The organism is Porphyromonas sp. COT-239 OH1446, assembly GCF_000768875.1.
Taxonomy (GTDB): domain Bacteria; phylum Bacteroidota; class Bacteroidia; order Bacteroidales; family Porphyromonadaceae; genus Porphyromonas.
On sequence record NZ_JRAO01000005.1, the window covers coordinates 1 to 57,671 of the forward strand.

General features: G+C 56.3%; 42 protein-coding genes and 2 pseudogenes (1 of these 44 running past the window's edge). 28 read left to right on the forward strand and 16 right to left on the reverse strand.

The features are described from left to right. A pseudogene (locus HQ37_RS08425) lies at positions 1 to 336 on the reverse strand (IS3 family transposase); the annotation flags it as partial. A 282-nt stretch (positions 337 to 618) separates the two neighbouring features. Between HQ37_RS08425 and HQ37_RS00800 the strand changes: the two are divergent. From HQ37_RS00800 to HQ37_RS00825, 6 genes are all read left to right on the forward strand, one after another. Beyond that, positions 619 to 1,914 (forward strand): sigma-54-dependent Fis family transcriptional regulator, encoded by a 1,296-nt coding sequence (locus tag HQ37_RS00800; protein WP_036878994.1) that lies wholly within the window; start codon positions 619 to 621, stop codon positions 1,912 to 1,914. Continuing rightward, complete coding sequence (gene lptE / locus HQ37_RS00805; RefSeq protein WP_036878997.1) at positions 1,895 to 2,425, forward strand: LPS assembly lipoprotein LptE; 531 nt, start codon at positions 1,895 to 1,897, stop codon at positions 2,423 to 2,425. Before HQ37_RS00800 ends, lptE begins: the two co-directional genes overlap by 20 nt. Then, entirely contained in the window at positions 2,403 to 3,149 is a 747-nt protein-coding gene (locus HQ37_RS00810; RefSeq protein WP_235264609.1) for a tetratricopeptide repeat protein, read from the forward strand. Before lptE ends, HQ37_RS00810 begins: the two co-directional genes overlap by 23 nt. 6 nt (positions 3,150 to 3,155) lie before the next feature. After that, a complete protein-coding gene (gene secG, locus HQ37_RS00815; RefSeq protein WP_235264610.1) occupies positions 3,156 to 3,557 on the forward strand; it encodes a preprotein translocase subunit SecG in 402 nt (133 codons plus the stop codon). A 251-nt stretch (positions 3,558 to 3,808) separates the two neighbouring features. Continuing rightward, the gene (locus HQ37_RS07995; protein WP_052080659.1) at positions 3,809 to 6,097 is read left to right on the forward strand and encodes an exo-alpha-sialidase; all 2,289 of its coding nucleotides are present in this window, start codon (positions 3,809 to 3,811) and stop codon (positions 6,095 to 6,097) included. Positions 6,098 to 6,110: 13 nt separating this feature from the next. Next, complete coding sequence (locus tag HQ37_RS00825) at positions 6,111 to 7,130, forward strand: cation diffusion facilitator family transporter (RefSeq protein ID WP_081951702.1); 1,020 nt, start codon at positions 6,111 to 6,113, stop codon at positions 7,128 to 7,130. Positions 7,131 to 7,215: 85 nt separating this feature from the next. On the opposite strand, the gene tyrS is transcribed toward HQ37_RS00825, so the two are convergent. Continuing rightward, the gene (tyrS, locus tag HQ37_RS00830; protein WP_036879013.1) at positions 7,216 to 8,511 is read right to left on the reverse strand and encodes a tyrosine--tRNA ligase; all 1,296 of its coding nucleotides are present in this window, start codon (positions 8,509 to 8,511) and stop codon (positions 7,216 to 7,218) included. Between the two features lie 510 nt (positions 8,512 to 9,021). On the opposite strand from tyrS, the gene HQ37_RS00835 reads away from it, so the two are divergent. The 6 genes from HQ37_RS00835 to HQ37_RS00860 all read left to right on the forward strand — a co-directional run bounded on the left by HQ37_RS00835 (position 9,022) and on the right by HQ37_RS00860 (position 18,269). Beyond that, positions 9,022 to 11,259: a bifunctional (p)ppGpp synthetase/guanosine-3',5'-bis(diphosphate) 3'-pyrophosphohydrolase gene (locus HQ37_RS00835; RefSeq protein WP_036879016.1), complete on the forward strand. Its 2,238-nt coding sequence runs from the start codon at positions 9,022 to 9,024 to the stop codon at positions 11,257 to 11,259. Positions 11,260 to 11,297: 38 nt separating this feature from the next. Continuing rightward, entirely contained in the window at positions 11,298 to 13,271 is a 1,974-nt protein-coding gene (locus HQ37_RS00840) for a fructose-bisphosphatase class III (RefSeq protein ID WP_036879021.1), read from the forward strand. A gap of 18 nt (positions 13,272 to 13,289) precedes the next feature. Beyond that, positions 13,290 to 15,641: a transglycosylase domain-containing protein gene (locus HQ37_RS00845; protein ID WP_036879036.1), complete on the forward strand. Its 2,352-nt coding sequence runs from the start codon at positions 13,290 to 13,292 to the stop codon at positions 15,639 to 15,641. A 244-nt stretch (positions 15,642 to 15,885) separates the two neighbouring features. Further along, positions 15,886 to 17,013 carry a TlpA disulfide reductase family protein gene (locus HQ37_RS00850; protein ID WP_160215055.1) on the forward strand — a complete coding sequence of 376 codons (1,128 nt, stop codon included), beginning with the start codon at positions 15,886 to 15,888 and terminating at the stop codon, positions 17,011 to 17,013. A gap of 322 nt (positions 17,014 to 17,335) precedes the next feature. After that, positions 17,336 to 17,977, forward strand: a complete 642-nt coding sequence (locus HQ37_RS00855; RefSeq protein WP_152566745.1) for a hypothetical protein — start codon at positions 17,336 to 17,338, stop codon at positions 17,975 to 17,977. Further along, on the forward strand, positions 17,961 to 18,269 hold the full coding sequence (locus HQ37_RS00860) for a transcriptional regulator (protein ID WP_036879043.1): 309 nt from the start codon (positions 17,961 to 17,963) through the stop codon (positions 18,267 to 18,269). Before HQ37_RS00855 ends, HQ37_RS00860 begins: the two co-directional genes overlap by 17 nt. Before the next feature lie 105 nt (positions 18,270 to 18,374). Here the strand turns inward: HQ37_RS00860 and HQ37_RS00865 are convergent, their stop codons facing one another. Continuing rightward, positions 18,375 to 19,571: a HAMP domain-containing sensor histidine kinase gene (locus HQ37_RS00865; RefSeq protein ID WP_235264611.1), complete on the reverse strand. Its 1,197-nt coding sequence runs from the start codon at positions 19,569 to 19,571 to the stop codon at positions 18,375 to 18,377. Positions 19,572 to 19,847: 276 nt separating this feature from the next. On the opposite strand from HQ37_RS00865, the gene HQ37_RS00870 reads away from it, so the two are divergent. From HQ37_RS00870 to HQ37_RS00920, 11 genes and pseudogenes are all read left to right on the forward strand, one after another. Then, positions 19,848 to 20,345 carry an SPOR domain-containing protein gene (locus HQ37_RS00870; RefSeq protein ID WP_036879048.1) on the forward strand — a complete coding sequence of 166 codons (498 nt, stop codon included), beginning with the start codon at positions 19,848 to 19,850 and terminating at the stop codon, positions 20,343 to 20,345. A gap of 9 nt (positions 20,346 to 20,354) precedes the next feature. Beyond that, positions 20,355 to 21,371 carry a UDP-N-acetylmuramate dehydrogenase gene (gene murB / locus HQ37_RS00875; RefSeq protein ID WP_036879051.1) on the forward strand — a complete coding sequence of 339 codons (1,017 nt, stop codon included), beginning with the start codon at positions 20,355 to 20,357 and terminating at the stop codon, positions 21,369 to 21,371. 9 nt (positions 21,372 to 21,380) lie between these two features. Further along, on the forward strand, positions 21,381 to 22,880 hold the full coding sequence (gene lipB, locus HQ37_RS00880) for a lipoyl(octanoyl) transferase LipB (RefSeq protein WP_036879053.1): 1,500 nt from the start codon (positions 21,381 to 21,383) through the stop codon (positions 22,878 to 22,880). A gap of 65 nt (positions 22,881 to 22,945) precedes the next feature. Continuing rightward, a pseudogene (locus HQ37_RS00885) lies at positions 22,946 to 23,332 on the forward strand (DUF2721 domain-containing protein); the annotation flags it as partial. A 268-nt stretch (positions 23,333 to 23,600) separates the two neighbouring features. After that, a complete protein-coding gene (locus HQ37_RS00890; RefSeq protein ID WP_036879055.1) occupies positions 23,601 to 24,479 on the forward strand; it encodes a GIN domain-containing protein in 879 nt (292 codons plus the stop codon). A gap of 125 nt (positions 24,480 to 24,604) precedes the next feature. Beyond that, complete coding sequence (locus HQ37_RS00895) at positions 24,605 to 25,897, forward strand: anaerobic sulfatase-maturation protein (protein WP_036879058.1); 1,293 nt, start codon at positions 24,605 to 24,607, stop codon at positions 25,895 to 25,897. Between the two features lie 460 nt (positions 25,898 to 26,357). Then, positions 26,358 to 29,237, forward strand: coding sequence for an excinuclease ABC subunit UvrA (gene uvrA, locus HQ37_RS00900; RefSeq protein WP_081951705.1), 2,880 nt, complete (start codon positions 26,358 to 26,360; stop codon positions 29,235 to 29,237). A 137-nt stretch (positions 29,238 to 29,374) separates the two neighbouring features. Continuing rightward, the gene (locus HQ37_RS00905) at positions 29,375 to 30,898 is read left to right on the forward strand and encodes a hypothetical protein (RefSeq protein WP_152566746.1); all 1,524 of its coding nucleotides are present in this window, start codon (positions 29,375 to 29,377) and stop codon (positions 30,896 to 30,898) included. Positions 30,899 to 30,960: 62 nt separating this feature from the next. Then, positions 30,961 to 31,839, forward strand: a complete 879-nt coding sequence (locus HQ37_RS00910) for a nucleoside phosphorylase (RefSeq protein ID WP_036879064.1) — start codon at positions 30,961 to 30,963, stop codon at positions 31,837 to 31,839. A 29-nt stretch (positions 31,840 to 31,868) separates the two neighbouring features. Further along, the gene (locus HQ37_RS00915) at positions 31,869 to 32,582 is read left to right on the forward strand and encodes a hypothetical protein (RefSeq protein ID WP_036879067.1); all 714 of its coding nucleotides are present in this window, start codon (positions 31,869 to 31,871) and stop codon (positions 32,580 to 32,582) included. Between the two features lie 28 nt (positions 32,583 to 32,610). Beyond that, a complete protein-coding gene (locus HQ37_RS00920; protein ID WP_036879069.1) occupies positions 32,611 to 34,152 on the forward strand; it encodes a YifB family Mg chelatase-like AAA ATPase in 1,542 nt (513 codons plus the stop codon). Positions 34,153 to 34,467: 315 nt separating this feature from the next. Here HQ37_RS00920 and HQ37_RS00925 read toward each other — a convergent pair whose 3' ends face one another. From HQ37_RS00925 to ruvX, 5 genes are read right to left on the reverse strand one after another with little or no spacing between them, the layout of a single operon-like run. Further along, positions 34,468 to 35,307 carry a tetratricopeptide repeat protein gene (locus tag HQ37_RS00925; protein ID WP_036879071.1) on the reverse strand — a complete coding sequence of 280 codons (840 nt, stop codon included), beginning with the start codon at positions 35,305 to 35,307 and terminating at the stop codon, positions 34,468 to 34,470. A gap of 23 nt (positions 35,308 to 35,330) precedes the next feature. Continuing rightward, positions 35,331 to 37,253 carry an ABC-F family ATP-binding cassette domain-containing protein gene (locus tag HQ37_RS00930; RefSeq protein WP_036879074.1) on the reverse strand — a complete coding sequence of 641 codons (1,923 nt, stop codon included), beginning with the start codon at positions 37,251 to 37,253 and terminating at the stop codon, positions 35,331 to 35,333. 10 nt (positions 37,254 to 37,263) lie between these two features. Continuing rightward, positions 37,264 to 39,306 carry a tetratricopeptide repeat protein gene (locus tag HQ37_RS00935; RefSeq protein ID WP_036879077.1) on the reverse strand — a complete coding sequence of 681 codons (2,043 nt, stop codon included), beginning with the start codon at positions 39,304 to 39,306 and terminating at the stop codon, positions 37,264 to 37,266. A 6-nt stretch (positions 39,307 to 39,312) separates the two neighbouring features. After that, positions 39,313 to 39,876: a peptide deformylase gene (gene def / locus HQ37_RS00940; RefSeq protein WP_036879079.1), complete on the reverse strand. Its 564-nt coding sequence runs from the start codon at positions 39,874 to 39,876 to the stop codon at positions 39,313 to 39,315. 7 nt (positions 39,877 to 39,883) lie between these two features. Further along, the gene (gene ruvX, locus HQ37_RS00945; protein WP_036879081.1) at positions 39,884 to 40,354 is read right to left on the reverse strand and encodes a Holliday junction resolvase RuvX; all 471 of its coding nucleotides are present in this window, start codon (positions 40,352 to 40,354) and stop codon (positions 39,884 to 39,886) included. A gap of 489 nt (positions 40,355 to 40,843) precedes the next feature. Here ruvX and pyrH point away from each other — a divergent pair, with 489 nt between their 5' ends. From pyrH to HQ37_RS00960, 3 genes are all read left to right on the forward strand, one after another. Then, positions 40,844 to 41,569, forward strand: a complete 726-nt coding sequence (pyrH, locus tag HQ37_RS00950; protein ID WP_036879082.1) for a UMP kinase — start codon at positions 40,844 to 40,846, stop codon at positions 41,567 to 41,569. A 28-nt stretch (positions 41,570 to 41,597) separates the two neighbouring features. Next, complete coding sequence (gene frr, locus HQ37_RS00955) at positions 41,598 to 42,161, forward strand: ribosome recycling factor (RefSeq protein WP_036879085.1); 564 nt, start codon at positions 41,598 to 41,600, stop codon at positions 42,159 to 42,161. Between the two features lie 152 nt (positions 42,162 to 42,313). Beyond that, positions 42,314 to 43,042 carry a hypothetical protein gene (locus tag HQ37_RS00960; RefSeq protein WP_152566748.1) on the forward strand — a complete coding sequence of 243 codons (729 nt, stop codon included), beginning with the start codon at positions 42,314 to 42,316 and terminating at the stop codon, positions 43,040 to 43,042. Positions 43,043 to 43,138: 96 nt separating this feature from the next. On the opposite strand, the gene fmt is transcribed toward HQ37_RS00960, so the two are convergent. Genes fmt through HQ37_RS00975 form a run of 3 tightly spaced genes read right to left on the reverse strand, consistent with a single transcriptional unit; the run spans position 43,139 to position 46,532 of the window. Further along, positions 43,139 to 44,092 carry a methionyl-tRNA formyltransferase gene (gene fmt, locus HQ37_RS00965; RefSeq protein ID WP_036879172.1) on the reverse strand — a complete coding sequence of 318 codons (954 nt, stop codon included), beginning with the start codon at positions 44,090 to 44,092 and terminating at the stop codon, positions 43,139 to 43,141. Positions 44,093 to 44,142: 50 nt separating this feature from the next. Continuing rightward, positions 44,143 to 45,945 (reverse strand): chloride channel protein, encoded by a 1,803-nt coding sequence (locus HQ37_RS00970; RefSeq protein WP_036879092.1) that lies wholly within the window; start codon positions 45,943 to 45,945, stop codon positions 44,143 to 44,145. Further along, positions 45,942 to 46,532, reverse strand: coding sequence for an L-threonylcarbamoyladenylate synthase (locus HQ37_RS00975; protein ID WP_036879095.1), 591 nt, complete (start codon positions 46,530 to 46,532; stop codon positions 45,942 to 45,944). Before HQ37_RS00975 ends, HQ37_RS00970 begins: the two co-directional genes overlap by 4 nt. 571 nt (positions 46,533 to 47,103) lie before the next feature. Between HQ37_RS00975 and HQ37_RS00980 the strand changes: the two genes are divergently transcribed. Then, positions 47,104 to 47,661, forward strand: coding sequence for a pyruvoyl-dependent arginine decarboxylase (locus tag HQ37_RS00980; protein WP_036879098.1), 558 nt, complete (start codon positions 47,104 to 47,106; stop codon positions 47,659 to 47,661). Positions 47,662 to 47,778: 117 nt separating this feature from the next. Continuing rightward, entirely contained in the window at positions 47,779 to 50,019 is a 2,241-nt protein-coding gene (locus HQ37_RS00985) for a GH92 family glycosyl hydrolase (RefSeq protein ID WP_152566749.1), read from the forward strand. Between the two features lie 106 nt (positions 50,020 to 50,125). Here HQ37_RS00985 and nagA read toward each other — a convergent pair whose 3' ends face one another. The 5 genes from nagA to HQ37_RS01010 all read right to left on the reverse strand — a co-directional run. Further along, positions 50,126 to 51,253, reverse strand: coding sequence for an N-acetylglucosamine-6-phosphate deacetylase (gene nagA / locus HQ37_RS00990; RefSeq protein ID WP_052080661.1), 1,128 nt, complete (start codon positions 51,251 to 51,253; stop codon positions 50,126 to 50,128). 4 nt (positions 51,254 to 51,257) lie between these two features. Then, entirely contained in the window at positions 51,258 to 52,016 is a 759-nt protein-coding gene (locus tag HQ37_RS00995) for an exodeoxyribonuclease III (RefSeq protein ID WP_200879442.1), read from the reverse strand. Between the two features lie 419 nt (positions 52,017 to 52,435). Then, complete coding sequence (locus tag HQ37_RS08000) at positions 52,436 to 56,176, reverse strand: DEAD/DEAH box helicase (RefSeq protein WP_052080662.1); 3,741 nt, start codon at positions 56,174 to 56,176, stop codon at positions 52,436 to 52,438. Positions 56,177 to 56,279: 103 nt separating this feature from the next. Beyond that, complete coding sequence (gene mazG, locus HQ37_RS01005; RefSeq protein ID WP_036879104.1) at positions 56,280 to 57,071, reverse strand: nucleoside triphosphate pyrophosphohydrolase; 792 nt, start codon at positions 57,069 to 57,071, stop codon at positions 56,280 to 56,282. A gap of 3 nt (positions 57,072 to 57,074) precedes the next feature. After that, positions 57,075 to 57,671, reverse strand: partial view of a protein-disulfide reductase DsbD family protein gene (locus tag HQ37_RS01010; protein WP_369794057.1) — the 3' portion only. The gene runs 1,350 nt beyond the window's last position; the window shows 597 of its 1,947 coding nt (coding positions 1,351-1,947); the start codon falls outside the window, past its right edge — the gene reads right to left on this strand; the stop codon is at positions 57,075 to 57,077.

Here is a 57,671-nt window from a genome sequence, read left to right on the forward strand (position 1 = left end):
CTCGATGCCGTAGGTCTCTTCGGCCAAATCCACCAAGAGCTTATAGGCTTCATGACCCAAGCTCTCGCGCTTGAGGCGACTTTTGAGTACTCGGTTCTCCTTACGGAGTTGGCGAAATTCTTCTCTCTCACTGAGCGTTAGATCGCTCTTGGGGGGCTGGGACGATTGCATAGGGCAGGAATGAGGTTTGTCTTCAAGATCAAATTTACGAATCCAATCGAGAAGTACACCATGGGAAATCTTGTACTTGTTCTCGATGGCGTGTTTGCTCTGTGGACCACTCAGGTACTCCTCGATGATCGCAAGGCGTTCAAAATCGCTAGATGCTGCGGGCATAATCAATAGGAATTGGGCTCCACCCACTGTCAACTTTTTTCAGTACACGACAGGTCTCCGTCGAGGTGCTATCTATACCTCCATCGAGTCTCCAGCTGCACCTCCGTCGAGATCCTATCTAGCTGCTCGATGGAGCTCTCGGTAGCTGCTCCATTGCCCCTCCCCCTCGCCCATGCCTCCACCCCCTCCCCCTCGTCGAGGCTTCACCCCCTCGTGCAGCATCGAGGAAGGAGAACGGTAGGGCAGGGGAATTTGCCTATCTTTGTATGACAAAAAGGCAGTATGAACACAGATACACAACAGGTCAAGCAACGCTTCGGGATCATTGGCTCTAGCCCCTTGCTCGAGCGTGCTCTACAGGTCGCCCTACAGGTTGCCCCGACGGATATGTCCGTCCTGGTCATGGGCGAGAGTGGGGTGGGGAAGGAGATCTTCCCCAAGATCATTCATCAGCATAGCGCACGCAAGCATGGCCCTTATATTGCGGTCAATTGTGGCGCAATTCCCGAGGGGACAATTGACTCGGAGCTCTTCGGCCATCTCAAGGGCTCGTTCACCGGTGCGATCACAGACCGTAAGGGTTACTTCCAGGAGGCCTCTAGTGGGACGATCTTCCTCGACGAGGTGGGTGAGCTGCCGATGGCCACACAGGCACGCCTCTTGCGTGTGCTCGAGACGGGTGAATTCATCCCCGTCGGGGCGAGTGCAGCCCTGCGGACAGATGTGCGTATCGTTGCTGCGACCAATGTCAATCTGCGTGAGGCTGTCGCTCGAGGGCGATTTCGAGAGGATCTGCTCTTTCGCCTCAATACCGTACCCATCGAGGTACCACCGCTGCGTAGCCGCAGTGGCGATATTGCCTTGCTCTTCCGTTACTTCGCCGCCCAGAGCTCGGAGCGTTACTCGATGCCTCCGCTACGCCTAACGCCCGAGGCCCGTGCCCTGCTCGAGCAGTACCGTTGGCCTGGTAATATTCGAGAGCTGCGCAACCTGACGGATCGGATCAGCGTGCTGGAGGCCGAGCGAGAGATCTCTGCCGAGACCCTCGCCCGCTACCTAGAGCCCGAGACTCCGATGGAGCTACACCCTGCGCTGCGGTTGATCGATCGTGCGGACGCCTCCTCGGGCTTCAGCAACGAGCGGGAGATCCTCTATCAGGTGCTCTTCGACCTGCGCAAGGATGTGGCAGAGCTCAAGAGCCTCATCGGCAAGATCATGCAGGGTAAGGTCAAGATCCCCAGCAATGGAGAGCTGGGTGAGCTCTCCCCGAGCGAGTTCATTCGCCCCACACCTCCTCCTCGGGTCGCCTACGAGGCAGACGAGGCTTCGCCCTACGTCTCGACCCTCCCACCCTCGGCCCGAGCCGATGTCGAGGAGGTACATACCATAGAGCTCATTGACGAACCGACCCCCGAGATACAGCTCTCGCCCCGCACACTCGAGCAGGTGGAGCGGGAGGAGATCACCTCTGCCCTGCTCAGACACTCAGGTCGCAGGCGTGCTGCTGCCAAGGATCTCAAGATCTCTGAGCGAACTCTCTATCGTAAGATCAAAGAATATGGCCTCGAAGACCTCTAAGATCCTCTCTCGAGCAGTGGCCCTGAGCCTGCTCTTTCTGCCCCTCGTCTCGGGCTGTAGTATCAGCTACAAGTTCAATGGTGGCTCGATCGACTACACTCGTCTCAAGAGTATCGTGATCGCAGATGTAAACAACCGAGCCCCTATTGTCTATCCGCCTTTTGCGGTGAACTTCACCGAGGGGCTTAAGGACTTCTACACCCGACGTACCCGTCTCGATCTCGTACCCCGAGGTGGAGATCTCGAGCTTGAGTGTACCATTACGGGCTATGAACTCACCCCTATGGCGGTCAAAGAGGATAATTTCGCTGAGCGAACTCTCTTTGTCGTAACGGTCAGGGTGCGCTATGTCAATCATGACAACAGCAAGGAGAGCTTCGAGCGTAGCTTCCGAGCGCAGCGAGACTTCGACCGCTCGACCCCCTTCTCTAGTGTGCAGGATGCCCTGCTCGAGGAGATCACCGAAGATCTGATCAAACAGATCTACAATGCTACGATCGAGAATTGGTAACCCCACGACCACGATGACCCGAGACGAGCTAAACGACCTCTTGAGGCATCCACAGCACCTCTCGAGCCAAACCCTACAACCCCTCAGAGAGTTGCTCGAGGCTTATCCTTACTGCTCGAGCTTTGCCTTCCTCTACCTCTACAACCTCGCCCTCGTCGAGGATGTCCGCTATAGCTCTGAGCTCCGACGTCTAGCCCTCCATTTGCCCTCCAGGGCCCGACTCTATAGTCTTGTCGAGGGGGATCCCGAGCCTGAGCTGGAGGTCGGGTCTCGGGATGAAGCTCCAAGCCCCTTTGACCTCATCGATAGCTTCCTCGAGCAGGAGCAGGCCTTAGGTCGAGAGCTACCCTCCGACCTCGGCTACGAGGGACAGAGCTCCTCGAGGGACGATTATTTCGCTAGTCGAGAGGGCCGAGAGCTGCTCGAGACGGGTGAGCCCTTAGAGCCCGAGGCGGATCTTCCAGCCCTTGACCTCTCGGAGGCTATTTGCACATTCCCCGAGAGGACTTCATCCTCCAGCTCTACACCATCTGTACAGGACGAGGAGCTACAGGAGGAGCTCTTCACTGAGACCCTCGCTCGCATCTACATTCAGCAGGGGCACTACGAAAAGGCTCTGCGCATTATACGCTCTATTAGTTTGAATTATCCAAAAAAAAGCCTTTACTTTGCAGACCAAATAAGATTTCTAGAGAGATTGATCAATAACAATAAATTAAGATAGAAATATATGTTCATCTACACCTTCCTCACTGTTCTCATCGTCTTGGCCTCTCTGTCCTTGATCTTTGTCGTTATGATACAGAAGTCTAAGGGGGGCGGGCTTGCATCGGCCTTCTCGGCCAACAACAACATCATGGGTGTGCGCAAGACAACTGACGTCGTAGAGCGTACCACATGGTGGCTCGTAGGTATTGTCGTGGGGCTCAGTATCCTCTCTACAGCCTTCTATACTCGTGGTGGCGATAGCCAGAGTACTCAGCTACAGCGTGCTGTCGAGCAGCGTGCTATCTCTGCTCCTGCGCTGCCTGCTGCTCCTGTCTTTGGTGGCGATACCCCTAGCGCAGAGCCCACAGCTACAGAGGCCACGCCTAGTCAGCCTACGACGCCCGAGAGCAGTACGGGTAACTAATCTCAAGGTATATATGAGTCCGTCCCACTCGGGACAGGTAACCCCATAGGGCTGTCATCGTAGCGATGACAGCCCTCTTTGTATCTCCTCCGTTACTCGAGCAAGATCTTACCTCGAGATAGGGTAAGCAAAAATGAGTACCTTTGGGGAGCATTGTGCAAGACCTCGCCTCAGAGCCCTGCATGAGTGCGCCCATAACCCCTGGCTTGGGGCATTTGACAATAAATATCTATCCCTTACAGACAAATCTTATGATGAAGCGAAAAATCTTCTTGGGCCTGGCTCTTGCCCTCTTTACCCTCCCGAGCTTGGAGGCGCAGCATAAGCGAACCTACATAGAGCTTGATGGAGAGCGGCAGTACCTTAGTGTCCCAGCCCATACGGACTTCGACATGAGTCGAGAGGGCAGCTATACGATCAGCTATTGGTTCTGGGGGGCTCGTACCCAAGCCTATACTTCGGGGCAGCGCATCCTCTCTCGAGCCAGCTCCGCCGTAGCCAACGAGTATCCACGCTTCGGATACGAACTTCTAGCCCTGCGCAACACGCAGAGCAACTTCTCTGGTTACTCCCTCCAGCAGTATTTGGACAGAGAGACTAATCGCTCGAGTACCGCCTGGGTACACTCCCCCGAGAGGGCTGAGATACGCTCTTGGCATCATGTGGCCTTCGTGATCGATCGAGAGGGAGGGCAGATATCGCTCTATGTTGATGCTCAGTTGCAGAGTAGTGTTCCTGCCAAGGCCTTTGAAGCTTTTGAAGTGCAGGGGAGCCAGCCAGTGCTCATCGGCTGCTCGCGTGATGCTAAGGGCAATCCGAGTGGCTACTTCGGAGGGAGACTGGACAATGTCCGCTTCTACCATCGTGCCCTAACGATCGGAGAAGTGAAGCGAGACCTTAGCAGCGTGTACTCTAGGCCAAAGATTAAAGGCCTTGTAGCAGCTTTTGACTTCGATAGTTATCGCCCTGGAGATACCTCGATCACTGACGCTACGGGCAGGCATACCGCCCAGCTACATGGTTTTGCCTCGGGGCTTGATCATCCTCTTGTCCGTACCTTTGCCGAGACTAAGACCAATGGTAATCTGATTGGCCGTGGAGAGGCACAGGCCTTGAGCTCTCTAGCCCTCGGCCTTGCTCGTGTAGACCGTATCAGAGAACTTTCGGTGTCGCTCGAAGGGACAACGAGCCTCGAAGATATTAGAGCCCTCAAGCTCTACGCCACTGAGGTGTGCGATCGCTTTGACCATCGAAGCCCTGGGCTGTTGATTGCTCAGACAGATAAGATCGAGACATTGAGTAGGCTCATTGCTGTTAAGGGAAGTCCCCGGATTGACCATGGTACCAAGCTTTGGCTCGTGGCTGATATTGCCCCTTCAGCTGGGGAGGGCAACCTCGTGGCCACACAGGTCAAGAGTATTAGCTTCGCCTCCAAGGCAAAGAAACCCTTCGTCCCCGAGGCTCAAGTGCATCGTCAGGAGATTGTCCTCGAGCGCACACTCGTTTGGACCCCAGGAGAGCAGGGGGCTGCTAGCTACCGTATCCCCGCTATCGTGCGGATGGATGATGGCTCGCTCGTAGCCTCGATAGACCGCCGTAAGAACAGCGACTACGACCTACCTGAGGATATTGATGTAGAGGTCAAGATCAGCCATGATGAGGGCAAGACCTGGAGCGAACCCATCACCGTTGCCCGAGGCACTGCAGCCCATGGCTACGGCGATGCTGCGATGGTGAGCGACGGCAAGACGATCCACATGGTGATGGTTGCGGGCTCGGGCCTCTGGGCTTACCCCAGCAGTGCTCAGAAGGCGATGGAGATGTACTACACGCAGAGCACCGATGGCGGACGCAGCTGGACTCCTGTGCGGGAGATCACCTCGGAGGTCTATACCGATCGTTACCCCAATGGAGGGTTCTTCGGCTCGGGGAATGGACTGATTACCAGCCGTGGGCGCATCGCTTTCGTCGCTGCTATGCGTGTTGATCCACGATGGGGAGGACAGATGGACAACGTCATGGTCTACTCCGATGATCAGGGCAAGAGCTGGAAGGCCTCTCCAGTGGCTCGTGCCAATGGAGACGAGTCGAAGATCGTCGAGCTCTCGAGCGGAGAGCTGCTCATCTCCAGTCGTAACCGTGCTGGCGGGGCAAACGACCGCACCTTCGTCGTCTCGGCAGACCATGGGCAGACTTGGTCTACGCCTGGCACCTGGAGAGAGCTGCGGGGTAATGCCTGCAATGCCTCTCTGACACGCTACAGCACTACCCGAGAGGGCAAGGCTCACAATGTGCTGCTACATACGCTACTGCACTCGGCCAAGCGAGAGCGTCTGACGCTGTTCCTCAGCGATGACGACGGGCGCAGCTGGCCTGTAAGCCGGGTGATCTGCGAGGGAGAGGCGGCCTATAGCGAGCTGGTCGTCTTCCCCGATGGCTCGATCGGGATCATCTCGGAGGAGAATGACCGTCCTGCCTACGATATCTACTTCACCCGAGTGTCCCTAGAGTGGCTCATGAAGGGTAAGAACAAGAAATAAGACTACAAAAACAATGGCACACGATCACACACCTGGTGCCTGCTGCCACCATCACCATGAGCATCACCATCATGCTCATGGTGATCATCATCACAGCCATGGTCATCACCATGACCACGGACACGGCCATCATGGTCATCACCACCACCATCATCACCATCACCACCATGGGGGGCAGGGGAATATCCTCCTGGCCTTCGTGCTCAACCTCTTCTTCTGCATCATCGAATTCGTCGGAGGGATCCTCACGGGCAGCATTGCGATCCTCTCGGATGCTCTGCATGACCTCGGTGATGCTCTAGCCCTAGGTATTGCCTGGCGGCTTGAGAAGCTCTCCGGTAAGGGGAGAGATGAACGCTTCAGCTATGGCTACAAGCGTTTCTCTCTATTGGGGGCGTTGATGCTCTCGGTTATCCTCTTGGTCGGCTCGTTCTTTGTCATCAAGGAGGCTATCATCCGCCTCTGGTCGCCTGGCGAGCCTCACCCCCAGGGCATGATGCTCCTGGCCGTGCTGGGTCTTCTGATCAATGGTATAGCGGCTTGGCGCATGAGCGGTAGTAGCTCGCTGAGCGATCGCTCTATCCGCCTGCACTTGATGGAGGATGTATTGGGTTGGCTCGCAGTGCTGGTAGTCAGTGTGGTGATGCACTTCGTTTACCTGCCCATCCTAGACCCCCTGCTCTCACTAGGGATTACGGCCTGGATCCTGTACAATGTGTACTTCAACCTTCGGGACACGCTGCGGATCTTCCTACAGGCGATCCCCGAGGATGTGTGCTCGAAGGACTTCTGCCGTGAGGTGTCTGCCCTCGAGGGGGTGATCTCTCTGCACGACCTGCATATCTGGACGCTCAATGGGAGTGATCACATTGCCTCGGTACATATTGTTTACTGCCCAACGACTCATGCTTCGGGTGAGAGTCTTGCAGAGCTCAAGTGCCGCATTCGAGAGCTAGCCTCTGCTCATGGCCTGGCACATATTACTATAGAGCTAGATCCCGAGGGTTCGAGTTGTGGGCTCGAGTGCTGCTAGCTTCTAGTGCTCTGAGCGTGCAAACACTAGCCCCCAGGCTGCATTGGCAGCCTGGGGGCTAGTGTTTTGTCGTGTGGAGAAGAGCTTACTCTGCTATGAGTAGGTAATAGCTCTTCTTGCCTCTTTGTACGAGGAGGTACTGGTCTGCGATGAGGTCGGAGCGTTCGATGAGGAGCTCATGGTCGCTGACCTTCTCCTTGTTGATGGAGAGACCGCCTGCCTGTACGAGCTTGCGCAGCTCGCCCTTGGAGGGGAGGACTGCGGTCTCCTCGGTCAGTAGGTCTATGATCTTGATGCCTTCGGCCAGCTTATTCCTAGTAATCGTGAATTGGGGTACTCCCTCGAAAACTGAGAGGATCATCTCCTTGGAGAGTCGCTGGAGCTGCTCCTTAGTTCCCTGACCGAAGAGGATGTTGGAGGCTTCGACAGCGGCCTCGTACTCCTCTCTGCTGTGTACCATGACGGTGATCTCCTCGGCGAGGCGACGCTGTAGTGGGCGCAGGTGAGCGGCCTGAGCCTGCTCGGCCTCGAGGGCAGCGATCTCCTCCTGGCTGAGGGTCGTGAAGATGCGGATGTAGCGAGCTGCATCGGCGTCGCTCACGTTGAGCCAGAACTGATAGAAGGCATAGGGGCTTGTGCGTTTGGGGTCAAGCCAAACGTTGCCACTCTCGGTCTTGCCGAACTTCCCTCCGTCGGCCTTGGTGATCAGCGGGCAAGTCAGCCCATAGGCTTCGCCTCCATCCTTGCGGCGGATGAGCTCTGTGCCCGTGGTGATATTGCCCCACTGGTCAGAGCCCCCCATCTGTAGCTTACAGCCCATGTGTCGGTAGAGGTGGAGGAAGTCGTAGCCCTGAAGCAGCTGGTAGCTAAACTCGGTGAAGGACATCCCCTCGCTGCTCTCACCATTGAGACGCTTCTTGACCGAATCCTTGGCCATCATGTAGTTTACAGTGATGTGCTTGCCGATGTCTCGGATGAACTCGAGGAAGCTAAACTCCCGCATCCAGTCATAATTATTTACTAGCACAGCGGCGTTGGGAGCATCACTATCGAAGTCGAGGAAGTGAGCTAGTTGCTTCTTGATGCACTCTTGGTTGTGGCGCAGTGTTTGCTCGTCCAGGAGGTTACGCTCGCTGCTCTTCATCGAGGGGTCGCCGATCATCCCCGTTGCGCCCCCAATTAGGGCGATAGGGCGATGACCTGCGAGCTGTAGGTGGCGCAGCATCATGACCCCGACTAGGTGGCCGATATGCAGTGAGTCGGCTGTAGGGTCGATGCCAAGGTAGGCCGAGATCTGCTCCTTGGCCAGTAGCTCCTCTACCCCAGGCATGAAGTCGTGGAGCATACCTCGCCAGCGAAGCTCTTCAATAAAATTTTTCATACAGCTATATCTGTGTGTAATACCGTAATTGTAGCTTTTGCAATGAGTCGACAAAGGTACAGATAATTCTTTGTTTGTAGCATCGTCCACTTGGTGTGCATATTTGCTCGCCTCCCGAGGTCAGACCTGCCCAAGGCGTGGGGAGGTGAGGGCTATGTGCTTGATGGGCTCTCGGTGGAGCTCCGTCTGAGTCTCCACTTCGATCCAAATAGGACTTCGGTGGTGATCCTATCTAAGCCTCTACTTCGATCCCAATAGGACTTCGGCAGAGCTCTCGTCTAGGCCTTCACCCTCGATCTCGATAGGGTCTCAAGAATGGGTGTCTCTAGAGCTCTAGGATATTCCCGAGCTAGGGAAATTCATTCGCTGAGGCTCTGCACTCCCCCGTAGACCAGTCCAGTAACTTGTCGATCTAGTCCATATCTCCCCTCGAAGGGTAACTTCCTCTCGATGTTGGGAGCGTAGAGTGCTACATTTTTAATACTTTTGAGCATCTTTAGGCTTATCATTATGACACAGACCACCGAAAGAGAGAGACGCATCCGTGAGTGTAGCTACGAGCTCACGAGAGGATCGCACTTGCGCCTCGATAGATCTCAGAGGCAGCAGCTCATCGCATGCCTCAGGGAGGGCTACGAGGCTGGTGCTTTTGCCCCCAGTGAGCATGAGCCGCACAGTATCGATCGGCTACAGCTTAATCTCGAGGTGGCCTGTATTGCACAGCGAGAGCTGGGTCTAGATGTCGAGTCGCTGCTCGCCCTCCTGCTCTTCCGTGCCTGCCACAGCGGGGCTCTAGAGCTACGTCGCATCGAGGAGCTCTTCGGTGGAGAGCCTGCACGGCTGATTCGTCTACTCTCTCGCACCTCGGAGCTGTATCTCAGACGAGAGTCTATTAGCTCGGAAAACTTCCATAACCTCCTGCTCTCGATGGCAGAGGACATCCGTGTGGTGCTGCTCATTATCGCCGACCGTCTCTACCTGCTGCGCCATGCCAAGGCTCTTCGCAGTAACGAGCATCGTCTGTCGCTGGCCGTAGAGGTGTCTTTCCTCTATGCTCCCCTGGCGCATCGTCTCGGGCTCTACAAGATCAAGGGCGAGATGGAGGATTTGTGTCTTAAGTATCAAGATCGGGAGACCTTCGACATGATCAAGCGGCGTCTAGGCGAGACTAAGCAGGCCCGTGATGCCTATATCGATAGCTTCATCGCCCCTGTGCGCAAGGCCCTGGAGTCCGAGCTCGATGTGCCCTTTGAGATGAAGGGGCGGGTCAAGAGCATCAGTTCTATACACAACAAGCTGCGCAAGCAATCCTTCGAGGATATCTACGACCTTTTCGCCATTCGGGTGATCCTCGACGTCCCTCGCTCGAGGGAGCGTCAGCTCTGCTGGCAAGTCTACTCGATCATCACCGATATGTATCGACCGAACCCCGAGCGGCTCAAGGACTGGATCTCCATCCCCAAGAGCAACGGCTATGAGAGCCTACACATCACTGTAATGGGTCCCGAGAACAAATGGGTCGAGGTACAGATCCGCAGCAAGCGTATGGATGCCGTAGCCGAGCAGGGGGTGGCCGCCCACTGGCGATACAAGGGCATCAAGGGTGAGCAGGGCCTAGACGAATTCTTAGCCTCTGTGCGGGAGACCCTCGAAGCTGTGCGCTCGGGCGAGCAGGACAAGGAGGCTCTGCTCGAGTCCTCAGTCATGACTCTGCGCTCGGAGGAGATCTACGTCTTCACCCCCAAGGGCGAGGTGCTGAAGCTGCCCAAGGGGGCTACGGTACTTGACTTCGCCTTTGCCATCCACAGCCGTGTGGGTGCGACAGCCATCTCGGGCAAGGTCAATGGCAAGAATGTCTCCATCAAGCATCAGCTGCGCAATGGGGACAGCGTCGAGATCATCACCAGCCAGCAGCAGAATCCTCGAGCCGACTGGCTCTCCTTCGTCGTGAGCTCTCGGGCCAAGAACCGCATTCGTCAGATCTTGCGTGCTGAGGAGGAGGCTGGTCTCGCTCTCTCCAAAGAGATGGTTCAGCGCAGGATCAAAAACCGTAAGCTGCCTTTCAGCGAGCAACTCTTCTCTCGCCTGCTGCTGCGCCGAGGGTACAAGCATCAGACGGACTTCTACCGAGATCTCGCTCAGGAACGGCTCGACCTGCAGGCCTTCCTCGATTTCTATGAGACCGAGCTCAGGCAGCAGGAGCAGTCCGCCCAGGCGCAGAGCATCGCCCCCCAGGGGCGCAGTGCCGAGGAATATGTCGTCCTGCCCGAGGATGGGGCTACAGAGACAAGGTGCAACAACGAGACCGATATCCTTGTTATAGACCAGGGCCTTACAGGAGTTGAGTACAGCTTCGCCAAGTGCTGTCAGCCTGTCTTTGGCGATCAGATCTTCGGCTTCGTGAGTGGGCGAGGGATCAAGATCCACCGCCTCGATTGTCCGAATGCAAGGGATATGTTCGCCCGTACAGGGCACAGGGTCTTGATGGCCAAGTGGACAGGTAGCGATGACCAGGCTATGCTCATCAGCATTGAGGTCATTGGCCGAGATGATATCGCAGTGGTAACCAACATCACCTCGCTCATCAAAAAAGACCCCTCTACGAAGATCCGCAGCTACTCAATCGACTCGGCCGACGGCCTCTTCCGAGGGACTTTTACCCTCTATGTGAGCAACCGTAGCTCTCTGACAAATCTCATCAAGAAGATCCGAGGGGTCGTCGGAGTCAAGCAAGTAGAGAGACTATAAGAAGATAGACTGTTTAACATCATCACACCCCCAGCACTATGGAGCATACTGATAAAGAGCTCAAGTATCTGAGCCTGCTGTCTAAGCAATTCCCCACGGCTGCCTCGGTAGCCTCAGAGATCATGAACCTACAGGCTATCCTCAACCTGCCCAAGGGTACGGAGCACTTCCTGGCCGACGTGCACGGTGAGTATGAGGCCTTCATTCACGTCCTCAAGAATGCTTCGGGGACGATCCGCCGCAAGGTCTCCGAGCTCTTCGGCGGACAGATCCGTGAGCAAGAGATCCGTGAGCTTTGTACGCTCATCTACTACCCCCAGGAGAGCCTCGAGCGTATTCGTCAGCGAGAGAGCTCGGTGGCCGACTGGTATGTCGTAGCCATCAACCAGCTGATCAAGGTCTGTCAGAGAGTGAGCGAGAAGTACACTCGCTCTAAGGTGCGCAAGGCCCTTCCCCCACAGTACAGCTACATCATCCAGGAGCTCCTGCACGAGGATGGGCTCAACAGCAAGAAGGCGGGTTACCTACAGGCTATCCAAAACTCCATCATCGAGACCGGGCAGGCCGAGGACTTCATCATCGCCATCTCTGAGACCATACAGCGTCTGGCCATCGACCATCTGCACGTCGTAGGCGATGTCTACGACCGAGGCCCAGGAGCTCATGTGATCATGGACAAGCTGCTCACCTACCATAATGTAGACATCCAGTGGGGTAATCATGATATCCTCTGGATGGGTGCAGCTGTGGGCAACGAGGCGAGCATGGCCAACGTGATTCGTATTGCCCTGCGCTATGCCAATCTAGCTACCCTCGAGGGCGGCTATGGCATCAACCTCCTACCATTGGCCCGCCTGGCTATGGAGGAGTATGCCGATGACCCCTGTAAGCGTTTCCAGGCCAAGGTCGGAGATACTGACGAGGCCTATGACGACAAGAGCCTCTACCTGATCAGTCAGATGCACAAGGCTATTGCAGTCATTCAGTTCAAGCTCGAGGCTCAGCTGATTGCTCGTCGTCCCGAGTATGGGATGCAGGGGCGCAATCTGCTGCACCTGATGAACCTCGTAGAGGGGACGATCCGTCTGCCTGATGGCAGCGAGCACCCTCTGTTGGATACCCATTTCCCTACGATCGACTTAGAAGATCCTTATCGTCTCACGGAGGCAGAGGTCGACGTAGTAGCCCGATTGAAGCATTCTTTCCTACACAGTGAGAAGCTTCGCAAGCACGTGAACTTCCTCTACAAGAAAGGAAGTATGTATCTAGCCTACAACTTCCAGCTCCTCTACCACGCCTCGATCCCACTGAATGAGGATCGAAGCTTCAAGAGGGTACGTGTTGGCGACCGCTACTACGCAGGCCGAGAGCTCATGGATCGAGTCGACGAATATGTGCGCCTGGCCCACTGGTCTGCTAGCGATGCCCCAGAGCATGGGGAGGCTGTGGACTATATGTGGTACTTGTGGTGCGGGCCAGACTCGCCCCTCTTTGACAAAAGTGCCATGACGACTTTTGAACGTTACTTCATTGCTGATAAGGCTACCCACCACGAGCAGAAGGGCTTCTACTACGTCTATCGTGTCGAGCAGGAGGTCTGCGAGCGCATCCTAGCCGAGTTCGGCCTCGAGGGCCCGGACACCCATATCATCAACGGGCACGTCCCTGTCAAGGCTGTCAAGGGTGAAGTCCCCCTGCAGGCAGGTGGCAAGCTCATGCTCATCGATGGAGGCTTCAGTCGAGCCTATCAGTCCAGTACGGGTATGGCTGGCTATACGCTGATCTTCAACTCTCAGGGCCTACAGCTCGTCAAGCACGAACCCTTCAGCTCGACCCGTCAGGCCATTGAGCAGATGGAGGATATTGAGAGTATCTCCGTCGTGCGCGAATACAGCTCGCACCGCATCCTCGTCCAGGACACAGACCAGGGTAAGATCCTCATCGCCCAGGTAGAGGAGCTCAAAAAGCTGCTCTATGCCTACAAGCATGGCCTGATCAAGGAACAAGAATAATCACCTCTATATCAATAAATGAAACTAAGCAAATCAAGTCTGATCGGTTGGATGTGGGCACTCTTTGCCCTCATCTGGCTGGTCGTACTGGGGACTTTTGTTGCGATTACTCTAGGTTGGATTGGCTATATGCCGCCTCTGGAGCAGCTACAGAACCCTATTGATAAGTATGCCTCTCAGCTTATCTCCTCCGATGGTGAGGTCATAGGTTCGTATGCGCAGAGCGGGGGCAATCGAGTCTCGATAGACTACAACGACATCTCTCCCAATCTAATCAATGCCCTCGTGGCAACGGAGGATGTGCGCTTTCGAGAGCATTCCGGCATCGACTTCCGCAGCGTCGCCCGTGCAGTTTTCAAGACTGGTATCCTTGGGCAGAAAAGTGCCGGTGGGGGGAGTACGATCACCCAGCAGCTGGCCAAGCAGCTCTACTCCGCCCCCACACGAGGCTTCATCGAGCGTCTGATGCAGAAGCCCATCGAGTGGGTCATCGCTGTCAAGCTCGAACGACTGTACACGAAGGAGGAGATCATCACCTTCTATCTCAATCAGTTTGACTTCCTCTACAATGCTGTAGGCATACAGTCAGCCTCCCACACCTACTTCGGTAAGAAGCCCTCCGAGCTCAACATTCAAGAGGCAGCTATGCTCGTGGGTATGTGCAAGAACCCCTCCCTCTACAACCCCATTCGCTACAAGGACAGCGATCGCCCCCTTGGCCGTCGCAATGTTGTCCTCGAGCAGATGCACAAGGCGGGCTTCCTCACTCGCTTCGAGGCCGACTCGCTCTCGGCCCTGCCCGTGGAGACGAAGTATCACAAGATCGACCACAAGGAGGGCCCAGCCCCTTACCTGCGGGAGCATCTGCGCAAGATCATGATGGCCAAGAAGCCTGACCCCTCGGAGTACAGAGGCTGGCAGCGAGAGCAATATGTCCTGGACAGTATCGCCTGGGAGCAAGACCCCCTCTACGGCTGGTGCAACAAGAACCTCAAGGCTGACGGCACGCCCTACAACATCTACACCGATGGTCTGAGGATCTATACCACCCTCTCGGCCACGATGCAGCGGTATGCCGAGGAGGCTATGCGTGAGCACATGGCAGGCTACCTGCAGCCAGCTTTCGACCGAGAGAAGAGGGGGCGCAAGGATGCCCCCTTCGCTGCCGAGCTCCCAGCCAAGAGCCGAGAGGAGATCCTCCTCAAAGCCATGAAGCAGACAGACCGCTGGCGAGAGAGTGCCGAGCAGGGAATGAACCAGGATGAGATCCTCAAGAGCTTCCGTGTCAAGACGAAGATGCAGGTCTGGTCCTGGCAGGGGATGCGAGACACCGTTATGACCCCGCTCGACTCGATCCGTTACCTCAAGGGGATCCTCCGCTCAGGCTTCATGGCAATGAACCCTCACAATGGCCATGTCTTGGCCTATGTCGGGGGGATCAACTTCTCCAACTTCCAGTACGATATGGTCTCTCGAGGTCGACGTCAGACGGGCTCGATCATCAAGCCCTACCTCTACTCTCTCTCCATGATCGAGGGCTTCTCGCCCTGCGATGAAGTCCTGCATGTGCAGCAGGTGATCCCCCTCGAGGACGGTAAGACTTGGATCCCTCGCAATACAAACCGCCGCCGTATCGGAGAGATGGTTTCACTGCAGTGGGGATTGCAGCACTCGGACAACTGGGTAACTGCCTATCTTATGTCGCAGACCTCGCCCCGAACCTTCCTGCGCCTCCTGCGCAGCTTCGGCCTACAGGGGCAGATCGATGCGACGATGGCCATGTCGCTGGGTACGCCCGATGCCTCTGTGGCAGAGATGGTCTCGGGCTACTCAACCTTCGTCAATCGAGGCATACGAGTGAGTCCGCTCATGGTTACCCACATTGAGGACAAGATGGGCAATGTGGTGGCGACCTTTAGCCCTCAGATGACCGAGGTCTTGCCGCAGGATGCCTCCAACAAGATGCTCTACATGCTGCAGAACGTCGTCAATGGAGGGACGGCCGGCCGACTCAGGGCTCGCTACAATCTGCCCATGCCTCTAGGGGGTAAGACGGGGACGACGAACAACAATAGCGACTCCTGGTTCATTGGCTTCTCGCCCGACATCGTCGCTGGCTGCTGGGTCGGCGGAGAGGAGCGAAGTATTCGCTTCAACTCAATGACCTATGGCCAGGGAGCTTCGGCCGCTCTGCCGGTCTTTGCTCTCTTCATGCGCAAGGTGTATGCCGATCCCAAGCTGGGTTACAAAGCCTCGACAGGCTTTGGCCTGCCGCCAACCTTCTCGCCCTGCTCCGATGCCGGCTACGACGGGGAGGACAGCCCAGCCTCCGAGAACGAGCTCCCCTCCAACGACATTTGGGACTACTAGACCCCTCCGTCCGATCAATCCTCCCCCCCCTCGCCAAGAGCCCTCCCCGTGAGCCTCTTGCCGAGGGGGGATTTCTCTATATTCCCGCTCTTCTTGCTCGAGCCCTCTAGACTCTGACTCTCTCTCTACCCATCTCGCTCGCCAGGGATCTCTTGGCACTTAGATGGACAAATTTGTCTCCCCAACTCTAGACACGCGGACTGATAATTCGTACCTTTGCCCTAGTCTTATATATCCAATGATTATGGCCAAAAATATTAGCTGGGCTCTGCTGCTCTTCATTTGGGCTCTTACCTCATGCCAGTCCTCAAGCTATATTATCTCGGGGACTTTGCCCGATCAGGCAGCAGATCTCGATGATCAGTATATCTATTTGTTAGCCTTCGGCTCGCAGACCCCTATCGACAGTGCTAAGATCTCGGGCGGTGCCTTTAGCTTCTCCAAAAGAGAGGCCGTGGATAGCCTCCCAGAGGGTGTCCTCTCGGCTGGTGAGCGATACAAGGCCGTTGTGATCCTCGAACCTGGGCGTATCCTGGTCGATATGAGCCGTGAGGGTGGGGCGACGGGGACACCTCTCAACGACGCCCTCTCTGCCTTCCTCGCTCGCCAAGACAAAGCCTTGCAGGCCACCAAGGCCAAGAGCGACTCGATCAGCTCCCTCATGGAGCAGTCTCTTGAGGGCCTTTCGGGAGCAGGAGATCGATCCAATGAGCTGTATCTGAGTCTGCAAACTCTCCTGGAGGCTTATCACTCCGAGGTGCTTAATCTTAATAGAGAGCTCTTTGAGGCCAATCGAGAAAACGTCCTCGGAGCTCGTGCTCTGAACCTCCTACTAGGTAAGGTTTCCAAGGCGGAAGCTGACCATCTGATCGCATCTGCAGGCCCAGTCGTGCTGAGGCATCCGCAGGTCGCCGCACTCCTAGAGGCTCGTAGGTCGCTTGAGGCTACGCAGGACGGGCAGCCCTTCACAGACTTTGCCGATGATAGCGATCCCGAGCTCAAGCTTAGCCGCTATGTCGGTCGGGGACATTACACGCTGGTGGATTTTTGGGCTAGTTGGTGCGCTCCCTGCCGTCGAGAGATGCCTGCCCTGCGTCGAGTCTATGACCATTACCGAGACAGAGGCCTGAGGGTCGTAGGGGTAGCTGTCGCTGACAAACGAGAGGCACACGCCAAGGCTGTTGCCGAGGATGGGATCTCTTGGCCTCAGATCTTCAGCGAGCAGGAGGCTAGTAGGCTATATGGCATCGAGACCATCCCCCACCTCATCCTCTTTGCCCCCGACGGCACGATCGTCGAGCGAGATCTTCGTGGTGATAGGATCAGTCGCCTCTTGGATGACCTCCTAGAGAAGAACGGCGGTAGACTATAGACCACCCCTTAGTGTCGCCTCCTTTCGTCGAGCTTTGCCTCAGCCTCGTTGCCCTAGAGCATCGAAATCCTCCCCCATTCTTCCGCCCTTGAATAGCCAGGAGAGGCGGCGTGGTGTGTCAAGTTGATCTTAGTTTGCGAATAGATTTGGTTTATAATATAAACCTTATTATATTTGCATCGTGATAGAGTGCTTCGTCCAGCCTAGGAGGGCGATCCGCCTCTGTCCGAGAGCTCTCCCCATGAGGCTCATATGCAGCCTCCTTAGTAGATCGAGACCCTATCAAGGTCTCTAGTCATTCATCATTCAAATCTCTACGACAATGGAAACGAATCAACTAACACCACAGCAGAGCCTTCGGGTTATCGAGCAAATGATCCAAAATACCCAGCAGCGTGTAAGCACCGAGGGCGGACTCCAATTCCTTATCTGGGGTTACGCAACCGTATTGACGAGCATTTTCTATGCTCTATTCGAGGACTATATGGGTTGGAATGCTGGCTGGATTTGGCTGCTGATCCCCATCCTCGGGACTCCACTCTCGATCTGGACAATCATGCGTGAGCGCAAGAGACAGCATTTTCGCAGCCAAGTCGATCGCTTCATGACGGCTACTTGGCTGGTTATCGGGCTGAATACCTTCCTGGCCAGTGCTGTCTATGGCATCTTCTCTGGGATAGCCATCATTACCCTGATTGGCTCGGCCTCGGCTATTACGGGCTTCTCACTGCGCATTCGAGTGCTGCAGATCTGTTCGATTTTGGGGTTGGTCTTGAACTACGGAGCTATCTTCCTGGATAATATCCTGCCCGAGATGAACTTCTCGAGTACGAGATTTGGTCTCTTCTTTGGCCTTGTCTTCTTCATTATGAACTGTATTCCTGGGCACTACATGTACGTTCGGGCCCGCCGCCAGCAGCGTTTGCAGCAGCAAAACTCTCAGAGCAATGGCACAGATCATTAGCTTGCCAAGTCTCGACCCTGTACTCATGTCCGAGCTGAGGCTAGCCATCATGTCCATTTTGATGTCGGTAGAGGAGGCGGACTTTGTCTACATCAAGGAGGTTACCTCTGCAACCTCGGGCAATATCAGTGTGCAACTGGATAAGTTAGCCAGTTTGGGCTACTTGACGATCGAGAAAGGATTTGTGGGCAAGAGGCCTCGAACCAGCTGTCATATCACCCAGCAGGGGCGAGAGGCTTTCGTCCGACACTTCGAGGCTCTCAGAGCCTATCACCCCGATGATAAGCCCTAGGCTTGTTGCGGTTCAAGATGCGATCCAGGGAGGAGGGTTAGCGGCACGGATCTTCGTGCTGCTGACCCTCCCCTTACAGCGAGCACAAGGGCGGTCTATGGCTGCTTAGTCTTCCCCGTCTAAGCGCATCTCGATGCGAAAGGTTGTCCCCACGCCCACCTCCGAACGCTTGACGTAGATCCGCCCCCTGTGGTAGTCCTCAACGATCCGACGAGCTAGGGACAATCCCAAACCCCAACCTCGCTGACGAGTCGTGTAGCCAGGGTTGAAGATACTCTTGATCTTGCTTCGAGGGATGCCTCGCCCCGTGTCGGTGATGTCGATCAAGGCTTGTCTCCCCTTGGAGCGATAGGCTACTGTGATCGTGCCCTTGCCCTGCATGGCGTCCACGGCATTCTTGATCAGATTCTCGAAGACCCATGCCATGAGCGACTCGTTGGCTGAGATGATGATCGGGTCGTCCTCCCTGGTCTCTACCTCGATGGCGACCTGAGATGAGATGCGAGGCTTCATATAGTTGATGGCTCGGCAGACAAGTCCCCCCAGCTCGATTGGGGCTAGCTTAGGGATCGAACCAACCTTCTGAAATCTATCAGCAATGGTTTCTAGACGGTTAATATCTTTGCTCATCTCGTGCACGATCATCGGGTCGATGTCGCTGCTGGCCAGTAGCTCTTTCCAGGCCATAAGCGAAGAGATGGGCGTCCCCAGTTGATGGGCAGTCTCTCTCGAGAGACCCTCCCACAGACGATTCTGATCCATGCGCTTGAGACTGATCAGGGCGACAATAGCAGCCGCTAGGATAAAGAGGAAGATCCCCTGCTGGATATAGGGCAAGAGCACCAAATAGCGCAGCACATTGCTGTCTGAGTAGTAGATATAGAGTGGCACTGGATACTCGACGAGGATCGGTGGATAGCCAGCCCTGAACTCCTGTAGCTTGTCGTATAGGTAACGCTCGGGGTTGCGCCTGGGAATGTCGAGGTTGCGATAGTTGAGGATCTGTCCCTCTTGGCTGGTAACGATCATCGGGATCGTGGTATTGGACTCAAGCACGCGAGACAGATAGTTGAAGGTTTGCCCCATATCGGGTGTATTGATGGCCTGAGTGGCGAAGGCCCAGATCTCCAGCTTACGTCGCTCCTCCTCGGCCATCTTACTGATCAAGCGGTCTGAGACCAGCAGCGAGATCACCGCTAGGGCGACCGAGATGGTGATCAGCCCCATGCGTACATAGCTATGCTTGTTGATCCAAATGCCACTGTTGAGTAGCATTCGTTTGATGCGAAATGTCTTGTCCATACATTATTTGTCTCTAGTAGACTATTCCCTGCTGAGGAGGTCGAGGCAAAGATAGCAAAGAGCAGCGAGGCTCCGCTCCCCGCCGCCCTTCTTTGTATGGCTTCCGACTCGGATTCTCTCCCGAGGGAGAGGTGTCTTCAAAATCGAAGTCAAGAGCAATTTCATACAAAAATGTAAGTGTAGATGTAGTTGCGAGGATTTTATTATCTTTGCCAAAACTGACTGAGTAGTCAGTTTAGAGTAGAGCTTAGAGATAAACTATTATAAGTCATAGTTATGAAGAAAATTGCAATTGCCTGTACAGCACTTGTGCTGGTTATTGGCCTGGGCTCATGTAAGCCTAAGAAGAGTGCTTATCGTATGGCATACGAGCAGGCCAAGCAACGTGAGATTGCCTCTCAGCCCGAACCCTCTAACACAATCGAATACGAAGAGCCTGAGACGAAGCCCGCCGAAGTCGCCCCTGTCAATAAGATCGTTGTACGCAAGGAGAAGGTCTCTGCTCTCGATGGCGATTCACTCAAGCTCTTTAGTGTGGTCATCGGTAGCTTCCAGAACCCCACCAACGCTCGAGCCCTCAAGGAACGCATGGTCGCCCAGGGGTATAAGGCCGTCTTGGCTATGAACGAGCTCGGGATGGTGCGAGTGATCATCGCCTCATTCGAGACCAAAGAGGAGGCTGCAGCCAGCCGTGATGCAGTCAAGGATCGTTTCGCTCCCAACTTCAAGGACGCCTGGATCCTCGAGACCATGCTTCAGGATACGACTATCTAGCGAGTGGGTATGAAGATAGAGAAAGAAGTTTCTCTGACCCCCTACAACACTTTTGGCATAGATGCACAGGCTGACTGGCTGATCTCATACGACAGTATAGAGGATCTGAAGACCCTAGTCAGGGATGAATACTTTCAGCAGTGCCGCTACCTACACATTGGCGAGGGGAGTAACTTACTCTTCCTCGCCAATTTTCATGGTATTGTCTTGCGCTCCGAGATCAAGCATGTATCTCTTGTGAGCCAGGACGAGACTTCTGTGCTACTCTCCGTAGGGGCAGGGATGATATGGGACGACCTGGTAGCTTACTGTGTCGAGCACTCCTGGTATGGGCTGGAGAACCTCTCTCTGATCCCCGGACAGGTTGGCTCTGCTGCGATCCAAAATATCGGAGCCTATGGCGTCGAGGTCGAGCAGTTCATTCGTCGTGTACATACGCTCCATCGCCGTACGGGCGAGGTTCGCCATTGGGAGCGAGAGGAGTGCGACTATAGCTATCGCCATAGTATTTTCAAGCAGCCCGAGCAGGCAGACTGGATCATTACCCATGTTGAGTTGGAACTGAGCAAACAACCCATCCTCCACCTCGACTACGCAGACCTAGCACAGCGATTTGCCTCAGAGGACTGTGCCCCCAGTCTAGAGGCTGTGCGAGAGGCCGTCATAACCATTCGCCGCAGCAAGCTCCCTGATCCCAAGGAGCTAGGCAATGCAGGTAGCTTCTTCATGAACCCTGTCGTCCCCGCATCTGTAGCCGAGGCCTTGGCACAGCAATACGAACGCATGCCCCAGTACCCTCAGGGAGAGGGAAGGGTGAAGCTCTCGGCGGGTTGGCTGATCGACCAATGTGGTCTCAAGGGTTATACCGAAGGGCCTGCTGGGGTCTATACCCATCAAGCCTTGGTGCTGATCAATCATGGAGGGGCAACGGGGACTGATATTGCTCGCCTGGCCGAGCGAGTACAGCAAGCAGTGCAGGAGAAGTTTGGCGTTGAGCTTCGTCCCGAGGTACGTTACATCAGTTAAACCATCAAGATGAAGCTCATTATCCTAGGCTCAGGGACGAGCACCGGAGTGCCTGAGGTCGGCTGCCTCTGTAATGCCTGTCGCAGCACCGACGAGCGAGATCGTCGCCTGCGTGCCTCTGCTCTCCTAATCACCGACGAGGGCAAGCGTATCCTTATCGACTGCGGGCCAGACTTTCGCCAGCAAGCCCTACGCTACGGCATTGATCACCTTGATGGCATCATCATTACCCACGAGCACTACGACCACATTGCAGGGCTGGACGATTTGCGTACCATCTGCTGGCGAGAGAGCCTGCCTATCTATGCTCAGGCTCGAGTGCTGGACGCTATTCGCCATCGGCTGCACTATGTCTTTGGGGCACACCCATACCCTGGTTCGCCCCGGCTAGAGCTCTTCGAGATACAGCCAGATCGCCCCTTCGAGCTCTGTGGCCTTGAGATAACCCCCTTTGAGGTGATGCATGGCCGTCTACCGATCTTAGGTTTTAGGATGGGGAGCTTGGCTTATATTACCGACCTCAAGTCTCTGCCCGAAGCCTCTCGCCCCTATATCTCGGGGCTTGACCTCCTCGTTGTTAATGCGCTGAGGCAGAAGAAGCCTCACCCCTCTCACCAGTCAATCGATGATGTCCTCGAGCTGCTCGAGGGGCTGGAGCATCGCCCTCGTCTGAGCTTGCTGACCCATCTATCGCACCATGCCCCTGTGCACCGCCTGATGGAGGCCACACTGCCCCAGGATGTACGCCCTGCCTATGATGGGCTATCCATCGAACTCTCTCATGCACCCCAAACCTTTCGTCTAGAGAGCTATCGACCCACAACGCTTCGTCTAGAGTGTCGAGACTGTGGGTACATCGCCTATTCGGAGGCTTATGAGTTGCAGCATCGGCTCTTCGACAGTATCCTCGATTGTAAGCGAAGAGCCGAGGAGACGGAGAGCTATCTTTTGCTCTGTGAGCACAACCCCGTCTTCACCTTTGGCAAGCATGCAGATCGGGCGAATATGTTGATGGACGAAGATTTCCTGCGCTCGCATGGCTATGAGTGGTATAGTATCGAGCGTGGAGGGGATGTTACCTATCATGGCCCTGGACAGATTACGGGCTATCCGATCCTAGATCTAGAAGCCTTTGGCCTTGGGCTAAGGGCCTACATCGAGCTCTTGGAGGAGGCAATCATCGAGCTGCTTGCCCTCTATGATATTCGAGGAGAGCGTAGGAGTGATGCCACGGGTGTATGGCTCGATGCTACAGAGCCTTGCTCGGCCCGTAAGATCTGTGCCATTGGGGTGCGTAGCAGCAGGTATGTTACCATGCACGGCTTTGCCTTGAATGTGAATAATGACCTTGCTCCCTTTAGGCTCATCAACCCTTGTGGCTTCGTCGATGGTCAGGTCAGCTCCATTGCTCAAGAGAAGGGGGAGGAGGTAGACATCACCGTCGTCAAGCATCAGCTCTCAGCGATCATTGTCCGAAGGCTTCGGGAGCGTCTCGAGGCTTTCAAGTAGCTAGTTCTAGACGATGTCTAGTTGGCCACTACCTATTTACAGAATAACTTAAAATACCTAACAATATGGTAACAGAAGGATTAACTCTCACAACACCCTCGCTGCTCTTCTCAGCGATCTCGCTCATCTTACTTGCCTATACCAATCGCTTCCTCTCCTACGCCTCTGTAGTGCGCAACCTGAAGGAGAAGTACGAGAGCAACCCTCAGAGCGATCCTACTTCGCTGGCGCAAATTCAGAATTTTGTCAAGCGTCTACAGCTCATCCGTGCGATGCAGATCCTAGGGGCTGGGAGCTTGCTTTTTTGCTTGACGTCGATGTTTTTCATCTACATCCGTCAGATGCAGCTTGCCGACTGGATCTTCGGTGCGGGGATGATCATGCTGGCGGCCTCTCTTGTACTTTGCATCTGGGAGATACAGATCTCTGTCGAAGCCCTGAGGCTGCATCTGATCACCATCAAGCAGCGTAACAAGCAGAGCCTCTCTCGTAAGTCGGAGGAGGTTAAGCCCAGCGAGACCGAGCGGGTGCATCGCCCCAGGCGTCGCTCTCAGCGTCCACGCCCCGAACGTAAGGAGGAGCAAGTGAGCAAGAAGGATAAGGCTGATACACAAGACAAGCCCGAGCCTAAGACGCCTAAGTTGCGCTCCGCTAAGCCTGCCGATGCCGACTAACCGATAGTCATCTTTGGACATTCAATAACATTAACAACACAGCAGTATGAAGTCTACCATTGTAAAGGCTCTCTGTAGCATTTCTCTTCTCACTTTGGTTGTCCTAGGCGTAGGCAATCTCTCTCTGTTAGCCCATTCTAGGCAGAAGAAGGCTCTCCCAGAGAGCATGCGTATCGAGCTCTCTAGGGAGATCCGAGAGCTATTTGTTACCTCTGCCCTCGAGGTGCACCTGCATCAGGGAGATGAACCCTATATGGAGGTTCGGGCGAGTGATCCAGAGACGCTGGATCTCTTCGCCTACACTCATCAAGACAAGCGTCTCAAGCTATCTCGTAAGAAGAAGAGCTCTCGCCTACGCAGCAGAGAGATCCAAGTGCACCTCTACCTGCCCAACCTCGAGCGGCTCAGCCTCGCAGGGGCAAGCATGATGCAGTCGGATCTGCCGATCGAGGCGGAGCGGTTCGAGCTCGAGGTGTCGGGGGCAAGCCGCTTGAATGACTTGATAGGCAATGCCCGTCAGTTTGTTGCTAGGATCTCGGGGGCTTCTATCGTCAAGGGTTCGATGCGAGGCGAGAGGGCAGATATTAATATCTCTGGGGCAAGCCGCTCCACCCTGTGGCTAGGGGCTAAGCATAGTCTCTCGCTCGGGATGTCGGGGGCAAGCCGATGCGCTCTGAGTGGCGAGGTCGAGATGCTTGACCTTGAGGTCTCGGGGGCTAGTCAGTTCGGAGTCAATACGGATATGAAGCTGTCTGCCCGTCGGGCAAGCATCTCTGGATCGGGGGCTTCGAGGATCTCGGTAGAGGTTACCGAGGAGGTGCTCTCGATCGATCTGTCGGGGGCAACTCGTCTCTACCTCAAGGGTTCGGCCCAGCGCATGGGTAAGATCTCCATCCGAGGAGCTTGTCGCCTGAGTAACGAGTAGATCTATGGCCCGAGGGCCTGCAGTGGATACCTATCGAGGGTGCGAGAGCGTAAGAGCTCTGTCGCACCCTCGCTCTATTTGGCTGCGCTTCGCTATCTTTGGCTCGGTTTATCAAGGTGTCATCCATGGATCAAGATACAATACTGCTGGGGGAGAAGCGTCCCTTCCACATCATGGCCAAGGCCGCAGGGGCTGAGTGCAACATGCGCTGCGACTACTGCTACTACCTCGAGAAGGACAAGCTCTATCGTCCGAGCAAAGGGCCTCGCCAGCCCTCGCCTCGTCTGAGTGATGAGCTGCTTGAGCTCTACATCCGTCAGTACATCGAGGCTCAGCCCAGGCAAGCCCCTGTGGTCTTCACCTGGCATGGAGGCGAGGCTCTGATACGTCCGAGGAGCTTCTACCAGCGGGCTCTAGAGCTGCAGCAGCGGTACGGGCAGGGACGTCGGATAGAGAATACGCTACAGACTAATGGCCTATTGGTCAATGAGGACTGGTGTCGCTTCTTCCGAGATCATGACTTCCTCATTGGCCTCTCGCTCGATGGTTACCAGGAGCAGCACGATGCCTATAGGCGTACGGTGGGTGGGCTGCCTACCTTTGAGCGAGTCATGCGGGCGGTCGATCTGATGCAGCGATTGGGCGTGGAGTTTAACATCCTCTCCACGGTCAATACGCACAATGCTGACGATCCCGAGGGTTACTACCGCTTCATGAAGGGGATCGGGGTACGCTATATCCAGTTCACCCCGATTGTTGAGCGCATCGATGAGAGCTGTGCGCGCAAGGCCAACTTCGTCGAAGCTCCCTACATCCACGCCTCGGCCGAGAGCCGAGAGATGAATGGCCTCGAGCGGGTACGCCTAGCCCCGTATAGCATCACGCCAGAGCAGTGGGGGAGCTTCACCACGGGGGTCTTCGACGAATGGATTCGAGAGGATGTGGGCGAAGTCTTCGTGCAGCTCTTCGACTCGACCCTTGCGGGGTGGATGGGTGTAGAGCCTGGGGTCTGTACCCTGGGCAAGGTCTGCGGTCATGCTGGGGTGATGGAGCACAATGGAGATGTCTATAGCTGCGACCACTATGTGTATCCCCGCTATTTGCTGGGCAATATTCGTCAGAGAAGCCTCTCGGAGATGATGAATAGCTCGGAGCAGTACCGCTTCGGCCGTGCCAAGCTCGAGGGGTTGACGAAGCAGTGCCTGGAGTGCGAATACCTCTTCGCCTGTAATGGCGAATGTCCCAAAAATCGCTTCGCACAGAGCTCGGATGGCGAATGGGGACACAACTATCTCTGCTCGGGCTACTATCGTTTTTGGTCTCATGTAGCCCCCTACATGGACTATATGAAGCAATGTTTGCTACAGGGTCTGCCTGCATCCCAGGTCATGCGGGCTCATATCTCGAGGGACCAATAGGCCCTCGAGGCTGATCCTACTGACCCCTCGATGGAAGGCCCGTCTAGGGGCTAGATCTAGGGGGCGATAGACCTACACTTGCGAAAGTAATAGGATCTCGATCGAGGCCTAGATAGGAGCTCAAGTGAGCTCCTATCTAGGCCTCACTTGCATCCCTATCTATATCTCACTTGCCCTGCTTGTAGGGCTGATCTTCAGGGCCTGATAGCACTCAGAGAATGGGCCGATAGAGCTTCATCATGCGATCCCTATACGTCTTCGGAGTAAAACGTATACGTTTCACGGGCAAAACGTATACGTTTCGGGGCAAAAACGTATACGTTTCAGAGGCAAAACGTATACGTTTCGAGGGCAAAACGTATACGTTTCCGATACCAGGGGTATTCTGCCGCCTCATGCAGGGAAAATTAGACCTAGGGCTACGGACTAGTTTTGCACGGAATAAGTACCTTTGCCCCCTATGGATCAGCAACCTAACACAGCCTCCCACGAGGAGCATTTGACGCAGCCCCATCGACCTCATGCAGATGCCACTGGCTTCATCCGCCTCAGAGGCGTGCGGGTAAATAATCTCAAGAGCATCAACCTAGATATTCCCCGTGGGCAGCTGCTCTGCATCACGGGTGTGAGTGGCTCGGGCAAGAGTTCGCTCGCCTTCGACACGCTCTATGCCGAGGGTCAGCGTCGTTACGTCGAGAGCCTCTCTGCCTACGCCAGACAATTCCTGGGTCGTATGGCCAAGCCCGAGTGCGACTCCATCTCCGGTCTCCCCCCAGCCATAGCCATTGAGCAGCGGGTCATTAGCCGCAATCCTCGCTCGACTGTGGCCACCTCGACAGAGATCTACGAATATCTTCGCCTGCTCTACGCCCGTGTGGGGCAGATGATCTCCCCGATCAGCGGCCAGGAGGTGAAGAAGCATCGGACGAGCGATGTCATCGAGCTGGCCAGTTCGCTCCCCGAGCGAAGCCGTCTCTATCTAGCAGCTCCGATCGCCTTGCCCGAGGGCAGAAGCCTTGGCCAGCATCTAGAGGTGCAGCTACAGCAGGGCTATAGCCGCCTGTGGCATCGGGGTGGGGTAGTGCAGATCGAGGACTTCGACCCGAGTGCCGAGACGGATGAGCAGCCCATGCTCCTGATCGATCGCCTAGCCTTGAGTTCAGATCCTGAGCAGATGATCCGCCTGGGCGAGTCGGTCGAGACAGCCTTCTTCGAGGGGCGTGGTCGCTGCGTCCTATTCGTTCAGAGGCCAGAGGGAGAGCTCAGCGAGTACAGCTTCAGCAATATATTCGAAGCCGATGGGCGAGTCTTCCAGGAGCCGACGCCCGAGATGTTCAGCTTCAATAATCCTATTGGGGCTTGTCCCGAGTGCGAGGGCTTCGGTCGTGTGATGGGGATCGAGGAGGAGCTGGTCATCCCGAACCCCAATCTCTCCGTCTTCGAGGGCTGTGTGGCGGCTTGGCGTGGAGCGGTGTCCTCGGCCTGGCAGCAGGCCTTCATCCTTCATAGCCAACCGCTAGGCTTCCCCATTCATCGCCCTTACAGAGAGCTAACGCCCGAGCAGAAGGAGATGCTCTGGCGAGGTGTGCCCTGGGAGAATGACCTCTATCGTCTCATCGGGATCGATACCTACTTCGCCATGCTACAGAGAGACATCCACAAGGTGCAGAATAGGGTACGCCTCTCTCACTTCAAGGGCAAGACTACCTGCCCCAGCTGTCATGGTGGGCGGCTCAAGGCCGATGCCCTCTGCGTTCAGGTCGGGGGGCGAAGCATTGCCGAGGTCGTGCGTATGACCCTCGACGAGGCGAAGGCCTTCTTCGACAGCCTCGAATTTGACGAAGCTCGGGCACATATCGCTCGTCGGCTGCTTACAGAGATCCGTTCTCGCCTGAGCTTCTTGCAGGAGGTCGGCCTGGGTTACCTAACCCTAGATCGCCTCTCGAATACCCTCTCGGGTGGCGAGAGCCAGCGTGTAACCCTGGCCACGCAGCTGGGCAGCAGCCTCGTGGGCTCGCTCTATGTCCTCGACGAGCCCAGCATTGGCCTGCATCAGCGAGATACTTCTCGCCTCATCGGGGTGGTCAAGCGTCTCCGAGACCTCGGCAATACGGTCGTCGTCGTCGAGCATGACGAGGAGATGATGCGTTCGGCGGACTTCATCGTCGACATAGGCCCAGATGCAGGCCAGTACGGAGGAGAGGTGATCTACAGTGGCCCTGTCGGAGAGATTGGCCTCGAGACCCCAGGCCATACGGCAGCCTTCCTATCGGGTCGCGAACGCATCCCTCTGCCGCAGAGGCGTAGGCCTTGGCGAGAGTATATCGAGGTCATAGAGGCCTCAAGGCACAACCTCGATCGTCTGAGTCTTCGCTTGCCGCTCGAGGCTCTAGTCGTCGTGAGTGGTGTCAGCGGCTCGGGCAAGAGCACTCTGATCCGAGACATCGTCTACGAAGGGGTGCAGCGTCTCCTCTCGGGCGAGGGGGGCGAGCCGCAGCATTGCACCGCCATCCGAGGCAGCCTGGCGCGTATAGACCATATTGAGTATGTAGACCAAAACAACATCGGGCGGAGCTCACGCTCAAACCCAGCTACCTACATCGGAGCCTTCGATGAGATCCGTAAGCTCTACAGCGACCAGCCACTAGCCAAGCAGATGGGTTACAAACCCTATTACTTCAGCTTCAATAAAGAGGGCGGGCGATGTGAGCGATGCAAGGGGGATGGCTTCACCCTCGTGGAGATGCAATTCATGGCCGATATTACGCTCGTGTGCGACGAATGTGGTGGGATGCGCTTCCGTCGAGATCTGCTCGAAGTAGAGTACAGAGGAGTGAATATTCACCAGCTGCTAGAGATGAGCGTAGACGAGGCGATTGAGTTCTTCGGAGCTCAGACCGACGAGAAGAACAAGACCTGCCAAATGATCGTGCAGAAACTCCGTCCTCTACAGACGGTGGGGCTCGGCTACATCAAGATTGGCCAGTCCAGCTCCACCCTCTCGGGTGGGGAGAATCAGCGCGTCAAGCTCGCCTATTATCTAGGCAAGGGATCTCGAGAGCGGACGCTATTTATCTTCGACGAACCCACTACGGGACTTCATCCTAGGGATATTCGTACACTACTCTCAGCCTTCAATGCTCTGGTTGATGCTGGGCATTCGGTCATCATCGTCGAGCACAACCTCGACGTGATCAAGTCGGCAGACTGGGTCATCGACCTAGGCCCAGAGGGTGGGGGCGGTGGAGGTCAATTGGTCGCCGAAGGCACACCTGAGGAGGTCGCCCAAGTAGAGGCCTCGTGGACGGGTAGATACCTGCGACATGCTCTTGATTTCTAGCTCTTTGTCTTTCTTTCCATCAGAGGCATTGGGCCGAGAATTAGGAAAAGGAACGTAAATTTGCTACATTTACAGACCCATATCGTTGAGGCTGCCCCGCAGTCTTTATTGTCAATTGATTTAGTCTCAGGATAGATATGCAAACGAAGTACATGACTCATATGGGGCGCACGCTGCTGCGCCTCTTCATCCTCGTTATTCTCGTTAGCGTTGCATCTCCCGAGCTCTCTGCTCAGAGACGCAAGCGAGTGGTCAAGCGTGCCCAGAGGACTGTCGTAACCAAAAGGACTCAGCAGCCCACAGATACGGTCGCAGCATCCAAGGCCACCATTGCCGAGGCTTCTGTACGCTCTGACAGCACACAGACCGAGCCTGACAGCACTCGGATGACCCCCGACAGCCTCCAGAGAGTCGTCGAACCGCTTCGGGGCGATAGTACAGCCTTAGCCCCCGATAGCCTTGCTCGTCCCGTAGAGCCCTCGGCCGAGGAGGCCTCGAGCGAGGACGCAGCATCTGCCTCGCTGCTCGGCAGACCCATCGCTCAGGTTATGCTCTCGGAGATCGAGAACTGCCTGCACGACTATGACCTCGCCACAGCCGCCGATCTCATTACACGCTACATAGACAAGCATTTTCCCGATAGGGCAAATATCACTCCCGAGGCTGCGGCCCTCGAGACCCGGGTCTTGCGAGCTCAGCGAATGCTCCAGTCTGTAGAGCGTGTGGAGCTCCTCGATAGCCTCCGCACTTCGAAGGCCTTGATCTATCCGCAGGCGACCCTACAGCCTGCCGACCGCTGGGATCTTAAGCAGGCCTATGCGATGATACGAGGTTTTATGGACAAGCGAAGACTCAATCGCTTGCGCACCATAGACACAGAGACAGGTGCGAGGGACCTCTTCTGGGAGATCCGAATTGATAGTCAGTGGATTGCTCACGAGGCACAGAATGCCCTGCCCAACACGAAGGCTAATGAAGCCTTCCCTACACTGGCCGAGGATGGCTCTACGATCATCTTTGCCCGAGCCGACAGCACCTCTCTAGGGGGCTATGACCTGATGAGTAGCCGATACGTGAGCAGCAAGGGGACGATCTTCGAGCCCGTTGCTTTGGGCTACCCCTTCAACTCTCCCTACAACGACTATGCCCTCCTCTACGATGAGGAGATGGATTTAGGCCTCTTGATTAGCGATCGCTTCTGCCCCGACGATACCGTTGTCCTCTATACTTTCCGAGGTCGCCCTGCAGCTCTTGGAGGTAAAGCAGGGGAAGAGCTCCTTATAGATACTCCCAATGCTCGAGCGATTCTATCGCTCTCAGGCTTGCCCTTGAGCGGAGCAAATGCCTCGACGAACAAGCCCGTCCAGGAGAGCCTCTACTTGCCCCTCAAGCGAGGACAGGTCTGCCGCAGATGGAGCGATTTCGAGAGCAATCAGGCCATAGAGCTCTACAAGCAGGCCCTCAGCCTGGAGGGGCAGCTCTCCAAACTCCGAGGTGAGCTGCGTAGCCTCAAGAAAGCCCTGCATAGCAACCCCAAGGACGAGGCTGCAGCTCAGCGGGTGATGGAGCTCGACCACGAGATTGAGCAGCTTGACGAGCAATATCATATCAAGCTCGTGCAGGCGAAGAATTACGAAATTCAACAGCGAAAACTAGATTAACTCTCACTTATCCCCACAGAGCAAGGGGCTCTGCTGAGGTCGTGAACCAAAGACATAAGACAATGCAACAAGCACGCATCATCCCCCCCTCGGAGCTGATCATCAATGGCGATGGCTCCGTCTTTCACCTACACATTCGTCCAGAACAACTCGCCGACAAAGTCTTCCTCGTAGGTGATCCTGCTCGGGTAGACCTAGTGGCCAAGCACTTGGATAGCATCGAGTGCAACATCAGTAGTCGAGAGTTTCACACCATCACAGGCTTGTATCGAGGCAAGCGCATCAGCATCATCAGCCATGGCATTGGCACGGACAATATCGACATCGTACTCAACGAACTGGATGCTCTCGCAAACATTGACTTCGAGACGAGACAAGTTAAGAGCGAGTTTCGCCAGCTCACTCTAGTTCGTGTCGGTACCTCAGGAGGTTTGCAGGCTGACACACCGATAGGTACTTATGTGGCGGCTGAGCATAGTATTGGCTTCGATGGAGTGCTCTACTTCTACGGGGATACGCAGCGTGTACGCCATTTGGAGTTTGAGAGAGAGCTCCTGTGTCAGCTGGATTGGCAGATCGAAGGGCTTAAGCCTTATGTCGTCAGCGCAACGCCTGACCTTGTCGAGCAGATCGCCCAGGGAGATATTCTGCGAGGCAATACGATCGCAGCTAATGGATTCTATGGGCCACAGGGCCGTAAGCTGCGTCTTGAGCTCCAAGACCCTATGCTGAATAAGAAGATCGAGCAATTCGACTTCGGGGGTCGTCGCCTCACCAATTATGAGATGGAGAGCTCTTCGCTAGCAGGCCTTGCCGCCCTAATGGGACACAGAGCCCTAACTGTATGCTGTATTATCGCTGGGCGTAAGGCCGAGCGTATGAACACTGACTATAAGGGCAGTATTGAGGGGCTTATTAGCCTTGTCCTCGATCGGATCTAGCCCGATCATTCCCGAACAATGCAGTCGGCATGAAGCGCAAGCATCTCCTCTCGCCCATACTTCTCTGCATCCTCACACTTGGCTGGCCTCTCTACTCTTGTAGAGAGGTCGGTCGAGTATTGCCCTTAGAGGTTAGCCTCGATGTCCTCGAGAGCGACGAACCAGTTGTCTCGGTGGTCTCTCTTGGCCCGGAGCACCGCCGTACGGATAGCCTCCCTTTGCCCGCCGAAGGGCGACTAACCCTCTCGCCCGATACGACCCTCTATAAAGAGCTCCTTTTGGGCTACGACGAAGGGAGGCGACTGAGACGCTTCGTCCTTCGAGATCGTTCCTGGGTCGAGGATCTAGAGGCTGATAGCCTCCTCCCGATGCCAAAGAAGATGATCAACTTCAATGCCGTAGATGTGGAGGGCAAGCACCGCATCCTCTCAGATCTCTCTGAGGCAGGCCCTACGGTCTTGGTCTTTGCCCATCCTGTGAGCCGCCAGACCCTCGATAGCCTCCGTCGTGATAGCCTTGTACGGGCTTATCCTCAAGATAGTCTGCGCTTCGTCTACATGATGCTTGAGGTGAGCAGCTCAGTCGTACGGGATGAGCTGCGTCGGCAGAGGCTCAAGGGTATTGCCTTCTCCGATACGCTCGGCATTGTCTCCCGAATGCGTGCGGCCTATGGCTTAGAGCGTAGTGCTCGGGTAGAGGCTTTCGTCATCGACTCCCTGACCCAGCTACACCATCTCCCCTAATCTAACCCTCATCCAACCTCCTTATACCATGCTTGTCAAGACCTATGCTGCAGCCCTGCAGAGCATCAATGCTCGTACGGTTACTGTCGAGGTGAACTGTACTCCAGGTTCTTACTTCCAGCTGGTGGGCTTACCCGATGCAGCGATCAAGGAGAGCCAAGACCGCATTATCTCGGCTATTGATAGTGCGGGGTTCAAGTTCCCTGGTAAGCGTGTGGTTATTAATATGAGCCCTGCGGATCTGCGCAAGGAAGGCTCGGCCTACGACCTCCCCTTAGCCATTGGGATCTTGGCAGCAGACGAACAGATCCCTGCCGAAAGCCTAGAGCACTACATGATCATGGGCGAGCTCTCCCTCGATGGAAGCCTTCGCCCTATCCGTGGGGCTCTTCCCATAGCGATACAGGCTAGAGCAGAAGGCTATCGAGGTCTCATTCTCCCACGGCAAAATGCTCGAGAGGCTGCTGTGGTCAATCGCCTAGAGGTCTATGGAGCCGAAAGTCTCAGCGAGGTCATTCAGATGCTTAGTGGCCGAGGGGCTATCCCTCGCATGGAGGTAGACACTCGTCGTACCTTCGCCGAGGCACAGCGAGAGACACTCTTCGACTTTGCCGAGGTGAGGGGGCAGGAGAATGTCAAGCGCGCCCTAGAGGTTGCCGCGGCGGGAGGGCACAATGTCCTCATGATAGGAGCTCCAGGAAGTGGTAAGTCGATGATGGCTAAGCGTCTGCCGAGCATCCTGCCTCCCTTCACCCTCGGAGAGTCGCTTGAGACAACGAAGATCTATTCGGTTGCGGGTAAGCTCGGCCAGGATGTAACACTGATGACCTCACGTCCCTTCAGAGCCCCACACCATTCGATCTCTCCTGCAGCCCTTGTGGGCGGGGGGAGTAATCCTCAGCCAGGAGAGATCAGCTTAGCGCATCACGGAGTGCTCTTCCTTGACGAACTCCCTGAGTTCAATCGCAACGTACTCGAGGTCATGCGTCAACCGCTGGAGGATCGTATGGTAACGGTTGCTCGAGCTCGCTTCTCGGTAGATTATCCCGCTAGCTTCATGCTCGTGGCAGCGATGAATCCTTGCCCCTGTGGGTATTATAATCACCCTACTCGCCCTTGTGAATGTACTCCGCAGCAGGTTCAACGCTATTTGGGCAAAGTCTCTGGCCCGCTACTTGATCGCATTGACCTACAGGTGGAGATTGCCCCCGTGCCCTTTGAGAAGCTGTCGGAAGAAGTCCCTAGCGAGAGCAGTGCAGCTATTTGTGCCCGTGTCGTGGCTGCTCGAGAGGTTCAGAACAGACGCTTCGCCGATCATCCCTCTGTGCACTGTAATGCTCAGATGACACCACAGCTGATGCAGCTCCACGCCCGCCCCGATGCTCGAGGGTTAGAGCGGCTGCGCACGGCCATGGAGCGGCTTAACCTCTCGGCCCGAGCCTACGATCGCATTCTCAAGGTGTCTCGTACGATCGCAGACCTTGAGGGTAGTGAGCAGATCCAGCATCAGCATATTGCCGAGGCAATCCAATACCGAAGTTTGGATCGGGGCAATTGGGGGCAGCAATAGGCCTGCCCCCCTTAGCCCGGTAAATACACTCTTGAAGGAGGACTCTCGGCCTCCTTCATCCTCCCCTTTTCTGAAAATGAGTTAAGAGCTCGATCTAGATCCTACCGAGGTCTCGATCGAGCTCTCGTCTATGGCCTCTGTGGAGGTCTAAGCAGGCTCTCACTCGAGGCTCAGATAGGACTTCACTTGAGGGCCTACTTGAGTCTCGATGGAGATATAAGTAGGACTTCGATCGCAATCCTATCTAAGTCTCTGCAGAGAGGGTATCGGGAGCTCCGAGGAAGCCGTTATATTGCTGGGGATGAGGAGAGGGGATCAGCGAGGCTGTAGGCCCTTGCGATCGATCTCGGAGGCAGTCTGCTCGTCGGAGAGGGCCGCCTTAGCATCGCCCAGGGCACGAGAGATCTGTGCCCGAAGACGATAGAGCTCTGCCGAGGGTACAAGGCCTGCATACTCGAAGGCCTTGGATATATCCCTCTGAGCGAAGCCCATCATCCCTCGAGCTAGATACATACGAGCTCGACCCTCGTACACCTCTGCATTCTTGGGCAGTTTGTCCACGAGGTAATCATAGATCCGTTCGGCCTCGGTATACCGTCCACGAGCCGTCTCGAGGAGGGCGTAGCCGATACGCCCTTTGAGTGTGGAGGGGTTCTGCTCGATGAGGTAGGAGAGATCTATATCGGCTAGATCATACTGCTTCGAGAGCATGTAGCTCATAGCCCTTTGGTAGCGATAGAGCTCGTCCTGCGGCTTGCTCGCCACGAGGATGGAGTAGTCGGTGATGGCCTTCAGATGCTCCCCCATCAGGGCATACAGACGAGCTCGATTGGCCCGAACGATAAGGTTATCCTGATCCATGTCTAATGCTCGGGTATAGGCCTCGATGGAGGCTTCGTTGCGGCCGAGTAGCTGACGCAGGGCAGCGACATTGTTCCATAGCATCGCATTGATCGGGTGCTTGGGGTGAAGGGCAATAGCCTGGAGCATATAATGCTCCGCCTCGGCATAGCGACCCTGGTTCCCACATTGGAAGCCCGAGTCAAGGAGCACGGCAAAGCGATCGTCGCTCTCTCTTTGGGCAATAACCTCCTGGGCTGACAACTCTAGGGAGAATAGCATCGAGAGGAGGATTAGGATATTTCTCAGCTTCATCTTATGTTGATCTATATCATGACTTACTGGGCCTCTTCGAGCTCGAGGCTAAGCTCTTCCCAACGCTCGAGGAGCTGCTCTTGCTCGGTTTTGAGCCTTTGGTAGGCATCGAAGAGTTCGCCTCTCGTATCCCCCTGAGCAATGCGCTCCTCGAGGACAGTACGCTCTCGGTCGATGGCCTCGCTACGCTCCTCTACAGCCTTGAGCTCCCGCTCGAGGGCTCGACGCTGCTTGGCCTGCTCTCGCTGCATCTTATAGTCAAGAGCCCCAGCACTCTGGGTCGATGCCTCGGCCACCCTCTCAGGTGTAGGCGAGCTGGAGAGGGCCTCTGCCTCCTCGGCATCTCTACGGTGTAGCCAATCGTAGATCCCCCCCATGTGCTCCCGCACACGGCCGTCCTTGAACTCATAGATTCGCTCGACGAGGCCATCGAGGAAGTCTCGGTCATGCGAGACGAGGATCACAGTGCCGTCGAAGCGGGCAATAGCCTCTTTGAGCACCTCCTTGGATCGGATGTCGAGGTGATTGGTTGGTTCGTCGAGGATGAGCACGTTGTAGGGCTTGAGTAGGAGCTTGATTAGGGCTAGGCGTCCACGCTCACCTCCGCTGAGTACGGAGACCTTCTTCTCCGAGAGCTCTCCACCGAACATGAATGCTCCAAGTAGATCATTGATCCTCAGGCGGATGTCTCCCTGTGCCTCTCGGTCGATCGTCTCGTAGATCGTGAGGTTATTGTCCAGCTCCTGAGTCTGTGTCTGAGCGAAGTAACCGATCTCGACCTGGTAGCCGAGCTCTAGGCGACCCACATAGTCCGTGATCTCACCCATGATGCACTTGATCATGGTGGACTTACCCGCCCCATTCTTCCCGACAAAGGCAACCCGCTCCCCTCGTCGTATGGTCATATCGACCGAGGAGAAGACCACCTGCTCGCCATAGCTTTTGCCCAGCCCTTCGGCTACTACTGGGTAAGCCCCCGAATGCGTCGCAGGGATGAAGCGGAAGTGCATCGAACGCTGATCCACCTCGTCGATCTCAATACGCTCGATGCGCTCTAGCTGCTTGAGGCGGCTCTGTACCTGAGTCGCTTTGGTAGCTTTGTAGCGGAAGCGTTCGATGAACTCCTCAGTGCTCTGAATACTCTTCTGCTGGTTCTCATAGGCCCTGCGCTGCTGCTCAAGGCGTTCGATCCTAAGCTCTAGGTAGTGGGAGTAGTTGGTTTTGTAGTCGTAGAGTCGGCCCAGCTCGATCTCGAGCGTTCGGGTGGTCGTAGCATCGACGAAGGCCTTATCGTGAGAGATGAGGATCATAGCACTAGAGCCCGTCGAGATAAACCTCTCGAGCCAACGGATAGACTCAATATCCAGGTGGTTGGTCGGCTCGTCGAGCAGGAGTAGGTCGGGGCGTTGGAGCAGGATCTTGGCCAGCTCGATACGCATCCGCCATCCCCCGCTGAAGCTCGAGCACGGACGGGAGAAATCCTCTCGGACAAAGCCTAAACCCATCAAGGTGCGCTCGATGAGGGCGTGATAGCTTCCAGCACTGAGCACCGAGAGCTCGTCGGAGCGTTGGCTGTAACGCTCGATCAGCTCAGTATAGTCCGAGGTGTCGTAGTCGGTTCGCTCGGCCATCTCCTCGGCTAAACGATCAACCTCTCTCGAGAGCGCAGCGATATGGTCGAAGACTTGCTCGCACTCCTCATACACTGTCCTGCCATCAACATGCTGCATCACCTGAGGCAAATAGCCGATGCGTAGCCCCCGAGGGGTAGCTATCGTGCCAGAGGTAGGGCTATCGAGCCCAGCGATGAGCTTGAGCAGGGTAGACTTACCCGCACCATTCTTGCCCACGAGGGCGACACGCTCTCGGGCAGAGATCACGAAGGATACATCACTAAACAGAGGTTCGCTGCCGAAGACGACCTCGACCTTATTGACAGATATCATCTATTCTCTTCTAACGGATACGTTTGAGGATGCTATAGGCTTCGTAGAGGCCCAGCTCTCCTGCCCTACTGATATCCTCAATGGCCGAGCGAGTATTGCCGACAGAGAGGTAGAGCAGGCCTCGATTATAGTACGCCTCACCGAACTGAGGGTTCAGCTCGAGGGCTCGGCTATAGTCCGCTATAGCTCGAGAGCTCTCGTTCATCGCAGCTAGGACGATGGCGCGATTGTAATAGGCATAGGCTAGGTCGGGCGAGAGCTCGATAGCTCGGTTGAGATCCGCCAGGGGATTGTCTGCCGAGATCACGAGCCTACCTCTGTGGGGCTCACTCGTCTGCCCTCGAGAGGGAGAGGTGGGCGAAGCCTTGGCAGAGGTCTCCTCTTGTAGGCGGCTCTGTCGCACCTCCTGCCGACGTAGCTCTGTGATGGCTCGGCCCATGTAGAGCAGGCTCTGCCTGGGCGATAGCTCAATGGCTCGGCTGTAGAGGCGATGAGCCTCGTCTAGATCCTGTAGGAGGCTTAGGGCAACGGCACGTATGGCAAGGGTGTTAGGGGCCTCTCCCTCCTCGGGGAAGAGGGCTAGGATCCTCGAGAGGGAATCAACCTCTCCTTCTTCGAGGGCACGCTTGCGCTCCCTGAGATATAGGCTTACGCCTCTGGGTAGGGCATAGTTGATCTCATCCAGCTGTCTAGAGTAATAGCTGCCGCCACCGATCTGGCTCTCGGAGCGCAGGTCGAAGAGACTTAGGTCGAAGTAACCCACAGGCTCGACAGCGGCTTGTCGGTTCTGCACAAGGCCTCTAGAGCGGCTCGAGTAAGAGGGCTTGTCTTCGGTATTGTGGAGGATCTTGCCCTCGATGAGCTGATTATACTTCTCAATGGCTTGATCCTCAGCCCCTCGGGTAGCCTTGGCCTGAGACTTAGCTCCTCGGGCCGAAGCCTTCTGGTAGGCCTTATTCTCTCTCAGATCGTAGACGTGCAGGCGGTCTCGCTGAGCTCCACGCTCGTCGCCGATTTGCTGGCGCAAGTGGGCTCGTTGCAGGAAGCCTGCCTCGAAGTTGGGATGGGAAGCCAAGACCTCATCTAGATCCTTCAGAGCCTCTCTTGTACGCCCCAGGTGGCTCAGCAGGAGGGCTCTATTGTAGCGGGCCATGTAGTTGGCGGGTTCACTGCCCACGATCTCGTCCCAGTCCTCGAGGGCTGGGCGATACTCCCCTACGTCGAGACGCAGGAGGGCTCTATTGTAGCGGGCAATGTGATTGGAGGGCTCTAGACGCAAGGCCTCTGTATAGTCTGCCATAGCCCCACGTAGGTTATTGATCTGATAGCGGCAAATGGCTCTATTGACGAAGAGCTGTGCCCCAGGGCGGTGCGAGAGGGATATGGCCTCGGAGAGGGACTGATCTGCTTTAGTATAATCCTTGGCCTGCATCGAGAGCTGCGCCCGAACGAGATGTGCGGGGACGAAGAGCGGGTCGCTCTCAAGCAGTTGCCGATTGAGCTCAACAGCCCGCAGCGTATCCCCCTGCCCTAGGGCGATGCGGGTACGCAGCTGCCCCACAGACTGGGTGTCATAGCCGAAGCGCACGAGGGTGTCTAGACTCCTAGACGAGGCCTCGTACTGCTCGGTCTCGAGCTGTGCGATGACGAGGTTGTATCGCATGGACTGATCCCCAGGCATGAGGCTAAGGCCCGACTGATAGTCCCCGATGGCCTCGGTATGGCGGGCAAGGTTTTGACGAGCCACGCCACGCAGCATGTAGGCCTTGCTGAGGAAGGGATTGCGTTCCAGGGCCTCGGAGGCATCTGCCTCTGCCCCCTCGTAGTCCTCAAGGCTGATCTTGGCGACGGCTCGATAGAAGTAAGGCTCGGCCATCCATGGACGCACCCCGATGATCTGGCTAAAGTGCCCGATCGAGACGACATAGTCGTTGAAGTGCAGGGCATTGCGCCCGATGGACATGACACGCTCTACATCTATCTGCGCATGGGAAACGCCGAGACAGATGAGCTGCAGGAGGAGGGCAGAGAGCCACCGAAGGCTTGATCTCATAATGGACTATTTCTTCGCCGAGGCGGCAACGACCCGATAGTGGGTGCGCACCTTACCCTTGGCAATATTCATTAGCTTACTCTTGATGAGTTGTTTACGGATCGAGGAGATATGATCGACGAAGAGTACCCCGTCAATGTGATCATACTCGTGTTGTATGACACGAGCGGCAAAGCCCTCGTAGGTCTCTCGGTGCGCAGCAAAGTGCTCGTCCACATACTCGATCGTGATCGAGTTGGGGCGGCGTACACTCTCCTGGATACCAGGGATGCTGAGGCAACCTTCACTCTCGCTGACCTGCTCCTCTCCGTGCTGCACGATGTGGGCATTGATGAAGACCTTCTTGAAGCCACGACACTCAGGATAGTCGTCGCCCATGGGGTCAGCATCTATGACGAAGAGGCGGATAGGCAACCCAATCTGTGGAGCTGCTAGACCGATCCCCTCGGAGTTGTACATCGTCTCCCACATATTCTCGATCAGGGTCGAGAGGTTAGGGTACTCGGGCGTAATGTCCCCCCCCATCTGACGGAGGACGGGATGACCGTAGAGATAAACGGGTAAGTTCATAGGAATATTATCTTTTTTTACTGTTCGTTGTGAGAAAATCGGGTAATTGAATCCCTCCAGAGCTCTCTCTTGAGGCTAAGTAGCTCTGTAATAGGATCACGGCACTCACCTCATCCACGAGGCCCTTGTCGCTCTGCCGCCTTATGCGCCCGATACCTGCCTCTCGGATCGTGCGCTGTGCTAGCTGAGAGGTAAATCGCTCATCCACCAGCTCAACGGGCATGTTGGGGAAGGCTCGAGAGAGTTGGCCAAGGAAGGGGCGAATGTAACGCATCGACTCAGACTCTTCATAGTTCATCTGTCGAGGATGGCCAACGATGATACGCTCCACAGGCTCTCGGCCGAGGTAGTCTACTAGGAAATCCATCAGCTGGTGTGTGGGGACAGTCCCGAGGCCACCAGGGGTAATCTGTAGAATATCCGTTACGGCCAGCCCCGTTCGTTTGCGACCATAGTCTATTGCTAGTATTCGTGCCATATCGCACAAAGATACGACCTTTTTCAGTACCCGACAGAGGCTTGGAGCAGGCGTTTCCCCCAGCGGATGCCTCGATAGGCTCTGCGGCGAGGGACTATCGAGCATTCGGCCGAAGACCTAGATGGGCATGCCTTCGAGCTCTAGATAGGCCCTCGATCGAGGTCTAAGTAGGATTGCCTTCGAGGCTCAGATAGGACTTCACTTGAGCTCCTATCTGAGTCTCTCTTGTCCTCTAGATGGGGGCTCAAGAGGGCATCCATCTAGACCTTTGGCAGAGGCCTCGATAGGCCTTCCCCTATGTCCCAGATGCCCCACTCTGCTCCCCGAGGCTGAGAGCTTGGTGGAGCTGAACCTGAGGCAATCTCGAGATCTCGGGGCTGAAGGGAGGGTGGGGCAATTGCATCCAGTGCGTTGGATCGTCTTTTGAGGTTGGGAAAAACCTCTTAACTTTGTAGCACATACAATATCTTCATCAGGTAAATACAGATAATGAAACGCTACAATAGAGTCCTGCTCAAGCTCAGCGGCGAGTCGCTCATGGGCGCACAGCAGTATGGGATAGACACTAATCGCCTCAGCGACTATGCACGGGATATACGAGCAGCTGTAGAGATGGGCACGCAGGTCTCGATCGTGATCGGTGGAGGGAATATCTTCCGAGGCCTCAAGGGTGCTACTCAGGGCTTCGACCGAGTGAAGGGCGATCAGATGGGTATGTTAGCCACTGTCATCAACAGTCTTGCGCTGAGCTCTGCTCTCAGTGCCGTGGGCGTTAAGAACCGTGTCTTAACGGCCATTCGTATGGAGCCCATCGGTGAGTTCTACACTAAATGGAAGGCCATCGAGCATCTCGAAGCTGGCGAGGTCGTTATCCTCTCCGCAGGTACAGGTAACCCCTTCTTCACTACCGATACGGGTTCGTCCCTCAGAGGCATTGAGCTAGAGGCCGATGTGATGCTCAAGGGTACTCGTGTCGATGGGATCTACACGGCTGACCCCGAGAAGGATCCGACAGCGACGAAGTATGACCGCATTACCTACGATGAGATCTATCGCCAGGGGCTTAAGGTCATGGATCTAACGGCTACGACTATGTGCATGGAGAATGACCTACCCATCGTGGTCTTTGATATGGATACCCCAGGCAATCTGCTGCGTGTGCTTCGAGGCGAACCCATCGGGACTTATGTAAGCAATTCCCTCTCAGAGCAATAACCATCCATTCTTTATATCGAGTAAACTAATGAGTGAACTAAAAAGCATGATCAGCCAGGCCAGTAGCCAGATGAGCAAGGCCGTTGATTACCTCGAGGAGCAGCTCTCTCGTGTGCGTGCGGGTAAGGCTAATCCTAAGATATTAGACGGCATCATGGTCGAGTACTATGGTAGCCTCGTCCCCCTCAATCAAGTGGGTTCGGTTACGATCCCCGATGCTAAGAGTATCGTGATTACTCCTTGGGAGAAGTCCGTGATCCGAGACATCGAGCGTGCGATCATCAATTCACCCCTGGGCATTACCCCTGAGAACAATGGTGAGCTGATCCGTCTAGGTATCCCCCCACTGACCGAGGATCGCCGCCGAGAGCTTGTCAAGCAGGTGAAGGCCGATGCCGAGGAGGCTAAGATCCGTGTGCGTAATGTGCGTCGTGATACCAATGATGCTATCAAGAAGAGCATCAAGACGGACAATACGCCCGAGGATGTCGCCAAGGATGCCGAGGCAGAGGTGCAGAAGCTCCACGACAAGAGCATCAAGCGCATTGATGAGATCTTCGCTGAGAAGGAGCGTGAGATCATGACTGTCTGATCTGTCAGCTGACCGATAGATCTTCCTTTACGCACATGGGGACGGGGCTTGGGCTTCGCCCCCATGTTTACAGGTGGATTGCCCCCTTTCGAGAGAGGGCTTTGCTATATCTTATACACATCACATATCAAAAACATTTCACAATCAATAGTATGCGGACAAAACTATTGCTGCTTCTTATCTGTGTGTGCAGCCTCAGCCTCTCCGACCTTTATGCCCAGCGGGTGATGCAGGATGTTGTTTATCTCAAGAATGGTTCTCGTATCCGTGGCATTGTCATCGAGTTTGTCCCTAGCAAGGGGGTCAAGATCGAGACGTCGGACGGTAGTCTCTTCGTCTTCAAGGAGGCGGAGATTGAGCGGATCGTTAGAGAACAGTCTCCCGAGCGAGGTGCTCTAGGGGGGAGTACCCTCGATCGAGGGGGCTATCTCGGCCTCTCCTTAGGGATCAGTGCCTCTCCATCGCTCGAGCAGCTGGGGGGAAGGATTGATCTAGTAGACTTCGGCTATCTGCTACACAAGAATATTGGCCTCTCTGCCAAGGTCGGAGCCAGTGTCTACGAGGTCTCCTCCGTCTCGATCAATGGTGTACCTCAGTATGATGATGCCCGGCTGATCCTCGGGCGAGTGCTTGCCGGGGGGCTCTTCTCTTTCTCTACGGGGAAGCATGGCCGGATCGAGCTCAAGCCCATGATCGGTCTTGGTTGGGCGAGCGTGACCAAGGTAGCTACCTCCTCAGCGATGTTCGCCTGGGAGGCTGGAGCGCAGTATCGCCTGCATTTGGGGCGCAGCACTGACTTGATGACGGGGCTGTCCTATTCTGGTCTAGGGGAGTTTACCGACTTCGCCCTCACCCTAGGCTTTGCCTTTAGGCTTCGTTAGGCCTCTATTCCCTTTGATCGCAAACCGCCCCCTCGACGAGGCTACAACCTCGTCGAGGGGGCGGATCTTTGTAGGGGGCGATTGACTCTGCGGCCTCTAGCTGCGTAGCCCGTTAAGTAGGGCTGCGGCAGTCATGGCTCTCTTGCCTGGTGGCTGTAGACAGATGAGGCGCAGCACACCCTCACTCGTTACGACGTCGATGGCCTTCTTCCCTCTTAGGAGGATCGAGCCTATGGGTAGCTTCGCCTCCTCGGCTGTCTCGTACGCTCGGGCCTCTGTCTCTAAGATCTTGTACTGCAATGCCTCGCCCCCTGCGATCGAGAGGCTAGCCCAGGCGCAGGGGAAGGGGTTCAGCCCTCGAACGAAGTTGTAGAGCTCACTGGCGGGGCGAGCCCAGTTGATCTCCGTATTCTCCCTCGTTAGCTTGGGGGCTGCGGAGGGTGTGAGAGGGCTATCATCTTGGGGTAGGGCCTGCGGTTCACCCTCGAGGAAGAGGTCAACTGTGCGCAGCAGAGTCTCTGCTCCGAGGTGCATCATACGGTCATGCACCGAGCCTACAGTATCGGTGGGGGAGATGGGCATGCGGGCCTGCAGGAGGATGTCCCCAGTGTCCAGCTCATGCTTGAGGCGGAAGGTGCTTACGCCCGTCTCCTCATCGCCATGGATTACCGCCCAGTGAATGGGAGCAGCTCCCCGATAGCGAGGCAGCAGCGAACCATGTAGGTTGATTGTCCCATAGCGAGGCAGTTGCCATACGACCTCGGGTAGCATGCGAAAGGCCACCACAATGCCCAGGTCGGGTGTAAGCTCCCGAAGGCGAGCGACGAAGGCCTCGTCTCGGAGCTTCTCGGGCTGTAGTACCTCGAGGCCCTGCTCGAGGGCGTAGGTCTTGATGCTGCTCTGGCGGAGCTTCATCCCTCTGCCAGCAGCCTTGTCGGGCATGGTTACGACGGCACAGACGTTGTACCCTCCCTCGACGAGTGCTTGTAGCGAGGGTAGGGCGAAGTCGGCTGTAGCCATATAGATGATCCTGAGATCTTGCTTGTTGATCTTTGTCATATCGGTTGGTGATAGAGGGGTGTGAGTCCTTGTCCTGGGGCTTAGTCCCCGATGAAGGTGTCGTTGAGCACCTCTCTGTAGTTGTTGAATATTTTGCTCTTGGAGATGAAGCCACGGTAACGCCCAGCCTCATCGACTACGGGGAGCTTCCACTCCTTACTCTCGTCGAAGATCTGCATGATGCGTACCATAGGCATATCGGGGCGCACCTTGATGCGGGGCGAGGTCATGATATGGCCCACCGTGTGGCGATCATAGAGCTCGGGACGGAACATGATGTTGCGGATATTGTCCAGCTCTACGATGCCGACTAAGACTCCGTCGGCATTGACCACGGGGAAGGAGTTGCGGTGGGTGGTCGAGAAGACCTTGACGAGCTCCCCGAGGCTCATCTCAGGGTGTACGACGTCGAAGTCTGTCTCGAGGACATGCTCGACATTCATCAGGGTGAGGACGGCGGTGTCCTTCTGATGCGTTAGCAGCTTGCCTTGCTCGTCGAGGCGCAGGGCGTAGATGCTTCGGGGCATGAAAATGCGTATCGTACCGTAGGCGGTGATGGAGACGACCATGAGGGGAAGGAACATCGCATATCCGCCCGAGAGCTCAGCGATGAGGAAGACCCCAGTCAGTGGGGCATGCATCACAGCTGCCATGAGGCCCGCCATCCCGAGCAGGACGTAGTTCTTGCTCGGCAGGTAGACATTGGTAAAGGAAAGGAAGTTGATCAGGAAAGAGAAGAGGAAGCCTGTCAGCCCACCAACGAAGAGCGTAGGGGCGAAGAGCCCACCACATCCGCCGCCTGAGTTCGTAGCCACGGAGGCGAATACCTTGAGTAGTACGATGAGTAGTAGGAAGGCAAAGACGATCCAGAACGAGCCCGCAAAAGGCTCGAGGAGACTACCCTCGAGCAGCTGCCCATATTGCCCACTTAGCAGCAGGTTGATCGTGCTGTAACCCTCGCCATAGAGGGGCGGAAAGAAGAAGATCAGCGAGCTGAGCACCAGTGCCGAGGCGAGGAATTTGTTGCGATAGTTCGCCATGCGCTTGAACTGCCCCTCCAGGCGAAACATTGTCTTGGAGAAGTAGAGGGCCATCAGCCCGCAGAAGATCCCGAGCAGGATCATCAGGGGGAAGTTGCTCGTCGAGTAAGGGTCAGTGTGTTGGTAGCGAAAGAGGATCTCCTGCCCCGAGAGCATGTACGATACGGCTGCGGCTGAGACAGAGCTCAGTAGTAGGGGAAGGACGGATGACATGGTCAGGTCGAGCAGCAGCACTTCAATGACGAAGACGAGTCCTGTGATGGGGGCCTTGAAGATCCCTCCTAGAGCCCCAGCCACCCCACAGCCAATGAGCAGCATGAGGTTACGCTGCTCGAGGCGGAAGATGCGTCCGAAATTGCTCCCTATAGCCGCACCTGTGAGCACGATAGGCGATTCGGCTCCGACCGACCCTCCGAAACTGATCGTCAGACCACTCGCAACGAGCGAAGACCAAGTATTGTGAGGCTTGATGCGGCTCTTGCGCTGTGAGATCGAGCTCAGCACTTTGGTGACCCCATGGCCAATATCATCTCTGAGTAGATAACGTACGAAGAGGCCGCTGAGCAGGATACCCACTACGGGGAAGATGAGATACCAATAGCTCCTCCCCCCAGCGTAGCCTAAGAGTAGATGCTCAATGCCGTGGATGAATTGCTTGAGTAGGGATGATAGGAGGGCCATCGTGATCCCGATCAAGAGGCTGAGCAGGAGGATGAAGTATCGTTCGCTAATGTATCGCTCGCGCCAGAGGATGAAGCGATCGAGCAGGGTTTGGCTCGAAGTCTTGAGGCTGTCTAGGGTCATGGACGAATAACTTTGACCTCAGCCCCAGGGCCGAGCTTGATGATCTGTGAGGGTTCGGCGACACTCTTGTCCTCCTGTCTGTAGCGCACGATATAGTCCACACCCTGTTTGATTTCTTCGCAGATGGCATCGAAAGTCATCGGCGTCGGGTCTCCGCTGAGGTTGGCTGAGGTAGAGACGATCGGCCGACGCATCCGTCGGCAGAGTGCTTGGGAGAAGGCTTCTCGGCTGCGACGGATGCCCAGGCTACCATCCTCAGCCAGGAGCGAGGGGGCAACGCCCCGAGCTCCGCTGAAGATGATCGTGATCGGGCGAATAGCCATATCCATCATGTCGAAGGCGATCTCGGGGGGCGTGTCTACGAGCGCATCGATTTGCCAGTCGTCGGCCACGAGCACGAGCATACTCTTGGCATCGGCACGGCGTTTGAGGTCGTAGATGCGTCGCACGGCCTCTTCGTTCGTGGCATCGCAGCCAATCCCCCAAATGGTGTCAGTGGGGTAGAGGATGAGTCCACCCGAGCGTAGAGTTTCGGTTGCCCGCTCGAGGTCTTCTCGGCAGAGGAGGGAGGGGTCTTTGTCGTTCATATATCTTTGGTCTGTGAGGAGGTCTTGGGCTGAGGTATTCTGCCCCTGACCTCTACTTTGTCTGTTCCTTTGCATAGGCAAAATTAGGAACACTTTGTCATACTTCTGATAGTTCATGCCTATAATCGGAGTGGCCGATTTGTGGTGTGCCCCAAGCCTCTATGCCCTTCCTCTCATCTTCTTTCCCCTTCGCATCCTATTTGATTGATTATTTGCTTTGATTATGAGTGGATTATATGCTTGTTTTCCATTGCTCCACTAGATAGACCAAATGATCTAGATAGGATCTAGGTTGAAGTCCTATCTATGCCTCGATGTCGATCCTATTTGAGTCTCGAGTACGCTCCTATTTATATCTCTTGGGTGATCCTATACGGGATCTCTGTCGAGGTCTCTTAGGCATCTCATTTTTTCTCTATTCGGAGTGTTATGGAGAGGCTTGTCCTCTGGCTCTCTTAACCCTTTGCAGAGTGCTTCCTAGGGATGATGGATATTTACTGCATTCGTTGTATCTTTGCGAGCAACAAGTAGTTTAGATAAAATAGTAATCACCTATAACTTAGTTTAGTAAATGAGCAATTACGTTGGGAATTTGATCCCTCAGTCCTTCTTCATCACGAAGGGTAGCGGCGAATCTGATTTGGAGTTGCACGCTGGATCATACCACATGGCTCTGCACGATGCAGGGATCTCTGACTTCAACATCATGGTCTACTCCTCCGTACTACCTGCTACGGCTCATATCGTCTCTATGGATGAGATCGATCTACCCCCCTTCGGTTCGGAACTCAAAACGATCCTAGCCGTATCGCATGGTCAGCAGGACGAGTTCGTCTCTGCTGGTGTGGTGTATGCCTGGATGTATGCTGACGAAAACTTCGATCAAAAGGTAGGTGGGCTCGTGTGTGAGGTAAGCGGACGCTACCGCATCGAGGAGCTAGAGGCTCGCCTGATTCGTGTGATCAACGACCTACATCAGAAGACCTATTCGCATTTCTATCTCGGAGAGTTGAACTTCGTTACTGAGGGGATCACCATCGAGAAGCGTTACGGTACAGCCCTTGCAGGTCTCTGCTTCGTAGATTTCGAGCTACCCCAGGTAGCAGCCCCAGCCAGTCGTCAGCACTAGTCGTCCTCGACGGTCTCCCTCTCACATCCTAAGGTCTGTATGCTTTAGCCCTCTTGGCCACGGCATACAGATCTTTTGCTTTTTTCGTGTCTCTATTCCCCTAACTTTTTTATAGCTATGACTATGTCTCTTCGCCCTCAGATTTGGCTTAGCCTACTGCTCAGCCTCGTCGCCCTCGTCTCCTGCCGCAGCTCCTCGGACGATGCGACCCATGAGCCCCTGCACAGGAGCGTTGATCCGCTCATCGGTACGGATTGGGTCGGCAATACCTTCCCCGGGGCTTCTCTTCCCTGGGGGATGGTGCAGCTCAGCCCCGACAATGGTTTGCCTGGTTGGGATCGCATTGCGGGCTATTACTACCCCGACAGTACCATTGCAGGCTTCAGCCACACCCACCTCAGCGGTACAGGGGCAGGCGATCTGTACGATATATCCTTCCTACCTACCGTCGGCAAACCTCTCGTGGATAGCCTGCCGCTGGGTCTGCACGCTCGCTTCTCCCATGCTCGGGAGGAGGCGCATGCGGGCTACTACTCCGTCGTGCTCGAGCCCTACGAGATACGGGTCGAGCTTACGGCTACAGAGCGTTGTGGCTTACAGGCCTATACCTTTGCCGAGGCTTCGGACTCGGCATGTATCGTGCTCAACCTGCACAAGGCGATGAACTGGGACCGTACCCTCGCTTCCTCGTTGAGCTTCAGTGAGAGCAATACCCTCATCCTCGGGCATCGCTACTCGGATGGATGGGCACGAGGGCAGCGGACTTACTTTGCTACCCGCCTCTCTCGAGCCCCCGAGCGGATCGAGATCGACAGCATCCCCCTGGCCGAGGATAAGTCCCAGAGGGTGTATGGGCACATTGCCCGCCTCTACTACTCCGTCCAGGCGGGTGAACGCATCACCCTGGCTACCGCCCTCTCGGGGGTAGACGAAGAGGGCGCACGGGCCAATCTAATGGCCGAGATCGACACCCTGGACTTCGACCTCTATCGTCAGCGGGCGGAGCGAGCCTGGGACGAGCGTTTGGCCTCCATCCGCATCCACGGGGCAACGCCTCGTGAGCAGCGTACTTTCTACACTGCCCTCTACCATAGCCTCCTATGCCCCACGATCTACAGCGACCGAGATGGCCGCTACCGAGGCCCCGATGGGCAGATCCATCGTACCGAGGCGGGCGGCAAGCGCTATAGTACCTTCTCTCTGTGGGACACCTACCGATCGGCCCATCCACTCTATACCCTCATCGCCCCCGAGGAGGCTCGGGATATGGTGCGCTCTCTCATCGACTTCGGCCATCAGAATGCGGGGCATCTGCCCGTGTGGAATATGCACGCCAGCGAGACCGATATGATGATCGGCTACCACTCCGTCCCCGTGATCGTCGAGGCGATCCTCAAGGGCATCTATCAGCCTAGCCCTGCCGAGGCAAAGCGGCTGACAGCCCTCATGCGCTCGACAGCCGAGCGGCAGGGCTATAGAGGCCTGGATGAGTATCGAGAGCGAGGATATATCTCTGCCGATAGGGAGGAGGAGAGCCTCTCCAAGACCCTCGAGTATGCCTACGACGATGCCGCCATCGCTGCCTGGGGGCGGCACGTGGGCGATAGCCTGCTGGTGTGGGACTACGCCGCTCGGGCACAGAGCTATCGGCAGCTGTGGGATGCCTCGACGGGCTTCTTCCGCCCTCGGCTGGCAAGTGGTGCTTGGCTCGAGCCCTTTGACCCCTTCGACTACAGCAAGCACATCACCGAGAGCAATGCCTGGCAGTACCTGATGAGCGTGCAGCACGACCCCGAGGGGCTCTGCGAACTGATGGGCGGGCCCGAGGGCCTGGGGCGTCGCCTCGATGCCTTCTTCTCTGCCGAGACACCTCGGCATATTGAGCTGCCCATCTTCTCCACGGGCATGATCGGGCAGTATGCGCACGGCAATGAGCCTGGGCATCACGTCCTTTGGCTCTACAACGTGGCTCGAGAGCCGTGGAAGGCTACCGACCTCTTGCGTCGCATCCTCGGCGAGCTCTATACCGACCGTCCCGATGGGATCTGCGGCAATGAAGACTGCGGTCAAATGTCGGCCTGGTATGTCTTCGCTTCTATGGGGCTGTACCCCCTCGACCCTGTGAGCTTGAGGTATGAGCTCAGCAGCCCTCTCTTCACTCGTAGCAAGATCGCTCTAGGTGAGGGCAAGAGCTTCGTGATCGAAGCCCCTGACCTCTCGGCCGAGCGTCGATACATCAAGCGGGTACTGCTCAACGGTCAGCCCATTAACCGCTCGTTCGTAACCCACGACGAGGTGCGCCGTGGAGGCAAGCTCACCTACGAGATGACCAGCGAGAGCGGCCACTGCTGGTATTAGAGGCGAAAGCCTCATGGAGTCGGTAGATATACGACGAGACCCCAGCCCCCTCGAAGGCCTAGCGATAGGCTGTTTGGGAGGGCTGGGGTCTCGTCATAGAGGAGGGCTAGAGGAGGGAGAGCGTCTCGGCCCTCTGCCCGTCTTGACTCCAGCGCGTGAAGGCCGCTCGTGTACCTGGGCTGAGAGAACCGAGCTCTGCCTCCAGGCCCAGGGCTTTGGCCACACGGCCGGTAGCCATCTCGACGGCCTCGGCAAGGTCTACGCCGAGGAACTGCATCGCATGCTGCACGGCCTCAGGCATAGAGATGGCCGAGCCTGCCAGGTTGCCCTCGGGGTTTACGTAATAGCCCTCGGGGGTGAGGATGGCGTGCAGGCCTTCCCAGGCCATCTCCTTGAGTCGACGGCCGAGGACGGCTGCATCGGTGAGCAGGATCATCCGTTCGCCCTTGAGTCGATAGGCCAGGCGTGCGGCTGCCTCGTGGCAATGCCTGCCGTCGAGGATGATCGGGGTGTAGACCTCGGGGTGCTCGAGGGCTGCACCGATGAGGCCTGGGGCTCGGTGCGTGAAGGCGGACATGGCGTTGTAGAGGTGGGTTACTAGGTGAATGCCTCGATCGAAGTGCTGGGTGGCCTCCTCGTACGTGGCGTCCGAATGCCCGATGGAGATCCGAATGCCCGACTGCTGGATGAGGGCGAGGGCTTCCGGGCTACAGACTTCGGGGGCAAGGGTGATCATTTGGATGACACCACGGCCTCTCTCTAGGATCTCCTCGAGTCTCTCAAGTATTGGCGGGCTGATGACGGCCGCATTGTGTGCCCCTCGACGCCGAGGGTTGAGGAAGGGCCCCTCGAGGTGCATGCCGAGCAGATGCGGATTGCGCTGCATGGCTCGCCGCACGGCCTCGATCGCCTGGAGAATTACCTCCTGTGGCGAGGAGATGAGGGTAATGTAGAAGAAGGGGGTGGCGAACTCGAGGCAGGCCTCGGTGATCTCGGCGATCGTCTCCTCGTCGGGCGTGAGGGAGAAGTACCGCTCGTAGCCCCCATTGATCTGTATGTCTATGAGTCCGGGGCTTAGGTAGTCGCCCTCGAGGTCGATCACCTGGTCGTAGGCCTCCTCGCCCTCAGTGTGCCCGAGGCTTAGGAGGCGTCCATTCTCGACGACGAGGCTTGTCTCGGCGAGCTCATGCCCCTGGCTCAGTAGGCGGGCATGGTGTAGGAGGATCTTGCCCATAGTTTTAGAGATTGACGACGACCTCGACGGGGCAATGGTCTGAGCCCATAATATCTGCGTGGATCTTGGCCGAGACCAGCCGATCCCTGAGGCGTTCGGAGGCTAGGAAGTAATCGATACGCCAGCCCACATTCTTCTCTCGAGCCTTGAAGCGATACGACCACCAGGAGTAAGCCCCCTCGAGGGTGGGGTAGAAGTGGCGGAAGGTATCGACGAAGCCCGCCTCGAGCAGACGAGTGAACTGCCCTCGCTCCTCGTCTGTGAAGCCCGCATTGCGTCGATTCGTCTTCGGGTTCTTGAGGTCGATCTCCTTATGAGCTACGTTGAGGTCGCCGCACACAAGTACGGGTTTGTGCTGGTCGAGCTCGACGAGGTAGGCTCGGAAGGCCTCATCCCATTGCATCCTATAGTCTAGGCGGCGCAGCTCGTCCTGCGAGTTGGGTGTGTAGACAGTTACGAGGAAGAACTCTGGCATCTCCAGCGTAATGACCCTCCCCTCCTGGTCGTGCTCCTCGATGCCGAGGCCGTAGCGTACCGACAGGGGGGGCTGCTTGGTGTAGATAGCCGTTCCGGAGTAGCCCTTCTTCTGGGCGTAGTGCCAGTAGGACTGGTAGCCTGGCAGTTCGGCATCGAGTTGGCCCGCCTGCATTTTGGTCTCTTGCAGGCAGAAGAAGTCTGCGTCCAACTGCTGCATGATCGTGGGGAAGCCCTTGTCGAAGCAAGCTCTGAGGCCGTTCACATTCCACGAAATGAGTTTGATCATATTGGGGTTTTGTCTTTGTTGATTGAGGTGTTTGTGATGCTCCCTTGTCCGAGGGGTTCGAGGGGGGCTCGACCCTTGGAGCGGGGGCGAAGTTAGTCAATTATCTGCCCCTCGGGGCTAAGGGGCGGAGGGAAATGTCGCTAGACTCTTCCAATCCGCTGTGGATAAGCTATTTGTCCCTTGGGGGGAGGCTGATTGCTCAGCCGTAGGATAGGCCTTCTCTTCGGGGGGAAGCTCCTCCATTTTGCACCCTATATTGGGTGCACTCGCACCCAATATAGGGTGCATGCGCACCCACTATAGGGTGCAAACGCACCCATTATAGGGTGCAAACACACCCCAATACCTTCGCCCGTGGAGGGGCTTCGGTGCATCCCTCGAGGTGCTCCCTTCGCCCCTCGGGCTGCCCCCTTCTCGATCTAGGCGAAGAGCTCTGCGATCTGAGCTCGGTCGAAGTGCTTATGCTCGAGGTCGGTCTGGATGACACTCTCGCTCACCTCCCGCTTATTGTCCTGTAGCTGGAGGATCTTCTCCTCGATGCTATCCTTACAGATCATGCGGTAAGCCATGACGTGCTTGGTCTGTCCGATGCGGTAGCAGCGGTCGATGGCCTGGTTCTCGACGGCGGGATTCCACCAGGGGTCGATGAGGAAGACGTAGTCGGCCGCCGTGAGATTGAGGCCCGTCCCCCCAGCCTTGAGGCTGATGAGGAAGACCCGCTGCTCCTCATTCTCCTGAAACTCCTCGACCAGCGTCTGTCTGTCCGTCGAGCTACCATCAAGGTAGGTGTAGCGGATGCCCTCCTCGCTGAGACGATCGCCCACGAGCGAGAGCATGGAGGTGAACTGCGAGAAGACAAGCACCTTGTGCTCGTGCACCAGGTCGTGTAGCTTGCGGATCAAGAGGTCTATCTTCACGCTCGGAGCCGTGTGCCGAGCCATCGTGCTCCCCTCGACGAGGGCGGGCGAATTGCAGATCTGTCGCAGCTGCATGAGCCCCTGTAGGACGTGGATCTGCGCCCGCTGCTCCCCCTCTTCCTCGACCAGGCTGAGCAGCTGCTGGCGGATGCGCTCCTTCGTCCTCTCGTAGATCCTCCGCTGTTCGCTGCCCATCTCGCAGTAGATGATGTCCTCGACCTTCTCGGGTAGTTCCGTGGCCACCTGACGCTTCGTGCGGCGGAGCATGAAGGGGTGGATGATGCGCGAGAGCAGCTGGGCAGCCTCCTCATTGCGGTCTCGGTCGATCGGCAGGGCAAACTCTCGGCGGAAGTGCTCCATCCCCCCCAGGAGGCCAGGGTTGAGGAAGTGCATCTGCGTGTACAGATCGAAGGTGTTGTTCTCTATCGGCGTACCCGTGAGGCTCAACCTGCCCCGAGAGCGCAGGAGGCGAACGGCCTTGTAGCGTTTGCTCGCAGGGTTCTTGATCGCCTGGGCTTCGTCCAGGATCACATAGCCGAAGAGGCGTTGCCTCAGCTGCTCAATGTCGTTGATCAACGTGCCGTAGGTCGTGAGGACTAAATCGATCCCTTCCCAGCTGCCTTCCTCGATCTGTTTGCGCTCCGAACCCGTATAGCGCATGAAGCTCAGCCCAGGGGCAAACTTCCTCAGCTCCGCCTCCCAGTTGAAGACCAGCGACGTCGGGGCGACAACCAGGTGCGGCTCAGCGTATCCTCCCCGCTCCTTGAGGTGCGTCAGGAAAGCAATCGTTTGCAGCGTCTTCCCTAGACCCATATCATCAGCTAAGCATCCCCCGAGTCCATACTCCTCGAGGAAGACCAGCCAGCTCAATCCCTCGTGCTGATAGTCTCTGAGCTGAGCCTTGATCCCCCGAGGGGTCTCGATGCTCTTGATCTGACCTATCTGTTGGAGGCGACGCTTGCGCTCGAGGGCCTCGCCGAGCTCCTCGGGCGAGACCTCTAGAGACTCGTACAGCTCGTCGAGGATGTTGAACTGATAGGCCGACAGGCGGATCTGATCTCGCCTCACTTCGCCTGCTCGCAAGAAGCTTGATAGCTTGCGCAGCCATTCCTCCGGCAGTAAACCAAGCGAACCATCGCCCAGCTGTACATAGCGGCTGCGCTTGGTGAGGCTTCTCTTGATCTCCTGTAGGCTGACCAACTGCTTGCCGAAGGCGACCTTGACCTTCAGATCGAACCAGTCCGTCCCACTCGAGAGCCCCAGGTGTAGGCTCGGGCTGTGAATATTGATTCGAAAACTCGAGAGTCCCTCCGTGCCGTAGAGCCGCACCCCCTTACGCTCGAGCATTCGAGAGCGATGCAGCATCCAGTCGTTCTCGAGCAATTGCCCGGGGCTGAGGAAGAAGATCCCATTGCCCCCCTCGAAGTCTGCATGCAGACCCTGTATGAGCGAGAGAAACTCCGCCTCGCCCTCGAAGTCTCGCTCCAGCGATGAGCCCTCCTCCGCCTCAAGCACCTCGGGGCTGTAGAGCGGGATAAGCTGTGCACCGTAGCGAGCTATGGGTTGGATTTTGATGAGGGCCTCCTCTTCGTCGAAGTAGAGCTCTCGCTCGAAGGGGGCCTTTGCCCTGTGCCCCTGTCTTCCCGGACGCTCGTCGTAAATCCGATGCTGCCGAGAGAGGGCAGGTAGGAGGGTGGGCAAGAGCCGCTCGACATCCTGCTCGAGGATCTTGATTTGCCCTCTAAGCTCGAAGGTCAACGCACTCTCCGCCTGCAAGACTGAGGCCCACGGGCAGAGGGTATTGCCCTTGAGCTGCACACCATATGTCGAGAGTCGGGGCGAGGCCTTCTGCCCTATCGTGTAGCGTTTGTCGCCGATCTCTAGGTGCGGCGTGAGGATGAGGTCTCCCGTCTTGTCTTGGCCGAGGACGAAGACCAGCTCGGCCGCCTCGTCCCTAAGCTCCAGCGGCTTGAGGTTCTTGAGCGTGAGGCTACGCATCTGGTCGTAGAGGTAGCAGGGCACGCCCTCGAGGTGCGAGACCAGGTAGCGGAAGTGTCGATACTCCTCCTCCTCGACGAGATAGGTCTCGCTACCGAACTGACATCGCAGGGCTGCGCTGACGAGTCTCTGCTCCTCCTCCGAGAGCAAACCCTCCAGATCAAGGTAGTCCCCCCGGTCGATGGGGCGGAAGCGATTGATCGGCAGACCATCCTTGCCCGCCTTCGCCAGGCAGGGGCTGAGCCCAGCGAACTGCTTGGCTTCGTTGATCATGTGGAAGATGAAGCACAGCACCGGGGCTTGGCCTCGGAGCTCTAGGCTGGTCAAATTGCCGTGGATGATCTCCTCCCGCTCCTCTCGCTCCTCGGGCTCTGGCAGCAGGGAGAGCAGCTCCTCGGCTGAGTGGAGGACGTTCCCCCCTCGTACCTGCACTCCGAGCCTCATCCCCCCGACGGGGACGAGCTCCAGGCGATCAAGATGCATCAGGCTCATCCCATGATCTAGAGCAAAGCCCTCTAGCAGCTCTTCCTGCCACTCGGGCGAGAAGACGTGCTCCAAATGGGTCTCATAGAGCCGTGCGAGGGCCGCACGGACATGCTCGCATAGGTTGCTCTGGCGGCCATTGAGCTTGCAGTCGCAGTGGGTGCGGATGCGCCTCTGCTCGGGCAGATGGGTGAGCTGGATGTTATGCTTGCCGTCTGTAAGCTTCATCGTCGGATGTGGGAGAGAGGGGTTGAAGGCCAGGATCTCCATCGGACGCTTCCCCTTCGAATAGTAGAAGTCCAAGAATGGGATCATCCCACTCCTCGAGGTGTCTATCTCCAGCATTCCCTCTCGCTCCTCCAAGCTGCTAGGTTGGGCCTCTAGGGGCTTGTCCCCCTCGTCCCCAGCCTCGTCTCTTGCGAGCTCCTCTTCGAGGGCGATACGCTCTCTCTGCTCGATCTCGAGCCCGTCTCGGATGATCTCGAGAGCCTGGACGATATGCTCGCACGAGCGTTGGCGAGCGTAGTCTGAGCAGACGCAGTGGCTGCGGATGAAGTTCTCGTAGATATGCACCTCGGGCGAGAAGCCAAGCTCCTCCTCGCCGCTGGGTCGCTTGAGCCCGAAGCTCCATTTTAGGGGAAACTGCTTGAGAGCCGAGGGGCTGTCCTTGACGAAGGCCTGCTCCTCGGCGGGTAGATAGCCCGCCTCCTTAAGCTCCCTAATCTCTTGGGAGATGAGTTTGTATATCTCTTTCGATTTCATTGTCGTAATAAGAATAATAGGGCAGGGCGCAAACACGCCCCCTAGGCCTTGATCCTAGAGGCTGCGCTTGCGCCCTGCCGTCATGATGAGGTAGTTAGTCAAGCTAGATCTTCTGCTCTAGTTTTTTGGCTTCCTCCCACAGGAGATCCATCTCCTCGAGGGTTAGGCTCTTGAGCTCTCGGCCACTCTCTCGGGCCTTGCGCTCGACGTAGCCGAAGCGGCGGATGAACTTTGCATTCGTACGCTCTAGGGCATTGTCTGGATTGACCTTGTAGAGTCGGGCGGCATTGATTAGGGCGAAGAATAGATCGCCAAACTCTGCCTCGATCTCCTCTGCCTGTCCACCTGAGAGGGCCTCGCGTACCTCCTGGAGCTCTTCGCTGACTTTGTCCCAGACCTCCTCCCGCTCCGACCAGTCGAAGCCTACGCCTCGGGCTTTGTCCTGAATGCGGTAGGCCTTGATGAGCGTGGGGAGTGAGGAGGGAACGCCAGAGAGGACGGTTTTGTTGCCACCCTGCTCTCGCTGCTTGAGCTGCTCCCAGTTCGAGAGGACCTCGTCAGTTGAGTTGACCTCCGTGGTGCCGTAGATGTGCGGATGACGATAGATGAGCTTGTCGCAGAGGGCATGGCAGACGTCGGCAATGTCGAAGGACTTGCTCTCGCTGCCGATCTTGCTGTAGAAGACGATGTGCAGCAGTACGTCGCCGAGTTCCTTCTTGATCTCCTCATTCTTCCCCGAGAGCAGGGCCTCGGAGAGCTCGTGCACCTCCTCGATGGTATTGGCACGTAGGCTCTCGTTGGTTTGCTCTCGATCCCAAGGACACTCGGCCCTGAGGCGATCCATGACATCGAGCAGGCGAGAGAAGGCCTCTAGCTGTTCCTGGCGTGTATGCATCACTTATTTGCTCTGTTGTGCCCCGAAGGTCTTGAGCCCTGAGCGCAGGAAGTCAATGTACCTGGAGACATCTTTGTCGTGTCCACGAGAGGGGGTGATGGGCTTGCCCTTGGTGTCGAGACCGATGTAGTAGGGCTGAGCGTTCGAGCCGAACTTCACTCGCTGTAGGTAGCTCCATTTGTCCCCGATGGTGCGGAGCTTGACTGTCGAGCCATTCTCCTGTACAGTAAGCACCTCGGGCAGATCTCTCTTGTCATCGACCATGAGGGTGATCAGCACATAGTCCTGCTCGAGAATGTCCTTGACCTCGGGGTTAGACCAAACGCTTGTCTCCATCTCACGGCAATTGACGCATCCGTAGCCGGAGAAGTCGATGAGTACAGGCTTGTTGTTCTTGCGGGCATACTCCATACCGCTCTCATAGTCATCGAACTTGGCATGCACCGCCCCATCGTAGAGGCTGAAGTCCTGTGTCGAGGGTAGGGGCGAGAAGGCACTGATAGCCTTCAGCGGAGCTCCCCAAAGCCCAGGGATCATGTACACGGCAAAGGCCATGGAGATAATCCCGAGGAAGAGCCCTGTGATGCTCGTCTTCTCGGT

Coding starts and splice junctions, on each gene's coding strand:
- HQ37_RS00800 (WP_036878994.1), top strand. CDS start 619: ATGAACACAGATACACAACAGGTCAAGCAACGCTTCGGGATCATTGGC.
- lptE (WP_036878997.1), top strand. CDS start 1,895: ATGGCCTCGAAGACCTCTAAGATCCTCTCTCGAGCAGTGGCCCTGAGC.
- HQ37_RS00810 (WP_235264609.1), top strand. CDS start 2,403: ATGCTACGATCGAGAATTGGTAACCCCACGACCACGATGACCCGAGAC.
- secG (WP_235264610.1), top strand. CDS start 3,156: ATGTTCATCTACACCTTCCTCACTGTTCTCATCGTCTTGGCCTCTCTG.
- HQ37_RS07995 (WP_052080659.1), top strand. CDS start 3,809: ATGATGAAGCGAAAAATCTTCTTGGGCCTGGCTCTTGCCCTCTTTACC.
- HQ37_RS00825 (WP_081951702.1), top strand. CDS start 6,111: ATGGCACACGATCACACACCTGGTGCCTGCTGCCACCATCACCATGAG.
- tyrS (WP_036879013.1), bottom strand. CDS start 8,511: ATGAAAAATTTTATTGAAGAGCTTCGCTGGCGAGGTATGCTCCACGAC.
- HQ37_RS00835 (WP_036879016.1), top strand. CDS start 9,022: ATGACACAGACCACCGAAAGAGAGAGACGCATCCGTGAGTGTAGCTAC.
- HQ37_RS00840 (WP_036879021.1), top strand. CDS start 11,298: ATGGAGCATACTGATAAAGAGCTCAAGTATCTGAGCCTGCTGTCTAAG.
- HQ37_RS00845 (WP_036879036.1), top strand. CDS start 13,290: ATGAAACTAAGCAAATCAAGTCTGATCGGTTGGATGTGGGCACTCTTT.
- HQ37_RS00850 (WP_160215055.1), top strand. CDS start 15,886: ATGGCCAAAAATATTAGCTGGGCTCTGCTGCTCTTCATTTGGGCTCTT.
- HQ37_RS00855 (WP_152566745.1), top strand. CDS start 17,336: ATGGAAACGAATCAACTAACACCACAGCAGAGCCTTCGGGTTATCGAG.
- HQ37_RS00860 (WP_036879043.1), top strand. CDS start 17,961: ATGGCACAGATCATTAGCTTGCCAAGTCTCGACCCTGTACTCATGTCC.
- HQ37_RS00865 (WP_235264611.1), bottom strand. CDS start 19,571: ATGGACAAGACATTTCGCATCAAACGAATGCTACTCAACAGTGGCATT.
- HQ37_RS00870 (WP_036879048.1), top strand. CDS start 19,848: ATGAAGAAAATTGCAATTGCCTGTACAGCACTTGTGCTGGTTATTGGC.
- murB (WP_036879051.1), top strand. CDS start 20,355: ATGAAGATAGAGAAAGAAGTTTCTCTGACCCCCTACAACACTTTTGGC.
- lipB (WP_036879053.1), top strand. CDS start 21,381: ATGAAGCTCATTATCCTAGGCTCAGGGACGAGCACCGGAGTGCCTGAG.
- HQ37_RS00890 (WP_036879055.1), top strand. CDS start 23,601: ATGAAGTCTACCATTGTAAAGGCTCTCTGTAGCATTTCTCTTCTCACT.
- HQ37_RS00895 (WP_036879058.1), top strand. CDS start 24,605: ATGGATCAAGATACAATACTGCTGGGGGAGAAGCGTCCCTTCCACATC.
- uvrA (WP_081951705.1), top strand. CDS start 26,358: ATGGATCAGCAACCTAACACAGCCTCCCACGAGGAGCATTTGACGCAG.
- HQ37_RS00905 (WP_152566746.1), top strand. CDS start 29,375: ATGCAAACGAAGTACATGACTCATATGGGGCGCACGCTGCTGCGCCTC.
- HQ37_RS00910 (WP_036879064.1), top strand. CDS start 30,961: ATGCAACAAGCACGCATCATCCCCCCCTCGGAGCTGATCATCAATGGC.
- HQ37_RS00915 (WP_036879067.1), top strand. CDS start 31,869: ATGAAGCGCAAGCATCTCCTCTCGCCCATACTTCTCTGCATCCTCACA.
- HQ37_RS00920 (WP_036879069.1), top strand. CDS start 32,611: ATGCTTGTCAAGACCTATGCTGCAGCCCTGCAGAGCATCAATGCTCGT.
- HQ37_RS00925 (WP_036879071.1), bottom strand. CDS start 35,307: ATGAAGCTGAGAAATATCCTAATCCTCCTCTCGATGCTATTCTCCCTA.
- HQ37_RS00930 (WP_036879074.1), bottom strand. CDS start 37,253: ATGATATCTGTCAATAAGGTCGAGGTCGTCTTCGGCAGCGAACCTCTG.
- HQ37_RS00935 (WP_036879077.1), bottom strand. CDS start 39,306: ATGAGATCAAGCCTTCGGTGGCTCTCTGCCCTCCTCCTGCAGCTCATC.
- def (WP_036879079.1), bottom strand. CDS start 39,876: ATGAACTTACCCGTTTATCTCTACGGTCATCCCGTCCTCCGTCAGATG.
- ruvX (WP_036879081.1), bottom strand. CDS start 40,354: ATGGCACGAATACTAGCAATAGACTATGGTCGCAAACGAACGGGGCTG.
- pyrH (WP_036879082.1), top strand. CDS start 40,844: ATGAAACGCTACAATAGAGTCCTGCTCAAGCTCAGCGGCGAGTCGCTC.
- frr (WP_036879085.1), top strand. CDS start 41,598: ATGAGTGAACTAAAAAGCATGATCAGCCAGGCCAGTAGCCAGATGAGC.
- HQ37_RS00960 (WP_152566748.1), top strand. CDS start 42,314: ATGCGGACAAAACTATTGCTGCTTCTTATCTGTGTGTGCAGCCTCAGC.
- HQ37_RS00970 (WP_036879092.1), bottom strand. CDS start 45,945: ATGACCCTAGACAGCCTCAAGACTTCGAGCCAAACCCTGCTCGATCGC.
- HQ37_RS00975 (WP_036879095.1), bottom strand. CDS start 46,532: ATGAACGACAAAGACCCCTCCCTCCTCTGCCGAGAAGACCTCGAGCGG.
- HQ37_RS00980 (WP_036879098.1), top strand. CDS start 47,104: ATGAGCAATTACGTTGGGAATTTGATCCCTCAGTCCTTCTTCATCACG.
- HQ37_RS00985 (WP_152566749.1), top strand. CDS start 47,779: ATGACTATGTCTCTTCGCCCTCAGATTTGGCTTAGCCTACTGCTCAGC.
- nagA (WP_052080661.1), bottom strand. CDS start 51,253: ATGGGCAAGATCCTCCTACACCATGCCCGCCTACTGAGCCAGGGGCAT.
- HQ37_RS00995 (WP_200879442.1), bottom strand. CDS start 52,016: ATGATCAAACTCATTTCGTGGAATGTGAACGGCCTCAGAGCTTGCTTC.
- HQ37_RS08000 (WP_052080662.1), bottom strand. CDS start 56,176: ATGAAATCGAAAGAGATATACAAACTCATCTCCCAAGAGATTAGGGAG.
- mazG (WP_036879104.1), bottom strand. CDS start 57,071: ATGCATACACGCCAGGAACAGCTAGAGGCCTTCTCTCGCCTGCTCGAT.